The following is a 55,919-nucleotide window of genomic DNA, read 5'->3' on the forward strand; positions in this document are numbered from 1 at the left end:
CACCGGGCCAACCAGGGCTTCCTGCGCTGTCTCGCCGCGCTGGGCCGCGCCGCCGGGGAGATCGGCGAGAAGGACGAGCACGAGCGGTGCTGGCAGTTCCTGAAGGACAGCAGCGCCGAGGCGTACGCCGAGCTGCACGGATAGCACGCGGACGGTCGCGCGCCTCAGGTTCCGGGGCGCCCGGCCGCCGTCCAGGCGGCGTACTCCTGGCGGACGTACGGCCGCCATCCGGGCGCGGGCATGGTCGCCTCGGGGTGGCAGGGGCCGGCCACCAGGCCGGGGTGGCGGCGGTCGTGCCGGACGAGTTGCTCGGCGGTTTCCGCGGCAGCCGCGACCGGGCCGGAGCCGCCGCCCAGGGCCATCCGGTCCATGAGGGCCGCCCGGCGCAGCAGCCAGGCCCGTTCGGCGGCCGTCGGGTCGGCCGGGGGGCCGGTGCCGGGCCCGGCCTGGCGGCCGTCGCGTTCGGCGCCGAGCGCGAGCAGTTGGTGCATCTCGCGGCGCAGGTCGGGCGCGTTCGCGTAGACCTTGGGCGCCGGCGGGGCAGCGGGCTTCGTACGGCCGTTCGTGGTGGCGTCCATGGTCATCGCTCCGGCGGGAGGCAGGGGTCGGCGCCGCAGCGTCGGCACGGCACCGTGGCGGGTGCGCCGTGCGACGGGGCGGTGGGCGGCGTGGGGAACCGGGCCGGGCCCGGGCAGTCGTCGAGCGGGCACGGCTTGTGGGTCGCGAGGGCCCGTTCGCGGGGGCGACCGGCGGCCCGGTGGCGCGGCTCGCCCGGGACGTCCTGGCCGGTCATGCCGAGCACCTCAGGCAGGCGCGGACCTCGCGGCCGGTGCGGGTCTGGTGGATCTCGGTGGACTGGGCGAGGTACTGGACGATGCCGGTGCCGCGGCCGTGTTCGTCGGGAGCCAGGTCGCGGTGGCCGCGCCGCACGGTCGTACCGGAGTCGGTGACCACGATGTGCAGGGTGCCGTCGTCGAGGGCGAGCGAGAGGGTCATGTGCTCGCGGCCGTACCGGGCCGCGTTGGCGGCGAGTTCGTCGACGATGAGGACGGCGGAGTCCCGCTCGGTCGCGGGCACGCTCCAGGTCTCCAGCAGATCGGCCGCGAAGTGGCGGGCGGCGGAGACGTGCGCCTCCTGTGCGGGGAGGGTGAGCAGCGCCTGGTGGCGGCAGGGCGGGCCGGACTGGGGACCCGGGCGGGGCGAATCGGTCACGAACATGGTCTTCAGGCTCTTCCGTGGAGGTGGGGTGCGGAGACCGGGACGGGGGCTGCCGCCATCGGCGTCGAAGCGCGGCGGTCGGTGTGCCGGTCCTGCGGGGGCGCGCTCATTCAGTTCCACGGATGGGGTGCGGGCAATGGTTCGAGCTGTTCGCACCTTTTGTCATAATTCTCGCCAGAATTCCGTCGGGCTTCTCGTCGGCTCCGGCGTCGGGCGTTGCTTCACGCCCGGATGGTGACCAGCTTCTGGCCGTCGCCCGCGAGGATCTCGAAGTGCTGGATGTCCCCCGGGGACATGGCGACCGCCCCTGGGACCGTGGTGCCGGGCGGGTATGCGCCGGCCAGCCAGGTGGCACCGTCCGCCCTGGCGCCGCCGGGCCCAACGGCCTGAAGGCGGCAGGTGATTCCGGCCGGCGCCCCCTTGGCGTGGACCTGGAGGACACTGCCCCAGGCGGAGGGGTAGACCTGCACCGAGGCGGTGACGCCGGTGGCGGGGTCGCTGCCGGAGAACGTGCGCGTGGCCGTCGGCGCGGTCGCCCCGGGCGGCGTCGCCTGGCTGGTCACGGACCCGGCCGTCGCCAGCCAGGTGCCGCCGGCGGCTGCCGCGACGAACGCCAGGGAGGCGCCGGCACCGGCCAGTTGCAGACGCCAGGTCCTGCGCCGCCGGGCCGCGGCCCGCTGCAACAGGCCTTCCAGCGCACCCGTCTGCGGCGCGGGCGTCACCACGGGCCGCGCGGGCGAAGAGAGCTGAGCGCTCTCGGCCGCCTGGGCCACCAGCCGGTCGGCCAGGGCACCGTCGGCCGCCGCCGGCGTCGTCCGGTCCGCGGCCTCGGCCTCCGCCTCGGTCACCGTCGCCAGCAGCGCGGGCAGCCCCGCCAGCCGGACGTGTTCCGCCCGGCACTCGTCGCACCCGGCGAGGTGGACGCGCACCTGTTCCAGCTCCGTATCGGGCAGTGTGCCCAGGACGTATCCACCCAGGGCCAGCCGGAGAGCGTCGTGCTCCGCGCTCACGGTCACCACCTCCCGCACATCACGGTCACGGCTCGATCCCCCGTTCCTGGAGCGCCAGCCGCAGGGCGTGCAGGGCGTAGTACGTCCGCGACTTCACGGTGCCCAGCGGAATGCCCAGCACCTGTGCGGCCTCCGCCATGGTGCGCCCCCGGTAGTAGGTCTCCAGCAGCACCGCGCGGTGGTCCGGGGACAGCGCCCGCAGGGCGTCGGCGACCGCCCAGCTCTGCAACGCCTGCTCGATCCCGTCCTCGCCCGGCGTCTGCTCGGCGACCCGCTCCAGCGCCTCGCCGCCCGTCTCGGCCGGCCTGGCCCGCCGAGCCCGGTGGGCGTCGATGACCAGGTGCCGGGCGACCGTGCACAGCCAGGCCCGGGCCGGGCCGCGCGCGGGCTCGAACGCCGCGGGGTGCTGCCACGCCCGCAGCAGCGTCTCCTGGACCACGTCCTCCGCCCATTGCCGGTCTCCCGATGTCAGTCGCAGCACGTAGTGGAACAGGGGCCCTGCGTGCTCCGCGTACAGAGTGCGCAGCAGCTCCTCGTCCGCGGTCGAAAGCGTTCCTCTACCGGAGACACGGCGCGCAGAGCGATCCGGATCAACCCTTTGATCACGCTTTCGGAAACTCCGGGGCATAAGTCGATCATCGCGCACATGAGGTTCTTTGTCCTGTAACGCACAGATCGGCACAGGTGACGCTCCGCGCCGCCGCGAAGAAATCTCGCAAAAGTGTATATATGCCGAACCGTATGGCCCTCGCCGCCCGTGGAGCCGGACAGAGCCAAACAGAACCGACTCCCCACCCGGCAAAGGACGGACCGAGCGCCATGCACCCGAACTTCCGCACACCAGGCCGACGATCACGCACCGCGGCAGGGCTGACTCTCGCCGCCCTCGCCGGCGCCGGCACGCTGGGGCTCCTCAGCTCCTGCGCCCCGTCGCCGCACCCCGCGTCACCGCACTCCGCCTCGATGCCCGGCATGAACATGCCCGCGAGCCACCCGAGCACGAGCACCCGCACCGGCACGCCGGTGAGCGGCACCGCCGTCGCGATCAAGAACTTCGCGTTCTCCCCGGCCACGCTGAGGGTGACGGCGGGCACGACGGTGACCTGGACCAACCAGGACACCGACGCCCACACGGTCACCAGCACGAGTCCGGGCGGCCCGTTGCACTCCGCCGCCCTGGCCACCCACGCCACCTACAGCCACACGTTCACCAAACCCGGCACCTACGCCTACCTCTGCACCGTCCATCCGTTCATGACCGCCACCGTGGAGGTGACCCGATGACCGCCTACGACGCATCCGAGGAGCCGCGTGAGCCCGGTGGGCCCGCCGCGGAACACGGCATGACGCGCCGCCAACTCATGCGGCACGCCGGGTGGTTCGGCGGCGCGGTGGTGCTGACCGTGGCCGGCGGGGAAGTGACCAGCCAGATCGCCGGCGCCCGGGGCTCCACCGCCGAGGCCGCCACCGGTACCGCCCCGGGTGCCGCTGACGGCGCCGCCGCGGGCAGCGGTGCGCTCCGGTTCGTGCAGGTCTCCGACAGCCACATCGGGTTCCAGGGCCCGGCGAACACGGACGTGGCCGGCTCGTTCACCGAAGCGGTGAACCAGGTCAACTCGCTCGGGTTCAGGCCCGACTTCGTCATGCACAGCGGCGACCTGACCCACCTGTCCACAGCCGGGCAGTTCGACCAGGTCAAGCAGATGATGTCGAAACTGAGGACGGACCGTGTCTTCACCGTGCCGGGCGAGCACGACTCCATCGGCGACGCGGGCCGCGCCTACCGGCGGACCTTCGGCGCGGGCACCCTCGGCGACGGCTGGTACAGCTTCGACACCCACGGCGTGCACTTCATCGCCCTGGTCAACACCCTGAGCCTGGAGAAGCTCGGCCACCTCGGCAACGACCAGATCGACTTCGTCCGCAAGGACCTCGCCGGCCTGCCCTCGGACACCCCCGTCGTGGTCTTCAGCCACATCCCGCTGTTCGCGATGTACCCGAAGTGGGGCTGGAGCACCGACGACGCCCTCAAGGTCATCGCCCTGCTGCGCCGCTTCTCCTCGGTCACCTGTCTCAACGGCCATGTCCACCAGCTGTTCAGCAAGACCGAGGGCAACATCACCTTCCACTCCGCGACCACCACCGCCTACCCCCTGCCGAAACCGGGCCGGGCCCCCGCCCCCACCCCGCAGGTGGTCCCCGCCCGGCAGCTCAAGGCGGCGCTCGGCATCCGCAGCGTCGGCTACCGCCGGGGCGACCGCGAACTGGCCGTCAAGGATCAGAGGCTGGCATGAAGAGCCGAACACCCCTCGTCCGCGCCCTGCGGTGGGCGACCGCCGCGACCCTCGCCGCCGGCGGATACGTCCACGCGCAGCTCTACGCCGACGGGTACCGCTTCGTCCACGTCGTCGGCCCGCTGTTCCTCCTCCAGGCAGGCGCCTCCTTCGCCCTCGCCGTCCTGCTGGCGGCGGGGACCCCGCCCCCGCTGCTGAGGGCCGCCGCGGCCGGCGTCGCGCTCGGCGCCCTCGGCGGCTTCGCGGCCTCGCGCACGGTGGGCGTGTTCGGGTTCACCGAACGCGGTCTGCAGCCCGCGCCGCAGGCCGCCCTCGGCCTCCTCGCCGAGACCGGCACGCTGCTGTGCCTCGCGCTCTGGCAGACGGCCGTGTTCAGGGCCCGACGACGAGAGGCACCGCCCGTGCGCCTGGAACCACGCCCCGGAAGCGCCTGGCCGAGCCCGCGTCTGCGCGAACTGAGGGACACCGTGCGCGTCCTGCTCGGCCTGGACGACGACACCGCCGTCGTGATCCGCCAGCTCGGCGGCGACGCACGCGACTGCCCACCGCCGGAGACCGTCGTCGAGGTACTGCCCATGGACGGCGGCGAGCCGCACCACTGGACCCTCCACCGCCCCGCCGACCAGATCACCGAGCACGACCTGCGGACCACCCTGCTGCACCGCCGGCAGTAGCCACAGGCAGTAGCCACCGCCAGTGGCCTCCGGCGGCTAGGGCCGGCCCTCCGCCTCGATCGGCGGCGCCGTCACGTTCCCGTGGGTACGGCACTCCGGGCGTACGCAGCCCGGGGCCGGCCTGCGGACCAGGGCGAAGGCCAGGGCCGCGCCGACGACCAGGACGCCGGCGCAGATGGGCATGGCCCGGTGGAAGGCCGCGTCGAACGCCGAGGCCGACCGGTACGCCTCCGGGCCCATCCCCGCGAGCAGCGGCAGCGCCGCCACCGCGATCAGGCTGGCGGCGCGGGCCGCCGCGTTGTTGATGCCGCTGGCGATGCCCGCCCGGGTCGTGTCCACGGAGGCGAGGACGGAGGCGGTCAGCGGGGCCACCAGGGTGACCATGCCGACGCCCTGCACCAGGACCGCGGGGAGGACGTCCGTCAGGTAGTTCGCGTGTTCGCCGACCCGCAGCATCAGGAGCATCGCGGTGGCGCACAGCAACGGGCCGACCGTGAGCGGGATGCGGGGGCCGATGCGGTCGGCGAGGGCGCCCGAGCGGGCCGAGAAGAGGAGCATCAGGGCGGTCGTCGGCAGCAGCGCCGTACCGGCGGCCAGGGCCGAGTAGCCCGCCACCACCTGGAGTTGGAGCGCGGTGAGGAAGAAGTAGCCGCCGAACGCGCCGTACACGCACAGGGTGACGACGTTGAGCGCCGTGAACTGGCGGGAGCCGAAGATGTCCAGCGGGAGCATCGGGTCCTGGCGGCGTTTCTCGACGTACACGAAGGCCACGCCGGCCGCGACGCCCGCCACGGCGAGCAGGGACGCGGTCCCGGCCTCGATCAGCGCGAAGGTCACGAGGCCGAGGGTCAGGGCGCCGAGCACCGCGCCGAGGACGTCGAAGCGGCCGTGGGCGCGGCCGTCGGCGGACTCGGGGACGTGGCGCAGGGCGACGGGGACGCAGAGCAGCGCCAGCGGGACGTTGAGGAGGAAGACCCAGCGCCAGCCCGGCCCGTCCACCAGCCAGCCGCCCAGGAACGGTCCGATCGCCGCGCCGATGCCGCCGAAGCCGGACCACAGGCCGACCGCGCGGGCCCGGTCGTCGGGGTGGAAGGAGGCCTGGATGAGGGCCAGCGAGCCGGGGGTGAGGAGGGCGCCGCCGATGCCCTGGAGGGCGCGGGCGCCGATCAGTACGGCGTCGGTCGGGGCGAGGCCGCACATCAGGGACGCCGCCGCGAACCAGACGACGCCGATCACGAAGATCTTCCGGCGGCCGTACTGGTCGCCGAGCGAGCCGCCGAGCAGGATCAGGCCGGCCAGCGTCAGCATGTACGCGTTGATCGTCCACTGGAGCGCGGACAGGCTCGCGTCCAGGTCGTCGCCGATGCGCGGCAGCGCCACGTTGACGACGGTGGAGTCCAGCAGCGCCATGCTGGAGCCGAGGACCGTGGTGAGCAGGATCCACTTGCCCTGGGCTGAGGCGATCCGGACGTCGGGCATGGTTCCAGGTATACAGCGGACCCGGCGCCGTAGACAGACGAACGCCGGGTCCTGACCGTAATGCGGCTTACTTGATCTTGTTGCCCGCCGAGCGCAGGTTCTGCGTGGCCTCGACGACGCGCGCGGCCATGGACGCCTCGGCCAGCTTGCCCCAGGTGCGCGGGTCGTAGGTCTTCTTGGAGCCGACCTCGCCGTCGACCTTCAGGACGCCGTCGTAGTTCCTGAACATGTGGTCGGCGACCGGACGGGTGAAGGCGTACTGGGTGTCCGTGTCCAGGTTCATCTTCACGACGCCGTTCTCCAGCGCGGTCAGGATCTCCTGCTCGGTGGAGCCGGAGCCGCCGTGGAAGACGAAGTCGAACGGCGACTGCTTGCCGAACTTGGCGGCGACGCCGTCGCTCAGCTCCTTGAGCAGGTCGGGGCGGAGCACGACGTTGCCCGGCTTGTACACGCCGTGCACGTTGCCGAAGGAGGCGGCGAGCAGGTAGCGGCCCTTCTCACCGAGGCCGAGCGCCTCGGCGGTGCGGATCGCGTCGTCGACCGTGGTGTAGAGGGAGTCGTTGATCTCGTGCGAGACGCCGTCCTCCTCGCCGCCGGTCGGGGTGATCTCGACCTCGAGGATGATGTTGGCGCGGCGGGCCTGCTCAAGGAGCTCCTGCGCGACGGCCAGGTTGTCGGCGAGGGTCTCGGCCGAACCGTCCCACATGTGCGACTGGAAGAGCGGGTTGCGGCCGTTCTTCACGCGCTCCTCGGAGATCGCGAGCAGCGGGCGCACGTACCCGTCGAGCTTGTCCTTCGGGCAGTGGTCCGTGTGCAGCGCGACGTTGACCGGGTACTTCTCGGCGACGATGTGCGCGAACTCGGCCAGCGCGACCGAGCCGGTCACCATCTCCTTCTTGTACTGGCCGCCCAGGAACTCGGCACCACCCGTGGAGATCTGGACGATGCCGTCGCTCTCCGCCTCCGCGAAGCCGCGCAGCGCCGCGTGCAGGGTCTGGGTCGAGGTGACGTTGATGGCCGGGTAGGCGAACTTGCCTGCCTTCGCCCGGTCGAGCATCTCGTTGTAGACCTCGGGGGTTGCGATGGGCATCTGTCCGCTCCTTGGGTGTGCGGGTCGGGTACTGCTGGTTCTCTACGGCCCTGACCTAGACCTGTGTGGGGGCGACGTCATCGTCGTCCCCATCTTTCCAGACATGAACCGATGCGCCGGGCGCAGGTCAAATCCGGGTCAATCCCACTCGTCAACAGGGGTGTCAGTCCAGCCCCAGTTCATCCTTCGAGAAGGCGAACAGGTACGGCACCCCGGCGCCCTCCTGGATCTTCTCGGCGGCGCCCGTCGCCCGGTCCACGATGGTGGCGACGGCGACCACCTCGGCGCCGGCCTCGCGCACGGCCTCCACGGCGGCGAGCGGGGAACCGCCGGTGGTCGAGGTGTCCTCGACGACCAGCACGCGCCGGCCCCTGATCTCCGGACCCTCCACCCTGCGCTGCATGCCGTGCGCCTTCGCCGCCTTGCGCACGACGAAGGCGTCGAGACGCTTCCCGCGGGCGGCTGCCGCGTGCAGCATGGCGCCGGCGACCGGGTCGGCGCCCATGGTGAGCCCGCCGACGGCGTCGAACTCCAGGTCGGCGGTCAGGTCCAGCAGCACCTGGCCGACCAGCGGGGCGGCCTCGCCGTCGAGGGTGACGCGACGGAGGTCGACGTAGTAGTCGGCCTCCAGCCCCGACGACAGGGTCACCCTGCCGTGCACCACGGCCTTGTCCTTGATCTGTTGCAGCAGCTCAGCGCGTACGTCCGTCATGCCGACCAGCTTAGAGGCGCGTCCACGTCCAGGTGGTCGTGGCTTCCAGGGGCTCGATGGGCGTGACGAGCCGGGGCAGCGTGTTCAGCCCGTTCGGCGGACCGGTCTGCGGCTCCACGCAGACGGCCTCCGCCTGCTCGTCGTAGACCACGACCCACTGCTCGCGGCTGGCGACGTTCAGCCGCAGCCGGCCCGGCCAGGTGAGGGTGACGTCGACTCCGTCGGGCATGCCGAAGCAGTCGTCCCAGGGGCCGGGCGCGGGGTCGACGCGGTTGCCGGTGGGCAGGTGGTCGTCGCCGCGCTCCTCCTGCCAGGCGGGGGCGAAGTCGACCTGGGCGTCCTGGCCGCCGAGGTTCCGGTTGAACCAGGGGTGCCAGCCGATCTGGGCCGGGAAGGAGTCGTCGTACGTCTCCACGGACATCGTGAGCGTCAGCGAGTCCTCGGTGAGCTGTACGACGTGGGTGACGCGGGCGGGGTGCGGCCAGGGGGCGCCGAGCTCACGCGTGATCACGGCCTCGGTCGCGGAGACCCGGGCGGTGCGCCAGGCGCCGTCGCGGGCGGTGCCGTGGATGGCGTGCGGTGGGGAGTTGAGGGGCATCTGGACGAGGGTGGCGCCGTCGAGGAAGCGGCCGTCCCTGATCCGGCCGCACCAGGGCACCATCGGGAAGCAGCCGAACCGCTCGCCCTGCCGGAGCAGTTCGAGGCCCCCGACCTCAAGTCCGGCGATCCGGCCGCCGTTGCCGGGATGCAGGTGCAGGGTGACGTCGCCTGCGGTCAGCGTGATGTCTTCGTTACTCACGAGACGAGACTAGTGGGACACCCACCCCGGGTCTCAGGCGCGGGTGGACGGGGGCCGCCCAGCCGGTCCGCCGCGGGTGGGTGGGGGCTGGTCGCGCAGTTCCCCGCGCCCCTGACGGGGCGCTGCAGTTGCCGTCGCTCCTTAGCTGCGGGCAGGCGTGCCGCAGGGCGGCACGGGTGGGCGCGGGGGCACCCGGCAAGCGCCGGTCAGCGTCCCCGCCCCCTGCACCAGCCCACCCGCACGGCTCAGCGGCGGCGCCGTAGTGCTCTCGTCACGACGATCGCCGAGGCGAGTGCGAGTGCTGCGGCGGGGGCGGCCCAGCGGAGGGCTGAGCTTCCGGCTACTGTCTGGGGCGCCGGGACCGGCGCGTACCGTCCCCGCGGTGGCGCGTGGTCCACCTCCTCCGCGCTGCGGCCGATCATCGTGCGGCGTGCGTGTGCCGCCTCGGCGAAGATCTCGGGAAGCGGCTCCACCACCGGCTCCGGTCCGGGCTCCGGTTCCGGCGCGAGCGACGGCGGGGGGACCTCCGTCTCGAAGACCGTGGCGGGCGCCTCGCCCAGCCCCTCCGCGAAGCGGCCCAGCAGCCTCGTCGCCGCCGACTCCACCGCCTCCGCCGGCAGCTCCGCGACCCGCCCGTCGGCGGAGGCCGTCCCGGTCACCGTCACGGTGCACCCCTCGCCCGTCTCCGCGAGACGGAAGGTCAGCGCCAGCTTCACCGTGCCGGTGCCCCGGGCCTCGGTGGCGTCGCCGTCGACCGCGTAGGAACCGTCGTCGTGGGCGCTCACCCGCAGGGAGCCCCGGTAGGTGATCGAGTGGCTGCCGATACGGACCTTGAGGCGCCCGGTGCCGGGGTCCGCGCCCGCGTCCTGCTGGAGGCCGGGGACCGCCCGGGCGACCCGCGCGGGGTCGGTCAGCGCCTCCCGCAGGCGCGAGGCCGGGGCCGGGACGTACACCTGGTGCTCCATGGCGACTGAGCCTACCCACGAGTCGGTCCGGCACACCCTCCCCGACGCACGGGTCCGCTCAGTACCGCGGGTGCACCAGCGTCGACGGCGGTGGCAGCCCGGCCGGCGGCGTCCGCAGCGCGTCCCGCCGCAGTCCCCCGTCCGTGAGCGTCCGCAGCCGCGGGCCGTCCGCCGGGAGGCGGAGCCGCGGCCCGCGGGAAGCCGCCGTCGCGAGGATGAAGCCCCAGTCGTGCGGGGCCCTGGACTCGCCCGCCGAGCGGTCGGGGCCCGGGGTGAACCCGGCGTCCTCGCCGAGGACCCGGTAGGGCGTGGTGGCGAGGCCCGCCGCCCGCAGGGTCGCGGCGACCGTCCAGAACGCGTGCGGCCGGGCCTGGACCGGTCCGGCGTGCACGACCAGACGGCCGCCGGGGGCGAGGACGCGGCGGACGAGGCCGTAGAACTCCTGGGAGTACAGCTTCGTGCTGGCGGTGATGCCGGGGTCGGGCAGGTCGGCGACGACGACGTCGTAACCGGAGCGGCCGGAGTAGCCGGAGCGGGGGGCCTCGCGCAGCCAGTGGAAGGCGTCGGCGGTGAAGACGTGGACGTGCGGGTCGTCGTAGGCGTGGCCGTTGAGCGCGGAGAGGGCGGGGTCGTGGCGGGCGAGACGGACCAGGCCCGCGTCGAGTTCGACGATGTCGACGCGGTCGACGCCGGGCTGGCGCAGCACCTCGCGCGCGGCCATGCCGTCGCCGCCGCCGAGGATCAGCACGCGCGCGTGCGGGCCGGTCAGCGCCGGGTGGACGAGGGCTTCGTGGTACCGGCGTTCGTCCCGGCCGCCGACCCGGAGCCGGCCGTCCAGGAAGAGGTCGAGGGGCCGGCCCCGGGTGCCGCCGGTGAGGACGATCTCCTGGACGTCCGTCTGGACGGCGACCCGGACGTCGGCGCCGTAGACGGCGTGCCGTGCGGCCCGTTCGAAGTCGCCGACGAGGACGGCGGCGGAGGCGAGGAGACCGAGGACGGTCACGCCCACGACGAGCAGGATCCAGCGGGCGCGGCGGGACAGGTCGCGGCGGAACAGGCCGAGGACCAGGGCGCCCCCGGCGGCGACGTTGACGGTGCCGGTGAGCAGGGTGCCGGTCAGCTGGCCGAGGAAGGGCAGCAGGAGGAACGGGAAGGCGAGGCCGCCGACGAGCGCGCCCACGTAGTCGGCGGCGAACAGGTCGGCGACCGCGCCGCCCGCGTCCTGGCGGCGGATGCGCTGGATGAGCTCCATCAGCAGCGGCACCTCGGCGCCGATGAGCAGGCCGATGGCGAGGGAGAAGGCGACCAGGAGGCAGCGCGGGCCGGCCGCCCACAGGCCGCCCCAGCCGCCGGTCCAGGCGAAGACGGCGTAGAGCGCCATGGCGCTGCAACCGCCGACCAGCGCCAGCGCGGCCTCCACCGCGGCGAACCCGGCCGCCGCGTGCCAGCGCAGCCGTTTCGCGCCGAGCGAGCCGACGCCCATCGCGAAGACCATCACGGACAGCACGACGGAGGCCTGGGTGACCGAGTCGCCGATCAGGTACGAGGCGAGCGCGACCAGTTCGAGTTCGTACACCAGTCCGCAGGCCGCGCAGACGAACACGCACGCCAGGACCAGGAAGCGGCCCGTCCCCGGCCGCACGGGCAGCGGCGCGGGGGAGCCCCAGGGCGGCGGTGTGCCGGGAGGGGCCGGTGCGTGCGGATCGATCACTCTGCGACGTTACGTCACTCGCTCGGTACGCTTCGTCACCCACACGTGTGGAACTCGGGGCCCTTTGACGCCCCGTTGGTTTATGTCATCCGGCCACGGGTTGGGGCACCTGGACCCGTACGCCGACCCGGGTGCGGGTCGCGACCAGCTGGCCGTCCTGCGGGTACGCGTGCCAGGTGCGCCAGTGCACCTGGCCCTCGTGGCGCTGGGCCAGCATCGCCGTGAACGCGTGCGGGCTGCCCGGGAAGACCCCGGCGAGGCCGTGCGGATGCTCCGAGACGAGGGCCAGCAGTTCCTGGGCGCGGCCCGCGAAGGAGCCCGGTGACAGCACCTCGACGCGGGCCGCGAACTCGTACTCCCAGTCGCCGATGCGTTTGGCGACCCCGAGCGGCAGGGGGGTGCTGGACCCCGGGATGCACGCCACCGTCTCCGAACAGCCGCCGCACTCCTCCTCCAGGAGTACCTGGTGGGACGCGCCGAGCAGTCTCAGCTGCAGCTTCGCCCCGGTCAGCTCCAGGTCGAGGGTGGCCAGGGCGGGCAGCGGCTCGCGCCCCAGGGCCCAGGCGAGGTCGGCCGCGCGCGTATCGGTGTAGGAGGTGTTCAGGGTCGTGAGCATGGATCGGCTCGCTAACACGCAAAAGGGGAGGAGGGTGGTCCGGGGCACCTCGGTCGACACCGGGAGATCGGCCCGGCCGGCCCAGCCGGGGGAGGGTGTCGTCAGGACGTCCGAGGCGCCGCTTTGGTGATTTAGAGGGAATCATGAACTGTGGTGCCGCCACAGCGTTTTTACCCAACTTCGTGGGGTTTCCATCCCCTAGAGGGCTCCACAGCTCAACTGTTCAACCAAGTGGTGCGCCCCGCTCCTACCGGCGCGCGCCGGGGCGTCCGGCGAGAGCTCCCCCGCTCTCCGTCCGGACGCCCCGTTTTCCCGTCACCGCCGGACGGCTCAGCTGCCCCCGCCGCAGCCCCCGCCACCGCCGCACGACGAGCCGCCCCCGCAGGACGACCCGCCGCCGCACGAGGAGTGGCCGCCGCCGCAGGAGTGGCCACCGCCGTGGTGACCGCCGCCGTGCGAGGACGACGAACCCGAGTCCCCGGCCCACCAGCTGCCGGAGCTGTCGTAGGACGAGGAACCGCCGCTGCGGTACGCCCCCTTGGTCCCGCCGCCCCGGCGGACCGCCGACGCGACGATCGCGAGACAGATGACCGCTGCCGCCACCACGATGAAGACGGTGCCCATGGCGTCACCTTCTTTCCGTTCCCCCGAAGGCGACCCCCCGTGGGCGCCCCGGCCGCCGCGAGAGCGCGGCGTGCACTGGGGATGCCCGGCCGTCGCGGCGGCCAAAGCGGAGTTGAGGAACTTCTGAGGGTCCCTCAGGACATCCGGCTCCTGGTCAGCGCGAACAGGATCAGGAGGTCGAGGGTCATCACGGGGATGGCCCACAACGGGTAGTACGGAACGAACATGAACTGGGAGATCAGGCTGATCGCCGCCACGGCTATGCCAGCCCCGCGGCCCCAGCCCTGGTCCGTCAGCACGCCCAGGCCGGCGACGACGAGGGCCACCCCGACCACGAGGTGGATCCAGCCCCAGGCCGTCAGGTCGAACCGGTAGGAGTACCGGGACGCGGCGAACAGGGTGTCGTGGGCGATGCCGGACGCGCCCATCAGGATGCTGAGGGGGCCGCTGAGCATCATCATGCTCCCGGCGAACATGGACGCGCCGTCGACCCTCGCGCCGCCGCCGGGCTCCCCGTGTCCTCGCTGTGGCGTGCTCGGCACCGTTGTCATGGCGGCAGCCTTCCTGTGCAGCGCGGTCACCGGGGCCCGGCGCCCGCGCGAAGTCGGCCGTGCTCTCCTGCCAGCATGGCCGCAATCCCCCGGCACCGCGACCGCAGCCGGTACCGCCGTCGGGGCATCGCCGCAGGTGCCCGCCGGGCAGCCGGTCGGGCGGGCCGGCAGGCGGGCCGGGTTGAGGAACTCGGGGGCCCGGGCGCAGGATGACCGGCATGACCTCCAGCGAACGCCCGCTCCTGAACCGCCGGCTGGCCGAGTTCGGCACCACGATCTTCGCCGAGATGTCCGCCCTCGCCCTGCGCACCGGCTCCATCAACCTGGGCCAGGGCTTCCCGGACACCGACGGCCCGGAGGAGGTCCGCGAGGCGGCCGTACGCGCGCTCCGCGAGGGCCGCGGCAACCAGTACCCGCCGGGCCCGGGCGTCCCCGAACTGCGCACCGCGATCGCCGCGCACCAGGAGCGCCGGTACGGGCTGTCGTACGACCCGGACGCCGAAGTCCTGGTCACGGCGGGCGCCACGGAGGCCATCGCCGCCGCCCTGCTCGCCCTCGTGGAACCCGGGGACGAGGTCGTCGCCCTGGAGCCGTACTACGACTCCTACGCGGCGAGCATCGCGATGGCGGGCGGCACCCGGGTCCCGGTCACCCTGCGCCCCGACGCCGGCGCCTTCCGCCTCGACCTGGACGAACTCCGCGCGGCCGTCACCCCCCGCACCCGCCTCCTCCTCGTCAACACCCCGCACAACCCGACCGGCACGGTCCTCACCCGCGCCGAGCTGACCGCGATCGCCGAACTGGCGGTGGAACGCGACCTGCTGGTGGTGACCGACGAGGTGTACGAGCACCTGGTGTACGACGAGGCGGAGCACGTGCCCCTCGCCACCCTCCCCGGCATGCGCGGGCGCACGGTCACCATCGGCTCGGCCGGCAAGACGTTCTCCTTCACCGGCTGGAAGGTCGGCTGGGTGACGTCGACCCCGGAGCTGGTCACGGCGGTGCGCTCGGCGAAGCAGTTCCTGACCTACGTCGCCTCGGGCCCCTTCCAGTACGCGGTCGCCGAGGCCCTCGCCCTCCCGGACGCGTACTTCGAGGCGTTCCGCCGCGACATGCAGACCAAGCGGGACATCCTCGCGGCGGGCCTGACGGAGGCGGGCTTCCAGGTCTACGACACCGCCGGCACGTACTTCATCACCACCGACATCCGCCCGCTCGGCGAGACCGACGGCTTCGCCTTCTGCCGCTCCCTGCCGGACCGCGCGGGCGTCGTCGCCATCCCGAACGCCGTCTTCTACGACCACCGGGAGGCGGGGGCTCCGTTCGTCCGGTTCGCGTTCTGCAAGCGGGCGGAGGTCCTGAAGGAGGCGGCGGAACGGCTGCGCCGGCTGCACTGACGACCTTCCCCGCCTGCGGGCACGTGGGGCCGGCCGCGCAGTTCCCCGCGCCCCCTACGGGATGCTGCAACGCGCGCCCGTGCGCCGTCTGCGCGATGAACGCCACGCCACGGGGCGATCGCGTTGTCACGCACGGGTGCCTCGGCCACCGGTTCGCCGCTTCCGGGCGTCGACGACGGTCCGCGGCTGCCGAGATGGGCGTACGTCCTGAGGTCGGTCGAAGACCCACTCGGTGCGGTCGCCGCTCTGCCGGTCCACACGGGCCGGGGCGATGCCCTCTCGTCCCGGGGCGTCCTTGGGCCGGCAGCCGGGCTCGTCCGGCCGGCCCGGTCTCACGGCGCGGCCGGGTTCCGCTCGGCGTCGTGGTTCTGGCCGGCCGCCCAGGAGGCGAGGAGCGACAGGTTGTCGTGTGAGGCGGTGCCCGGTTCGGCGGTGTAGGTGATCATCGTCAGGCCGGGTTCGGCGGCCAGCTGGAGAAGGTCGTAGCGCAGTTCGAGCGCGCCCACGACCGGGTGCCGGAACCCTTTGGTGCCCCGCCCGTGGGCGCGCACGTCGTGCCGGGCCCACAGCTCGCGGAAGGCGTCGCTGCGGGTGGACAGCTCGCCGACGAGGTCGGTGAGGGAGCGGTCGAAGGGGTTGGCCCCGGCGGCGGCACGCAGCTGGGCGGTGAGATCGTCGGCCACTTCGTCCCAGTCGCGCCAGAAGTCCGCCGCGCGGGGGTCGAGGAACGTGAACCGGAGGAGGTTCGGCGCCGTTCCCCCGCCGGTGAGGACCACGCTGTACAGGGCGCGGCCGAGGGAGTTGGCGGCGATCAGGTCGAGGGTGGGGCCGCGCACCAGCGCGGGGACGCCGACGAGAGCGTCGAGGACCGTCTGCACCTGCGGAGTGATCGCCGCGGGCGCGGTCCGGCGCCGGTGGGACGGGGTGGACGGCCGGCCGCCACGGGCGAGATCGATCAGATGGGACTGCTCGGCGGCGTCGAGCCGCAGCGCCCGGGCGATGGCCCGCAGCACGCTGTCGGAGGCGTTGGTGAGGGCGCCGCGCTCCAGCCTGATGTAGTAGTCCACGCTGAGCCCCGCCAGAGCGGCGACCTCCTCGCGGCGCAGTCCGGGCACCCGGCGCTTGCGTCCGGCCACCGGCAGACCCGCCGACTGCGGGCTGATCCGTGCGCGGCGGGAGGCCAGGAACTCCTGGATCTGACGGCGCTGGTCCATGCGTCCACAGTAGGCGCGGGTGGTTCGGTCGAGGAGGACCTGCCAGTACCCCCCTCCGCACGTCCTGCCGCACCACCGGCGCCGCTGGTTGCCTTGAGGCCATGAACAGCAAGTCAGCAGCCGAAAGGACCACCATGCCCCTGGGAACCGCAGTGATCGTCGGTGTCGGACCCGGTCTCGGACTCGCGATCGCCCGCACCTTCGCCGAAGCCGGGCACCCGGTCGCCATGCTCGCCCGGGACCGGGCCCGGCTGGACGCCTACGCCGCCGAACTCGCCGCCACCGGCCAGGACGTCCGCGGGTTCGTCGCGGACGCCACCGATCCCGGCGGCCTGCGCGCCGCGCTCCACCGGGCGATCACCGAGCTGGGCGCGCCCGACGTGCTCGTGTACAACGCCGGGGTGCGGCGCGAGGACTCGCCCCTGGGCGGGGACGACCAGGACTGGGCCGATGTCACGGCCGTCAACGTGCTGGGCGCCCGGGTCGCGGCCGACGCCGTCCTGCCCGAGCTGCGTGACGGGCGCGGGAGCCTGCTGTTCACCGGCGGCGGCTACGGCCTGTCGCCCTCCAGGGGACACGCGTCCCTGTCCGTCGGCAAGGCCGCGCTGCGCGCGTACGTGCAGGTCCTTCACGACCACCTCGCGGGAACGGGGGTGCACGCGACCAGCGTCACCATCACGAGGGACATCGGCGGCGGCGAAGCGCGCTTCGACCCGGAGGTGCTCGCCACGGCCTACCTCGGACTGCACCACCAGCCCGAGGCGGAATGGCAGCACGAGCTGATGCGGTACTGAACGGTCCAACGCCGCCGTGCTGCCCCCATCGGGCGCACATTTCTCGCACGTGTCCCGATCGCCCGGCACTGTGCCAATGTGAGCCACGTCAGCACCACCGCCCTCGCCCCGCCCGTCGCGCAGCGGCCCGAGACCCGGTTGTCCCTCGTCACCGCGGGCGGGGTGGCCGTGGGGCTGTTCGCGGCGGCCCGGCTCACCGGCATGGCGTTGCTGGCGGTGGTCGCCTGGGCGGGCGGGCGGCATCCGCTGACGCTGCTCGGGAGGTCGTGGGACGCGGCCTGGTACCTGGGGATCGCGGCGCACGGCTACGGCCGCACCCTGTACTTCGGCCCCGGCATCGTCCACAGCGACCTGGCGTTCTTCCCGCTCTACCCGGCGCTGATCCGGACCCTGACGGCGGTGACCCCGCTCAGCGGGGCCGGCGCGGGGCTGCTGGTGTCGTGGACGGCCGCCGCCGTCGCCGCGGGCGGGATCTACGCGGTGGGCGCCCGGCTGCACGGCCGTGCGGTGGGCACCGCCCTGGTGCTGCTGTGGGGACTGCTCCCGCATTCCGTGGTGCTGTCGATGGCGTACACGGAACCGGTCCTGACCGCCTTCGCGGCGTGGTCGCTGTACGCCGTCCTGGCCGGGAACTGGCTGTGGGCCGGCGGCCTGGCCGCCCTGGCCGGGCTGTCCCGGCCGAACGGCTTCGCGGTCGCGGCGGCCGTCCTGCTCGCCGCCGGCCACGAGGTGTACCGCGCCCGCGGCCGGGTTACCCACAGGCTGTGGACGGGCGCGGCGCTCGCCCCGCTGGGCTGGACCGCGTACGTCCTGTGGGTCGGCCGCCGCACCGGCGACGCGCTCGGCGGCTACTTCGGCGTACAGCGGCTGTGGGGCTCGCGCTTCGACTTCGGCCGGGGCTCGCTGGCGTTCGTCCGCACGCTGCTGCTGCGCGGCGACCGGTTCGTCTTCCCGATGACGATGGTGATCGTGGCGGCGGCGGTGGTCCTGTTCGCCCTGCTGGCCCTGGACCGCGCCCCGCTCCCGCTGCTCGCCTACACCGCCGTGCTCCTGCTGATCGCGCTCGGCGGCTCGGGCTTCTTCGAGTCGAAGCCGCGCTTCCTGCTCCCGGCCTTCCCGCTGCTGCTCCCGCTGGCCCGGGCGCTGGTCCGCACGGCAAGAGCCCGGCCCTGGCACGCGACGGTGGTGGTCACGGCCCTGGCCGGGCTCTCGTTCGGCTACGGCACGTACCTCGTCGTGTACGCGCACACACCGCTGTAGGTCTGCTCGACGGTCCTACTCGACGGTCTTACTCGTCGCCGTCGCCGTCTTCGGGCTCGTCGGCCTCGTTGACGGCCTCCTCCAGGCCGAGCTGCTCGACCAGCCACTTGTCGAACTCGATCGCGGCCCGCACCCAGCTGACCGTGGACGAGACGAAGTGGTTGATGTCGACGCCCGTGCCGATGAGCATCTGGGCCTCACCGATGAGACGGACGGTGCCGTCGTCGTGGGTGTGGGTGTAGACCTTGGGCCACAGGGTCCGCCGGTTCCAGTCGTCGATCGACTCGAGGAGCTGCGGCTTCTCGTCGATCTTGTGGGGGCGGTCGTAGAACGTCCGCACCGAGAAGACGGCCTGCTCGTCCTCGCCGCGGAACATGAAGTACGTGCGGAACTGCTCCCACGGCGCCGCGAGGTCGCCCTCGTCGTCGACGACGTACTTCAGCTCCATCTGGTCGAGGAGCTGCTTCACAAGATCCTGATCCGGGACGACGGGGCCCGCCGGTCCTTGGGGCTGCGGCTCGGGCTGGCCCCCGAAGTTCGGAATCGAGGACGGGTCGATGGTCACCGTGTTTTTCCCTTCATACGGATTCCGCCATCCTCCCCCATCCGGGGAGGGGGGTGGCAACCCCCGCCCCGGCGGGTTCATCTCGCGTTGGCGGAATTCCGCTCAGAGCGTTTTTCCGGTCTCCTGACCGGCGTTTTCCACGGCCTCCGCGGCGGCCTCCCCGGCCGTCACCGGGCCCACGATCAGGCCCTCCCCGAACGCGTCGACGCGGATCGTGTCGCCGTCCTTGACCTCGCCGGCCAGGATCTCCTTGGCCAGCCGGTCGCCGATGGCGGTCTGGACCAGGCGGCGCAGCGGGCGGGCGCCGTAGGCCGGGTCGTTGCCCTCCTCGGCGAGCCAGGCCAGGGCCTCGGGGGTGATCTCCAGGGCGAGCCGGCGGTCGGCGAGGCGCTTGGCCAGCCGGTCGATCTGGAGCCGGGCGATCCGGGCCAGTTCGTCCTTGGCCAGGGCGGAGAAGACGACCAGGTCGTCGAGCCGGTTGAGGAACTCCGGCTTGAAGGACTGCCGGACCGTCTCCAGGACCTGCCGCTTCTTCTCCTCCTCGCCGAGGACCGGGTCGACCAGGTACTGGCTGCCCAGGTTCGACGTCAGCACCAGGATGGTGTTGCGGAAGTCGACCGTGCGGCCCTGCCCGTCGGTGAGACGGCCGTCGTCCAGCACCTGGAGCAGGATGTCGAAGACCTCGGGGTGGGCCTTCTCCACCTCGTCCAGGAGGACCACGGTGTACGGCCTGCGGCGGACCGCCTCCGTCAGCTGGCCGCCCTCCTCGTAGCCGACGTACCCGGGCGGGGCGCCGACCAGCCGGGCCACGCTGTGCTTCTCGCTGTACTCCGACATGTCGATGCGGACCATCGCCCGCTCGTCGTCGAAGAGGAAGTCGGCGAGGGCCTTGGCGAGTTCGGTCTTGCCGACGCCGGTCGGGCCGAGGAAGAGGAAGGAGCCGGTGGGGCGGTCCGGGTCGGCGATCCCGGCGCGGGACCGCCGTACGGCGTCCGACACCGCGCGTACGGCCTCGGTCTGGCCGATCAGGCGGCGGCCCAGCTCGTCCTCCATGCGGAGCAGCTTCTGGGTCTCGCCCTCCAGCATGCGGCCGGCCGGGATGCCGGTCCAGGCGGCCACCACGTCGGCGATGTCGTCGGAGCCGACCTCGTCCTTGACCATGGTGTCCCGGGAGGTCTCCTCCTCGGCCTCGGACGCGGCCTCCAGCTCCTTCTCCAGCTGCGGGATCTCGCCGTACAGCAGCTTGGAGGCGGTGTCGAAGTCGCCGTCGCGCTGGGCGCGTTCGGCGGTGCCGCGCAGGGCGTCGAGCTTCTCCTTCAGCTCGCCGACCCGGTTCAGGGACTGCTTCTCGCGCTCCCAGCGGGCGTTGAGGCCGCGCAGGTCCTCCTCCTTGTCGGCGAGGTCGCGGCGCAGCTTCTCCAGGCGGTCCCGGGAGGCCGGGTCGGTCTCCTTCTCCAGCGCCAGCTCCTCCATCTTCAACCGGTCGACGGAGCGCTGGAGTTCGTCGATCTCGACCGGGGAGGAGTCGATCTCCATGCGGAGGCGGGAGGCGGCCTCGTCGACGAGGTCGATCGCCTTGTCCGGGAGGAAGCGGGAGGTGATGTAGCGGTCGGAGAGGGTCGCGGAGGCGACCAGCGCCGAGTCCGCGATCTGCACCTTGTGGTGGGCCTCGTAACGGCCCTTCAGGCCACGGAGGATGGCGATCGTGTCCTCGACCGTCGGCTCGGCGACCAGGACCTGCTGGAAGCGGCGCTCCAACGCCGGGTCCTTCTCGATGCGTTCGCGGTACTCGTCGAGGGTGGTGGCGCCGACCATGCGCAGCTCGCCGCGGGCCAGCATCGGCTTCAGCATGTTGCCGGCGTCCATGGCGGAGTCGCCGCCCGCGCCCGCGCCGACGACCGTGTGCAGCTCGTCGATGAACGTGATGATCTGGCCGTCGGAGTCCTTGATCTCGGCGAGGACGGTCTTCAGCCGCTCCTCGAACTCGCCGCGGTACTTCGCGCCCGCGACCATCGCGCCGAGGTCCAGCGAGACCAGCCGCTTGTCCTTCAGCGACTCGGGGACGTCCCCCTTCACGATCCGCTGGGCGAGCCCCTCGACGACGGCGGTCTTGCCGACGCCCGGCTCGCCGATGAGCACGGGGTTGTTCTTGGTCCGCCGCGACAGCACCTGCACGACCCGGCGGATCTCCTGGTCACGGCCGATGACGGGGTCGAGCTTGCCGTCCCGGGCGGCGGCCGTGAAGTCGGTGCCGAACTTCTCCAGCGCCTTGTACTGGCCCTCGGGGTCGGCGGTGGTCACCCGGCGTCCGCCGCGCGCCTTCCGGAAGGCCTCCACCAGCTTTTTCGCGCTGGCGCCCTGCCGGTCGAGCACCTCGCCGGCCGCGCCGCCCTTCGCGGCGATGCCGATGAGCAGGTGCTCGGTGGAGAGGAAGTCGTCGCCGAGGTCCCTGGCGCGTTCGCCGGCGTCGGCGAGGACCGCGAGCAGTTCGCGGTTGGGCTGCGGGGGCGCAACCGTCGAACCGGTCACACTGGGCAGCGCGGCCAGTACGCGGTCGGCGCCCTGGCGTACGGCGGCCTGGTCGGCGTCGACGGCCGCGAGCAGGTCGGTGATGTTCTCGTTGTCCTGCCCGGCCAGCAGAGCCAGCAGCAGGTGGGCAGGGGTGAGGTCCGCGTGTCCCTCGGTCACGGCCCGGCTGCTGGCCGCGTTGATCGCGTCCCGGCTCCTGTTGGTCAGCTCGGCGTCCACGTTCGCGTTCTCCTCCTCGGCGTCGTTCGGCTGACTCAGCCAACGTACACAAAGTTGAGTCTATTCCACTCAAGGTGCGGGCGGGAGCCCTTCCGGGAAGCGAGCGCGGAGGAATGCCGGGCGGCGGCGGGGGCGGGCCGGGGCGGCGGGCGACGCCGGAGCGGCCGGCCTGCGGCCGGGGCGAGGCAGGGCCGGCGGCCGGGACCGACGCGGAGGCGGAGCGGCGGCGTGCCGAGCGGTGCGGTGAGCGGTGCGGCTGGGCGGTGCGGCGGGGCGCCCCGGGCGGAGGAGGCGCCGGGGCGGGGCCGGACGGCGGAAACCGGGCGGGCGGTCGACCCGTTCCGGCGGCTGGTTTCAGCCACCGTGGGACGCGGCCGAAACCGGCCGATACCTCGAAATGTCCGCCAAAACTGCAGCGGCGTCACCGTGTTCAGGTCACGGTGACGCCGCTGCGGGGGGAAGCACCTGAGCGATCTTTTTACGACGGGGGAATCGCGTCAGGCACTGCGGGGGGTGGCCGAGATGGTCCTCACGTCCGGGACATCCGGCTCAGCCAGCCGGTGGTCCCTTTGGTCCAGGTTCACAAAGATCATTCCGTACCGGATCGCGCACCGCACGGGCTGCGGGGCACCCCGCGGCTTGCGCAGGCACCGGTACGCCCGTACGTCCTCGTCCTCGTCCCGCGTGACGACGACCGGCTCACCGAAGACGGTCACCATCAACGAGTCACCGGAGTGGGGGATCGCGGTGACAAGATCGATGAAGTGCCAGCCCGAGCGGTAGGCCGTGGCCATTTCGCGGCGGAAGGAGCGGTCGTCGGGTGGGGTGGTCATGACGATACGGCCCAGCTGCTGTCTGCCGGAGCGACCCATGAGCTGTCCCCGGGGACGTCGGACGCCACGATCACCCAACTGCTGTCACCGGGATCGGCAGCAACGCTCCAGCTGCTGTCCCCCGCGATGTCACTCTTCGTCGCCGAGAGGCCGCCCAGCGCTCCGAAGGCCACAACGGCGGAGAAGGCGGCGACAAGCGCCGAGCGAAGCATTCTCTTATGCATAGTCGGCTTCGTCCTCATTTGAAGGTCACCTCTCCCCCGTCCGAATACGACGATGGCCCATTCCGGCACGTTGTGGCCACACAATCGATGCATCATGTTCCTGCACGTTCAGGACCCTGGGGGGTGGAGATTTGACAATAAATGAGACTAAGCGGACACATCCCCACGGGCTGACCGACCTGTGCGAGGAGGGGCGCCGTCTCTACGGGAACGCTCTCCGGACGGGACGCGTCGCCCGTGCGGACGTGGAACCGGCGCCCTGTTTGATGGAGTTCGCCCTTCTTCATGCCGATCCCGACGACCCGAACTGGCTGCGCCCGGTCCCCCCTTCGATCGCCCTCGCCCAGCGACTAAACCCGATCGAGAGCGAGATCACCCAACGCAGGCGGATGTCGATCGAACTCGCCGACGCTTTCGAGCCGTTCATGACGCTCAGCGCCCAGTCGACGGCGACCACGCACTCCCTCACGGTGCTGGAGGGGCTGGACCGGATCAACGCGGCCCTCGACCTGGCCACCACCCAGTGCCAGACCGAGATGCTCACCGTCCAGCCCAGCCGCCGGCGCCTGGAGCACACCCTCACCAAGGCCCTGGAACGCGACCGGCCGCTGATCGAACGCGGCTGCCGCATCCGCACGCTCTACCAGCATCCGGCCCGCTACAGCCCCGAGACGCTCGCCTACGTCGCCCAGTTCACCGACGGCAAGGTGGAGTACCGCACGATCGACGAACTCGTCGAGCGGCTGATCATCTGCGACGAGACCGTGGCCTTCATCCCGACCCGCGACGACGGGGAGATCGCCCTCGAACTCCGCCACCCGGGACTCGTCCGCTACCTGATCAAGGTCTTCGAGTTCATGTGGAACCGCGCGGTGCCGCTGAGCGCCGGCGCGCCCTACGAGACCGCCCCCGACGGCATCACCGAGATCCAGCACTCCATCGCCAAGCTCCTCATCGAGGGCCATGTCGACGAGGCCATCGCCCGGCGCCTGGGCATGAACGTCCGCACCTGCCGGGCCCACATCGCCAAGCTGGCCCAGCTCCTGGGCAGCGGCAGCCGCGCACAGCTGGGCTTCCTGATCGCCCAGTCCGGGATCCTGGACCAGACGCCCCCCGAGGAGGCCGGCAGGCCGTGACCACCGACTCTCATGCCGAGCACGGCGTCGAGGACCTGTGCGACGCGGGGACGAAACTGTACGAACTCGCCCTGCGCGCGGGGCAGTTGTCCGCGAAGGACGCCACCGGGGCCCCCTGCCTCGTGGACCTCGGCCTGCTCCACCCCGCGCTCGACGATCTCGACCGGCTGGAGCCCGTCGCCCCGGACGTCGCCCTGAACCGGCTGCTGCGCGGGGCCCGCGCCCGCATCACCGAGGAATGGCGGCTGGAGCAGCGCCTGGTGAAGCTCTTCGAACCGCTGATGAACGTCCAGGGACCGCCCGGCGCGGCGGCGGACTCCCCCGCACTGCGGCTGCTGAGCGGCACACGGCGGATCAACCAGGCCATCGGGGAGGCCATGGCGGAGGCCCGGCAGGAAGTCCTGTGCGTCCAGCCGCACGCCGGTCTGATCGGCGATCGCGGCTCCCAGGCCCAGCCCGCCGCCTTCGGACGCGACCAGGCGTTCCTCGACCGCGGCGGCCGGTTCCGCACGCTCTACCAGAACACCCTGCGCCATGTGCCCAACGTGTACGCCTACGCCGAGGACCTGCGGGGCGACAGCACCGCCCGTGGCCTCGACGAGGTACCCGACCGGCTCGTCGTCATGGACCGGTCGGTCGCCTTCCTCCCCGCGAACGACGACGGCACCCTCGCCCTGGAAGTCCGCCACCCGGCACTGGTCGACTACCTGATCACCGCCTTCGACCGGCTCTGGCGCCTGGCCACCCCGATGTTCCCCAAGGCCGAGCTCCGCCCCACCGTCAACGGCATCACCCCCCGCCAGCAGGCCATCGCCGCGCTGCTCGTCGAGGGCCACACCGACGCCGTCGTCGCCGACCGCCTCGGCATGAACATCCGCACCGCCCGCGTCCACATCGCCAAACTCGCCGACACCCTCGGCAGCGAGAGCCGCGCCCAGCTCGGCTACCTCATCGCACGCTCGGGGATCCTTGATCAGGAAGTGTGACCGCGTCCGGAGCCGGGCCGGGAGCCGTGTCCGGGGCCGTGCCCGCCCCGCCCGGCGGCCGGTCCAGTCCCACCTGGGCTATGCGCACGCCCAGTTGGGTGCGGCTGGCCGCGCCGAGGGTCTCGGAGAGGCGGGCGATGTGGGCGCGGCAGGTGCGGACGCTGATGCCGAGGCGTTCGGCGATGACCGCGTCCTGGTGGCCCTCCGCCAGCAGCGCCGCGATGGACTGCTCGCGGTGCGAGATGCCCTCGATGCCGGTGTCGGGCAGCGGGGCGGTGAGCGGAATGGCAAGGCGCCAGAGGCGTTCGAAGACCGTGACGAAGTACTCGACGAGGGCGGGGTGGCGCAGCTCCAGGGCCATCGTGCGGTCCGCGTTCGCGGGGATGAACGCCACCGTGCGGTCGAAGAGGATGAGCCGGTCGATGACCTCGTCGAGCGTGCGGGCCTCGACCGCGTCGCCCATCAGCTCCAGGTAGTTGAGCAGACCCTGGCCGTGCCGGGCGACGTGCGTGTACAGGTCGCGCATCCGCACGCCCCGCCCGCGCAGGGCGACGGCCCGGTGCAGCCCCTCGGTCAGCTCCGACTCCCGCCGGATGCCGCCCGGCTGCACGGTCAGCACCTCCTGCGTGCAGGCCTCCGTCGCCTCGTCCATGGCCGCCTGGATCCGGGCCAGCCCGTCGAGCACCCGGATGGCCGCCGTGCCCTCCGCGGAGGCCGACACGGCCTGCAACTGCCGTCCCAGACCGGCGTACCACTCGAACGCCTCGACCGCCGAGCCCACCCGCCGCTGACTCTCCGTCACCTCGTCGTGCACCCCGCGCAGCAGCCGGGTCATGACCTCCTGCGGCGCCGTCGGCACCAGCCAGTCCATGTCATCGGGGTCGGGGTGCAGCAGCGCCAGTTCGAGCAGGCAGGGCACCGCGTCGGCGTCCGTGCGCGGCACCCGGCCCCGGCGCACGGCCCGGGAGTACACCCGGTCCCCGACGGCGCACAGCCGGTCGGCGCCGTGTGGATGTTCCTCCGTCCCGTGCCCGGCCATCGCCCATTCCACCCCCGATTTGCTGCCTCTTCCGCAGCGCAACTATGAGCGGTCCGGACCGGGTCCGCAACACAGCTCCCCTCGCACGGGGCGCCGTAATACCCGGATGTGACCGGATTTCGCACCGCCTCCGCCGGTCGCGTTGCAACAAGATGACGGTGGTGGCAGGGGGGTGTGCGCGGCATCGTGGGTGCCGCTTCCCACGGGTGTCCCCGGACACCCGGCGGGGCCCCGGTCCATCCTCCCCCGATCGGACCGGGGCCCCGTGCAACGCGCCCACGGGGGAGGTGCGTTGCAGGGAGGGTCGCTCGCGGGCACGTGACGCGGCGGTCCCGGCGAATCCCCGAAATCCGCCAGTGATCGCCGCGTTACGTGCCCGCTCTAACGTCCCTGCATGGCGGACATATTCGACGCGTACGCGTTGGCCGACGCGTGGGACGAGATGTTTGTGCGGCCGGGTGAGGTCAGGACCGCCTATGAGCCGGTACTGGCTGCGCTCCAGCCGATCGAACCGAGTGAACTGCGGTTCCGGGCCGACCAGATGGCCCGGGCCTTCACCGACCGGGGGGTGACCTACGCCTTCGCGGGCGAGGAACGGCCCTGGCCACTGGACCTGGTGCCGAGGATCCTCGACGCCCTGGAATGGGATCTCATACGAAGAGGCGTGGCCCAGCGCGTGCGGGCCCTGGAGGCCTATCTGGCCGACGCCTACGGACACGCGCGGGCCTTCGAGGACGGGGTGGTGCCCTGGCGGCTGCTCCTTGGCTCACCGCACTTCCACCGGGCGGCACACGCGGTGGAGCCGCCCGGCGGGGTGCGCATCCATGTGGCCGGAATCGACCTGGTCCGCGACGAGGCCGGCGCGTTCCGGGTGCTCGAGGACAACGTGCGGGTGCCCAGCGGGGTGTCGTACGTCATCGAGAACCGCAGGGCGATGACCCGGGTCTTCCCCTCGCTCTTCGCCGAGCAGCACGTGCTGCCGGTGGACGGGTACCCGGGGCGGCTGCTCGCCGCCCTCCGGGCCGCCGCGCCGGGCGGGGCGGCGAGCGATCCCCGGGTGGTCGTCCTCACCCCCGGGCCGAGCAACGCGGCCTACTTCGAACACGCCCTGCTGGCCCGGCTGATGGGCGTGCAGCTGGTGGAAGGGCACGACCTCGTGTGCCGGAGCAACCGGGTCTGGATGCGCACGACCCGCGGCGAGGTGCCCGTGCACGTCGTGTACCGGCGCCTCGACGACGACTTCCTCGACCCGCTGCACTTCCGCCCCGACTCGGTGATCGGCTGCCCCGGCATCCTGAGCGCCGCCATCGCAGGGAACGTCACACTCGCGAACGCCGTGGGCAACGGCATCGCGGACGACAAACTCCTCTACACCTACGTCCCGGACCTGATCCGCTACTACCTCGGGGAGGAGCCGGTCCTCCCCAACGTCGAGTCCTACCGACCCGACGAACCAGGCCAGTTGGCGGCCGTCCTCGACCAGCTCGACCAGCTGGTCGTGAAGCCCGTCGACGGGGCCGGCGGGCAGGGCATCGTGATCGGCCCGAAGGCCGACCGGGCAACCCTGGAACGCACTCGCAAAGCCGTCGCGGCCGACCCGCGCGGCTTCATCGCCCAGCGCCCGGTCGCCCTCTCCACCTCCCCCACCCTCTCGGGTGAACGGATGGCCCCGCGCCACATTGACCTGCGGCCGTTCGCCGTGAACGACGGCGACGGCATCTGGGTACTGCCCGGCGGCCTCACCCGGGTCGCGCTCCAGGAGGGCAACCTGATCGTCAACTCCAGCCAGGGCGGCGGCTCCAAGGACACCTGGGTGCTCGCCGAGGGCCCCGCCGAACGCCCCGAGCCGGTCGACGCGGGCCCGATCCCCGCCGTCGCCCCGCGCCGCCTGGGCCCCGACGGCACCCGTGCGGTCGTACCGGAAGGAGCGCAGCAGCAGTGAACGACGTGATCCTCTCCCGTATCGCCGAGTCGCTGACCTGGACCGGGCGGTACGTCGAACGGGCCGACGCCACCGGGCGGATCCTCGACGCCTACCTGCACCGGATGCTGGAGGACCCCTGGCGCGACGAGGACGCGGCCTGCCGGTCGCTGTACGCGATCCTCGGCGTGGACGCCGGCGCGGCCCGGGTGGACATGCAGCAGGTCCTGGACCAGCTCGCCTTCGACGCCCGCTCCACCTGCTCCATCGAGGGCGCGCTGGGCGCCGCCCGGCTCAACGCGCGCAGCGCCCGGGAGGCCGTCTCCTCGGAGATGTGGGAGTGCCTCAACTCCACCTGGCACGCGCTCGGCGACCGGCGCCGCGCGGCCCGCCGCACCGGCCCCTACGCCTACCTGGAGCTGGTCCGCAGCCGGGCCGCGCTCTTCTTCGGCCTCGCCGACTCGACGATGAGCCGGGACGACAGCTGGCGGTTCGTGGTCCTCGGGCGGAGCCTGGAGCGGGTGGACATGACCGTACGGCTGCTCTCGGTGCGGGTGCTGGACGCGGCGCACGCGCCGGACTGGCCGACGCTGCTCAGCGCGAGCGGCGCCGACGAGGCGTACGCACGGGTGCACAGCGGGTTCGGCGACACCCCGCGGGTGGCCGAATTCCTGCTCCTGGACCGGGACTTCCCGCGTTCGGCGCTGCACGCGCTGACCACGGCCGAGGAGTGCCTGGCCGCGCTCGGGCGGCCCCGCCAGGACCCCGCCCGCTCCCCGGTCGGGCGGGCTCGCACCCGCCTCGAATACCTCGACACCGCCTCCCTTGAGGCACAGCTGCCGGTCCTGCTGCGCGATCTCCAGCAGGCCTGCATGGCGTGCGCCGACGCGGTGGCGGAGCGGTTCTTCCCGTACCAGGGGCCCGTCGAGTGGGCCCAGGAAGGAGCCTGAGATGGCTCGTCGCCTCCGGATCCGGCACACCACCCGGGTCTCCTACGCGCAGCCCGCGGCCTCCTCGCACAACGAGGTGCGGATGACCCCGCTGACCCTGCCGGGGCAGACCACGCTGGACGCGCGGGTCACGGTGCAGCCGGCGACCGCCGTCTGGTCGTACTGGGACTACTGGGGCACCCAGGTCACCGGCTTCGACCTCCTTGAACCGCACGAGGATCTGACGATCACCGCGTCGAGTCTGGTGGAGACGGTGGCGCCGGGGCCGCTGCCGGCCGCGCCGGGGTGGGCGGAGCTGGCCGAACGGGCGGCGGGGTCACGGCTGTCGGAGTTCGTGAACCCGACCGGGCGCACCTCGGTGCCGAAGAAGCTGGTACGGAAGGCGCTGGCCGCCGGGGAGGGGCTGGGCCCGCACGAGGCCGCGGTGGCCGTCTCGGAGCTGGTCGCCGACCGCGTGGCCTACCTGCCGGGGGCGACCGGCGTGAACACCTCCCCCGCGGAGGCGTGGGCCCAGCGGGCCGGCGTCTGCCAGGACATCACCCACCTCACCATCGCCCTGCTGCGGGGGCTGGGGCTGCCGTCCCGGTACGTCTCCGGGTACCTGCACCCGGAGCGCGAGGCGGAACCGAACCGGCCCGTCGCCGGGCAGAGCCACGCGTGGATCGAGTACTGGGCCGGCGACTGGTGCGGGTACGACCCGACGAACCGGGTGCGGGCCGGGGAGGACCACGTGGTGGTGGGCCGTGGCCGCGACTACGACGACGTCACCCCGCACAAGGGGATCTACCGCGGGGTGCCGGGAGGGGCCCCGGAAGTGACCGTCGAATTCACAAGGGTCGCATAACCGCCCGCGGCCACGCGGGGGACTGCTCGCGCAGTTCCTCCCCCAGGTGGCTGCGGGCAGGCATGCCTCCCCCAATGCCTCAAAGGCCCGGGCAGTTCCCCCAGGCGGCCCGGGTGGGCGATGGGGGTGCCCCCCCCCCCCCGCGAGTGAAGGTGGAATTTCCTCTGCGCCTCTGTAGCCGCGCCGAAAGGACGGGACCGAGGCCGGGGCCGCCGTGCTGTGCGCGCCGGGGAGCGATGCGGTCGGCCGGTGCCGCCGGAGCCTCGAAGCTCTTGAGCGGCGCGGGCTCGTCGTCCAGGACGGCGACCGCTGGCGGATGGCGGGCTGACCGGCGAACTGCTCCCGTCCCGCGGCGTCCTGGCCACCAGGAAACGCCTTCGACCTCGCGGGCGAACTCCGCGCACCCGGGGCCCTGCGCCCCGCAGACGGCCGCAGGGCGGATCGGGATCACTCGGGCACGTGGCGAATGGTTTGGATCAGAAGGCCACACCGTCGACGCGTGTGATCGGAAACGTGGTCGGGTTCGTCTCTGTCGGGGGCAGGCCCGCCCCCTCGGCAGCCTGCCAGGTGCCTACCCGTCCGTCCGGGAGCCGCAGCCCGAACTCGGGATGATTGGCGATCGCCTGCCAGATCTCGACGGCACGGATGGTCATGGTCCCCGCCCAATACGGGTCGCGGATCCCGTCGGGCACCTCTCGGACGTTGATCCGTACGGGTGCTTCGCCTGCTTCAGTGACGGCCGTTGCGGTGCCGTTGTATTGCGTCATGTCTGAACAGCGTAGCCACTCGTGGCGTGTGAGCCTGGTGTGCTCGCCGGGGCACTGGTCATGACCAGCCGAGGGTGAGGCGCTCCAGTTGGACCAGGCGCTCCAACGCTGCAGCAATGGCAGTCAGGCCCTGATCTGCCGCCTCACGTTGGCTTGCGGAACTCCTCCTGCTCCGTTGCCTCCTGTGCCTGGTCTTCCGGGGTCATCCTCCCCAGCCACACGAACGGGTTCTGCGCCTCAGGCGCGTGAATCCTCGCACCAGTCCAGGACAGTGCCGCCTTGGTCACGTGTGAGAACAACTTGCGGTCCGTCCGACGCCACGAAAGATCACGCAGCGCTTCACCCAGATCGCGGCGCCCTTCAGCCTTGAACCAGTCCTCCCGCTTCGGCTCTTCCTGGATCTCCTTGAACAGTCCGCGAAGGGTGGCGAGATGGGCTCTCAAGGCGTCATCGTCCGGCCCCAGCGCCCTCTTGTGGCGTCGTGTCAGCCAGGCGACGAAAGCTCAACCCTCCGATGCCATTGCAGGGTTCGGCCGGCGAGGGGGTGATCAGACGAGATTCAGGGACCGACGCGTGTGGCTGATCAGGTTCTGCGCGTCGGCGCCGAACACGGCCGACTCCCGCAGGGTCCGCCAGGTGCGGAGGTACAGGGCGATCGAGTCGGCGTCGTCGATCCACAGTTCGGCGTGCCAGACCTCGACCATGACGAGGCGCTCGTCATGGACCCAGAAGCCGCCGGTCGGCGGGATCTTCAGCGACGCGGTGAACGGGATGATCCCGAGGTGGACCGTGTCCAGGCCGACCAGTCCGAAGAGGCGGTCGAGCTGCGCGGCGAGGATCGAGGGCGGACAGATCAGCGATCTCAGCGCGGTCTCGCCGATCAGGATCTCGAAGCGCCTGTGATCGTCGTAGAGAAGCTCTTGCCGCTTCAGGCGGGCGCGCACGGCAGCCTCGGTGTCCGGGGGGGAGCGCTGGAGTTCCGCGTACCGGTTGAAGACGTGCCGGGCGTAGTCGGCGGTCTGAAGAATCCCCGGCACGGTCACCGACTCGAAGCCGTGCACGACGGCTGAGCGCTCGTACTCGGCGGCGATCGTCTGCTGTACCGGCTGGTGCCCGGCGGCGAGCCGGCGCCGCCATGAGCGGATATGCGACTCGAACCCCCTGAGCCGGGCCAGGAGTTCGCCGTAGGCGTCGGGCTGGCCGGTGGCCTCCGCCCATGCCCGCAGGTCCTCGGGCGTCGCGGTTTGCTTCCCGTTCTCCAGCTTCGAGATCTTGGGCTGTGGCCACCCGAGAAGTGCAGCGAGGCGGGTACCGGTGAGAGGTCCGTCCGGCGCGGACATGCGCAGCTCTCGCAGGCGCACCCCGAGCGCCTCGCGTGCCTGCTGGTAGTCCGTCGTCACCCGTATCCGTCCCGCTCTTCTAGCTGGTGGCCGATGCGAGCAGCTGGAACGGGACGGCGTGGTGCCAGGCCGCGTCACGGAGCATCGCGTACCTGATCACCTCGGCCGGTTCGGTGATCAGCTCCACGTCGTGGAACTCGTCGGTGTCGTCGAAGTTGATCCGGGCGACCAAGCGCGAGTCGAAGATCCAGAAGTCTTCGTTGCCGAGCTTCAGCCGGTCGGCGTCCTCGCGGCGCAGGGTGCGGGTGTCTTCCCCGAGATCGGTGTTCCGCCCGGCGTTGACCATGAGGTAGCGCTGACCGGTGGTCGGCGGGTCGTCGACCACCCGGACTCGGGCGACAGTCTTCCCAGCCGCCGTCTGACGCCTGATCGTCTCGCAGTACCAGGTGGTCATGTCCCAGTCGACGCGACCCTCGGCGAGGTACTGCGCGTAGGTCTCGGTCGACTCGTCGGACGCGTACCGGCGCCGGGTCTCCAGCCGCCAGGCGGTGTGCTCGAAGATCTCGAACAGCCGGTTGAAGGCGTCGACGTCGATCATGCGAGCCTGCCGGGTGCGGTCCTTGGGCGCCCAGTCGGTGATCAGCTCCCGCGGGACGACGATCGCGACCTCACCGGGACCGAGGTGCTGGAGCTGGGCAACGTCCTCGGGGTCGGTCAGCGGCGGGCCGTGCACGATCACCTCGCCGGTGCCGGTGTCCTCGTGGATCGACGGGCAGCCGGTGTCCCCGCTGCCGGTTCCGTTGAAGCGGATGTTGCGCGTCATGGGCCCCTCCCTCATTGGGTCGTGCTCGATGATCCGATCATGTCGCCGGAGCGAACCGCCCGGCTATGCCCGCCCTGCCCCTCCGTGAGAATCTTCCGGCATACCAGCCCCCCACCCGAGAATAACTGCGCATATCCGCTCGCCGGCTCAACCACTCAGCCGTGACGGTGAGTTCATGACCACTGCACAGAAGCCGGGCCCGACCGAAGCCGTCGAGGCGGTCGAGGTTCTGCGCGGAGCACTGACGGCTGCGAGTATCGTCCTGCCGTCCCTGGGGGCCGATACTGCCTCCCCTGCCCTGAATCTGATCAGCCTCGGGCGGGTGCACGCAGACGTCGCGCTCCGGCTTGCGGACGTCCTCCGGCGGGGGTGCGGCGTATGAGCGCGTCGACCACCGACGAGGGGACCCCGTCGGAAGAGTGCGCGCTGGCCGGTCGGCCAGGGTACGAAGATCTGCATGATCAGTGCAGGCAGATCACAGACGTCAAGCTGCCGCACTCGAACGGCCTGCTCCTGATCCGGCGGTGCGGCTGCGGGTGCCACCGTCCCGGCGGCGATCGGTCGTGACGATCACGAGTCCGCCGGTCTGCCGACACGGCGACGAGACGATCACCGGCCCCGCAGACGCGGTGGTCATCGGGCACGACCTCGGCAACTCCGGCCCGGGATGGACGATCCACGCGCACCGTGATCACGTCGACCTGGTCGACCTGATCGACCCGGTGGTCCTCGGCATCGTGGTCCGACTCTGGGCTGCGCGACACCTGCTGTGGCCCCCAACAGCACGAAGCCGCCCGGTTGCCGATGCAGGGCGGCTTCGTCACGCCCGGATGATCAGTCGGTGGTGATCCACTGGATCCGGTCGGCCGCCGCCTCGGACGCGGAATCCGCGACCGGCTTGATCGGTGCCTCACCGAGGAGCTGGGGGATCAGCAGCAGGGCCGCGGTCTGCCGCCGGACGTCGGTCGGCGTGATCGGTGCGCCGTACACCCAGCACTTGACCGTGCCGATGAACTCGTGCTGACCGGCGCCGGGCTTGGTCGTCTTCCGACGGGGTCGGCGAGGATCACACCGACCTGCTTGAAGAGCGTCACGCCCGAACTCGGCCTTCCCTCTCCTCGGATGGTGCACCCCAGAGGAATTCGGGAAGCCGAGCATGGGGGGGGAGGCACCCGGCAGGGGCCGGTAGGCGTTCCCACCCCTGCCCGGTTGCCCCGCAGGGCTACTTGAGGCCTGCCTCCGTGCATGCGGTCTTGTAGGCGGCCGTGCAGATCTGCGAGATCTTGTAGATGCCGTCCGCGACGACGGTGTCCTTGATCTTGCTCTTGGTCACGGCGCTGACCTGCACCAGCTGGGACGGGATGTCCTTGTTGGTCGGGCTGTCCACGGTGTCCTGGGTGAGCGCGTCGAACTGGATGTCCTTGCCCTGCACCTTGTAGACGGCCATCTGGGCGGCGGCCTCGGCCTCGTCCGGGTACGGCTTGTAGACGGTCATGTACTGCTCGCCGATGAGGATCCGCTGGATGGCGTCGAGGTCCGCGTCCTGGCCGGTGATCGGCGGCATGTTGGTGACGCCGGCCGCCTTGAGGGCCTTGACGATGCCGCCGGCCATCGCGTCGTTGGCGGAGTAGACGGCGGCGATGTTGTCCTTGCCGAGCGAGCTGATCGCCCTGGTGACCTCCTGCTCGGCGATGTCCGGGTTCCAGTCCTTGGTGTCGTACGAGTCCGCGATCGTCACCTTGCCGTTCAGCTCGGACACGGCGCCCGTCTTGAACTGCTTGGCGTTCGGGTCGGTCGGCGAGCCGTTGACCATGACGACCTTGTCGGAGGTGTCGACGTTCGACCCGATGCCCTCCAGGAGCGTGCGGGCCTGGACCTCACCGACCAGCTCGTTGTCGAAGGAGACGTACGCGTCGATCGGGCCCTCGGCGAGGCGGTCGTAGGCGATGACCGGGATGCCCGCGGCCTTGGCCTTCTTCACCGTGCCCGCGATGGCGTGCGCGTCGACGGAGTCCAGGATGATCACGTCGACCTTCTCGTCGATCATCTTCTGCATCTGCGTCGCCTGCGTGGCGGCGGACGACGCGGCGTTCTGGTAGTCGACCTTGCCCTGCTTGTTGGTGAGCTCGGCGATCTTCGAGGCCATGATCGGGTAGTCGAAGTTGGTGTACCGGGTGTTGATCTTGTCCGGCATCAGCACGCCCACCGTGATGTCGTTGCCCTTCGTCGGGCTCGCGGACGTCGACGATCCTGTCGCGTTGAGCGCGCCGCAGCCGGCAAGCGAAAGGGTCATCGTGGACGCGGCCACAAACATGGCTATACGACGCATACGGGGGCTCACTTCAGGTGCGTTCCGGACGTGGGCTGCTTTGCGACCCAGATGTCTGAAAAGCCAACGCGTACGTCACACCCGGCGTCAAGCGGAACTACTTAACGAGTGCGCAACACCACGCTCCGCTGCACCTGCGAAGGAGGAGCGGAACCCCCTCCAAACACTCTTTACGGACCCTCCATCCAAAGGGAGTTCATGGGTAGGCAAAGATCCGTACAACCAACGCGCTTCCTCACGAGTCGACATCCGGAACGACCGTCTCCGTCGTTCGGATACGACCAGAGGATCGAATGAACCAAGCCAGACGCAGCGCGGCCGTCGCCGTCGTGCTCGCCACCGCCGGCACGCTGCTCGGCGGCGCCGTCGTGACCGCGTCGGCGGCCACGACCTGCAACTCGCCGGTCTTCACGCGGCAGATGTTCGCGAACACCACGTTCAAGGGCGCCCCGAAGAAGACCGCCTGCGACTCCGCGGTCGACGAGACCTGGAGCGGCGCCCCCGCCTCCGGCCTCCCCAAGGACGGCTTCGGCGTCCGCTGGACCGTCACCCGCGACTTCGGCTCCGGCGGCCCCTTCGCCCTCACCGCCTCCGGCCTCGACGGCATCCGGGTCTACGTCGACGGCACCCGCCGCATCGACCTGTGGAAGAACACCACCAGGACGGTGGCCAAGACCGTCAACGTGACCGTCCCCAAGGGCAGGCACACTCTTCGCGTCGACTACGCCAACTTCACCGGCGGCGCCAAGGTCAACTTCACGTACGCACCCCGCACTTCGGCGAGCGTCGACACCGTCGGGCCCCTCGCGCCGACCGGAGCTGCGGTGTCGTACGACGCCGCGACCGGCAAGGCCCGGCTGACCTGGTCGAAGAACAACGAGATGGACCTCGCGGGCTACCGGGTCTACCGGCGACCGCAGGGCCAGACGTTCGGCACCACCCCGTTCGCCACGACCACCGGCACGGTGGCCACGGACACCACTCTGCCGGTGACCGGCGCGACCTACTGCTACGAGGTCCGCGCCTACGACAGAGCGGGCAACGAGTCGACGGGCACCGCGGACCGGCCCATCACCACCGCGGACCGGACCGCGCCGGACGTGCCGACCGGAGTGAGCGCGAACGGCTCGGTGACCGCGACGGGCGGTACCGGCGGGTTGAAGGTCGTGTGGAACAAGGTCGCCGACGCGACCGCGTACCGCGTCTTCCGGGCTCCGAGCAGCAACGGCACCTACACCGAGCTGGCCCGCACGAACGAACCGTCGTACCTGGACACCTCGGCCGCCGAGAGCGTCGTGTACTACTACCGTGTCTCGGCCGTCGACGCCGCGGGCAACGAGTCCGCCCGGTCCGCGACCGGGTACGGCAAGATCTGGGACGACGACCCGCCACCGCTGGTGACCGGGCTCGACGTCACCCCGACCGAGTACGGCTTCCGGCTGGTCTGGGACAAGAATCCGGCCGAGGACCTCAAGTACTACACCGTGTACTGGGGCGAGCTCTGGGGCGACGAGGACGAACAGGTCTGCGCCGGCAGCCTGGTCGACTACGTCTCGCCCGGCGACACCTCCTACGACTACGGCACGCTTCCCGACGGCGACGAGGTCTGCTTCTTCGTCGACGCCGTGGACGACGAGGGCAATTCCGCCATGAAGTGGAACGGCCCGGCGTCGGCCGTGCCCGTGACCGAGCTCGACATGACACCGGAGGTCGCGACGCCCGAGGGCTCGCCGGTCCGGCCGGCGGCGACCCCCTCGGACTCGGGCGGTGCCGATCTGTCCTGGAACGCGGTGGCCGACGCGACCGGCTACCAGGTCTACCACTGGAACCGGGACACGAAGGCGTACGAGAAGCTGGCGTCCACGACCGGCACCTCCTACCACGACACCGCTGCCGCCAGGGGGACGACCCACTTCTACCGGGTCACCGCCCTGTACGCCGACGGCACGGAGTCGGAGCCCGGCGGGGACTGGGCGGTCCTGAAGCCGTAGCCACGAGAAGGGCCCCGGCCTGCGGCCGGGGCCCTTCCTCGCACGGGTTGCTAGTCCTTGGCCTTCTTCGGCCGCCACACCACCAGTGCGCTGGTCTGCTGGACCTCCTGGTACGGGACCAGGTCGCGGCGGTAGGAGGCGTGGACGGCGGCCTCGCGCTGCTGCATCGCGGTCGCCGCGCCGTCGACCGCCGCCTGGAGTTCCGCCACGCGCTGCTGGAGCGCTATGACCTGGTTCTCCAGTTCGATGATGCGCTTGATGCCGGCCAGGTTGATGCCCTCGTCCTGGGACAGCGCCTGCACCTGGCGGAGCAGTTCGATGTCGCGGGCCGAGTAGCGGCGGCCCCGCCCGGCCGTGCGGTCAGGGGAGACCAGGCCGAGGCGGTCGTACTGGCGCAGCGTCTGCGGGTGCAGTCCGGAGAGCTGGGCCGCCACCGAAATGACGTAGACCGGGGTCTCCTCGGTCAGTTCATAAGGGTTACGTCGACGGCCGTCCATCTCTGTCATGCTCCCTTCGCGGCCTCGAACAGCTCGGCCCGCGGGTCCTCGTCCGCGGTCGCCTCGCGATACGCCTCCAGCGCGTCACGAGCATTCCCCGACAGGTCCTTCGGGACACTCACCTCGACGGTGACCAACAGGTCGCCGCGGGTGCCGTCCTTGCGGACCGCGCCCTTGCCACGGGCGCGCATGGTGCGGCCGTTGGGCGTGCCCGGGGGCAGCTTGAGGGTGACCGGCGGTCCGCCCAGGGTCGGGACCCTCACCTCGCCGCCGAGCGCCGCCTCGGTGAAGGTCACCGGGACGGTCACCGTGAGGTTGTCCTCCTTGCGCCCGAACACCGGGTGGGTGTCCACGTGCACCATGACGTACAGGTCGCCCGCGGGGCCGCCGCGTTCGCCCGGTGCGCCCTTGCCGCGGAGCCGGATGCGCTGGCCGTCGGTCACCCCGGCGGGGATGCGGACCTGCATGGTCCGGGACGACTTGGCGCGACCGCTGCCCTTGCAGTCCAGGCAGGGGTGCTCCGCGATCAGGCCGCGGCCCTTGCAGTCGGGGCAGGGGTCGGTCAGCGAGAAGCCGCCGCCGGAGCCCCGCGCCACCTGCCCGGTGCCGACGCAGGTCGGGCACACCCGCGGGGTGCCGTTCTTGTCGCCGGTGCCCGAACAGGCCTTGCACGGGGACTGCGAGGACATCCGCAGCGGGACCGTGGCGCCCTCGATGGCCTCCGTGAAACTGAGCGTGACCTCGGACTCGATGTCCTGGCCGCGCCTGGGCTGGGTACGGCCGGCCGTGCCGCCGCCCCGGTTGAACAGGCCTCCCAGGACGTCACTGAAGCCGCCGCCGCCCCCGCCGAAGCCTCCCCCGCCCTGGGCGTTGCCGCCGAAGAGGTCGCCCAGGTCGAAGTTGAAGTTGCCGCCGCCCGCGCCCGGCCCCGGGCGGAACCCGCCGTTGCCGAAGAGGGCGCGGGCCTCGTCGTACTCCTTGCGCTTCTTGGGGTCGCCGAGTATGTCGTTCGCCTCGGAGATCTCCTTGAAGCGCTCCTCGGCCTTGGCGTTGCCCTTGTTGGCGTCCGGGTGGAACTCGCGGGCGAGCTTCCGGTACGCCTTCTTGATCTCGGCCTCGGTGGCGTCCTTGGGGACGCCGAGGACCTTGTAGTAGTCCTTCTCGATGAAGTCCTTGGTGCTCATCCCCGACGCCCCTCCTTCCGCTCGGTGCTTATGACGTCAGCCCTCCTCAGGGCCGTTGTCCTTCTCGTCCGCCGCCGCGGGGGCCTCTTCGGTCCCCTCGGCCTTCACCGCGGTCGCGCCCGGCTGCGGTTCGGCGACGGCCACCCGCGCGGGGCGGATGGTGCGCTCGCCGATGCGATACCCGGGCTGCAGGATGGCCACGCACGTTGTCTCGGTGACGTCCGGCGCGTAGCTGTGCATCAGCGCCTCGTGGATCGTCGGGTCGAAGGGCTCGCCCTCCTTGCCGAACTGCTGCAGGCCCATCTTCGCCGCGACCGTCTCCAGCGACTCGGCCACGGACTTGAAACCGCCGACCAGTTCGCCGTGTTCCCGGGCGCGGCCGATGTCGTCGAGCACGGGCAGGAGTTCGGTCAGGAGGTTCGCGATGGCGATCTCCCGGACCGTGATCCGGTCGCGCTCCACCCGGCGGCGGTAGTTCTGGTACTCGGCCTGGAGGCGCTGGAGGTCCGCGGTGCGCTCGCCGAGCGCGGTGCGTACCTGGTCCAGCTGCGCGGTCAGACCGGCCAGCTGTGCGCTTGAGTCCCCGGCCGGGGCCGCCCCCTGGGAGGGAGCGGCCTTCGGCCCGGCGTCGTCGGGGGTGGCGCCGGAGGGGACGTCGGGCTTCTCCTCGAAGCCCGGGGTCTCCTCCGTCACGCGGCACCGTCCTTGCGCTGCTCGTCGTCGACGATCTCGGCGTCCACCACGTCGTCCGCGGCGTCACCGGCGGGGGCACCGCCGGCCGCGGCACCGGCGGCCTGGGCGTCGGCGTACATGGCCTGGCCCAGCTTCTGGGAGACGGCCGCGACCTTCTCGGTGGCGGTGCGGATCTCGGCGGTGTCCTCGCCCTTGAGGGTCTCCTTGAGCTCCTCCAGGGAGGCCTCGACCTCGGTCTTGATCTCGCCGGGGACCTTGTCCTCGTTGTCCTTGAGGAACTTCTCCGTCTGGTAGACGAGCTGCTCGCCCTGGTTGCGGGTCTCGGCGGCCTCGCGGCGGCGGTGGTCCTCCTCCGCGTACTGCTCGGCCTCCTGGCGCATCCGGTCGACCTCGTCCTTCGGCAGCGAGGAGCCGCCGGTGACGGTCATCTTCTGCTCCTTGCCCGTGCCAAGGTCCTTGGCCGTGACGTGCATGATGCCGTTGGCGTCGATGTCGAAGGCGACCTCGATCTGCGGGACACCGCGCGGGGCCGGCGGCAGACCGGTCAGCTCGAACATGCCGAGCTTCTTGTTGTACGCCGCGATCTCGCGCTCGCCCTGGTAGACCTGGATCTGGACGGAGGGCTGGTTGTCCTCGGCGGTGGTGAAGATCTCGGACCGCTTGGTCGGGATCGTCGTGTTCCGCTCGATCAGCTTGGTCATGATGCCGCCCTTGGTCTCGATACCGAGGGACAGCGGGGTGACGTCGAGGAGCAGGACGTCCTTGACCTCGCCCTTGAGGACACCGGCCTGGAGCGCGGCGCCGATGGCGACGACCTCGTCCGGGTTGACGCCCTTGTTGGCGTCCTTGCCGCCGGTCAGCTCCTTGACGAGCTCGGCGACGGCGGGCATGCGGGTGGAACCGCCGACGAGGACGACGTGGTCGATCTCGCCGAGGTTGATGCCGGCGTCCTTGATGACGTTGTGGAACGGCGTCTTGCAGCGCTCCAGGAGGTCCGCGGTCAGCTGCTGGAACTGGGCGCGGGTGAGCTTCTCGTCGAGGTGCAGGGGGCCCTCGGCGGAGGCGGTGATGTAGGGCAGGTTGATCGAGGTCTCCGTGGAGGAGGACAGCTCGATCTTGGCCTTCTCGGCGGCCTCGCGGAGGCGCTGGAGGGCCATCTTGTCCTTGCCGAGGTCCACGCCGTGGCCGGCCGCGAACTGCTTGACCAGGTAGTCGACGACGCGCTGGTCCCAGTCGTCACCACCGAGGTGGTTGTCGCCGTTGGTGGCCTTCACCTCGACGACGCCGTCGCCGATCTCCAGGAGGGACACGTCGAAGGTGCCGCCACCGAGGTCGAAGACGAGGATCGTCTGGTCGTCCTTGTCGAGGCCGTACGCCAGCGCGGCGGCGGTCGGCTCGTTGACGATGCGCAGGACGTTCAGACCGGCGATCTCGCCGGCCTCCTTCGTCGCCTGGCGCTCGGAGTCGTTGAAGTAGGCCGGGACGGTGATGACCGCGTCGGTCACCTTCTCGCCCAGGTAGGCCTCGGCGTCCCGCTTGAGCTTCTGCAGGATGAACGCGGAGATCTGCTGGGGGTTGAAGTCCTTCCCGTCCAGCTGGATCTTCCAGTCGGTGCCCATGTGCCGCTTCACGGACCGGATGGTCCGGTCGACGTTGGTGACCGCCTGACGCTTGGCGACCTCGCCGACGAGGACTTCGCCGTTCTTCGCGAAGGCGACGACGGACGGCGTGGTCCGGGCACCCTCGGCGTTGGTGATGACGGTGGGCTCGCCGCCTTCAAGAACGCTGACGACGGAGTTAGTCGTGCCCAGGTCGATGCCGACCGCACGTGCCATGGTGATTTCCTCCAGCTGACTTGAGTGGAACGGACTCAAGTGTGCATCAAGCTTCGCCGTGGGTCAACAGACCTGAGTGGAGCAGACTCAAGTCTTATCCGTTCCTTACACGCAAGTGCCCGCTGACCTGCGTCGATACGGCGTCCCTGGGCCCGTACACCGGAACCCGAAGGAGTAGCAGCACGATGCTGAAGGTGACGCAGGCGACGCAGGTGGCGCCGGTCCGGGCGACCCAGCCGCCGTGCACGAGCACCCCGACGAGCACCCCGGCGAAGGACGCGGCGCCGAGGAGGACGGTCGCCCGCTGCGAGGTGAGCCCGAGGCGCCGCAGCCGGTGCCCGAGATGGTCGGGCCCGCGCCGCAGCACCGGCCGCCCGGCGAGGAGCCGCGAGAGCACGACGAGCAGGACGTCGGCGCTCGCCACGGCGGTGAGCGCGAACAGCACGCCCGCGCTGGCGGCGGGGTCGTACCCGGACCGGGTGACCAGCGCGGCGGCGGCCAGCACGAACCCGGTGAACAGGGAGCCGGTGGCGCCGAGGGCGATCCGCGCGGGCGCCCAGTTGTGCAGCAGGAACCCGGTCAGCGCCGCCGCGAGCACGCTCAGCAGCACCGCGAGCCCGTCCATCACCTCGGCGGCGGCACAGGCCCCGACCCCGAAGGCGGTCACCACCCCGACGGTCCCGGCGAGCCCGTCCGCGTGGTCGAGCCCCTTGAAGGCGACGGCGACGAAGGCGATCCAGCCCGCGCCGAGCACCCCGCCGACGATCCCGAACTCGCCGTACGGCACCACGCAGGCGGCTGCCACCGCCGTACCGAACAGCAGGAACCGCGTCTTCAGCCGCCAGACGTCGGCGACCACCCCGAGCAGCGCCACGGCCCCTCCGGCCGCCACCAGCTCCCCGACGCCGGTGCCGAGCGGGGCGACGCCGGTCCAGTCGCCGGCGAACGCGACCAGGCAGGTGGCGCCGACCACGGCGAAGCCGCCCAGCGCGGGCACCCGCCGGGCCCGCCGCCGGTCGACGAGTCCGAACCGCAGGGCACACGGGCGGATCAGCGCGGCGAGGAAGGCGGCGAGCAGGAAGGCGGTGGTGGCGGCGGCGATCCCGTAGAGCACAGGTCCAAATTAGACCTAAATGTAACAATTCTGTACGAATAACACGATCGGGTTGGGGCGTACCACCCAGGCAAGCCTCAGCGATCCAGATCACCCCGCACCTGGCTACAGTGCGGGTAAAGATGCGGGTAGTCTCGAACGGACTGCATAAGTTACCGCTTAGTAATTTCGGGAACCCTCTGGAAAGAGACCCGAAGAGACCACCCCTCGCAGGCCCGAGGAGCCCCCATGCAACTCGCCGCGATCATCGTGTCGCTGGTTCTGATCGTGGTCGGCGTGGCGTTGTTCGCCCGCGCCGTGCTGCAGATCTACAACTTCCTGCGGCTCGGCCAGAACGTGCCCGCCGGCACCCGCACCGACGAGCCCGTCCAGCGGACCGTCACGGTGGTCAGGGAGTTCCTCGGCCACACCCGGATGAACCGCTGGGGCATCGTGGGCGTGGCGCACTGGTTCGTCGCGGTCGGCTTCTTCTCCCTGCTCCTGACGATCGTCAACGCCGTCGGCCAGCTGTTCCAGGCCGACTGGATCCTGCCGGTCATCGGCGACTGGGCGCCGTACAACATGTTCGTCGAGTTCATCGGCACCATGACGGTCCTCGGCATCCTGGTCCTGATCGTCATCCGCCAGCTGAGCAAGCCGAACCGGCCGGGCCGCAAGTCCCGCTTCGCCGGCTCCAACTTCGGCCAGGCGTACTTCGTCGAGACGGTCATCCTGATCGTCGGCGTCTGCATCTTCACGCTGCACGCCCTGGAGGGCGCCCAGCACCACGTGGACTCCTACGAGGCGTCGTTCTTCATCTCGTACCCGGTGGTGTCCTGGTTCCGGGGCATGGACGTCTCCACGCTCCAGAACCTCACCTACTTCTTCGCCGGCCTGAAGATCGCGACCTCGTTCATCTGGATGATCGTGGTCGCCCTGAAGACCGACATGGGCGTCGCCTGGCACCGCTTCCTGGCCTTCCCGAACATCTGGTTCAAGCGGAACGCGACCGGTGGGACCTCGCTGGGCGGGCTGCTCCCGATGACCTCGGGCGGCAAGCCGATCGACTTCACCGACCCCGGTGACGACGACGTCTTCGGTGTCTCCCAGGTGGAGCAGTTCTCCTGGAAGGGCCTCCTCGACTTCTCGACCTGCACCGAGTGCGGTCGCTGCCAGTCGCAGTGCCCGGCCTGGAACACCGGCAAGCCGCTCTCCCCCAAGCTGCTGATCATGTCCCTGCGCGACAACGCGCACGCCAAGGCGCCCTACCTGCTGGCCGGCGGCGGCAAGACCGCCGAGGGCGAGGAGAAGGCGTCCGAGGAGCAGCTGGCCGGGGTTCCCGCCGCCGCTCTCGCCGAGGCCGAGCGCCCGCTGATCGGCACCGCCGAGGAGAACGGCGTCATCGACCCGGACGTCCTGTGGTCCTGCACCACCTGCGGCGCCTGCGTCGAGCAGTGCCCCGTCGACATCGAGCACGTCGACCACATCGTCGACATGCGCCGCTACCAGGTGATGATCGAGTCCGCGTTCCCGTCCGAGGCGGGCACGATGCTCAAGAACCTGGAGAAGAAGGGCAACCCCTGGGGCCTGGCCAAGAAGCAGCGCCTGGAGTGGCTCAAGGAGGTCGACTTCGAGGTCCCGGTCGTCGGCCAGGACATCGAGGACCTCACCGAGGTCGAGTACCTGTACTGGGTCGGCTGCGCCGGCTCCCTCGAAGACCGCGCCAAGAAAACCACCAAGGCCTTCGCCGAGCTGCTGCACATCGCGGGCGTCAAGTTCGCGATCATGGGCGGCGACGAGAAGTGCACCGGCGACTCCGCCCGCCGCCTCGGCAACGAGCCCCTGTTCCAGGAGCTCGGCATGGAGAACGTCATGGCGCTGAACATGGCGTTCGGCGAGGAGCTCGACGACGACGGCAAGGTGGTCCCCGAGTCCGCCAAGCCCAGGTCGGCCAAGAAGATCGTCGCGACCTGCCCGCACTGCCTCAACACCATCGGCAACGAGTACCCGCAGCTCGGCGGCGACTACGAGGTCATCCACCACACCCAGCTGCTCCAGCACCTCGTCGACGAGGGCAAGCTGGTCCCGGTCACCCCGGTCGAGGGCATCATCACCTACCACGACCCGTGCTACCTGGGCCGCCACAACAAGATCTACACGCCCCCGCGCGAGATCATCGCCAGCGTCCCGGGCCTGCGCAACGAGGAGATGCACCGCCACAAGGAGCGCGGCTTCTGCTGCGGCGCCGGCGGCGCCCGCATGTGGATGGAGGAGCGGATCGGCAAGCGCATCAACAACGAGCGCGTCGACGAAGCCCTGTCGGTGAACCCCGACATCGTCTCCACCGCCTGCCCGTTCTGCCTGGTCATGCTCACCGACTCGGTCAACGGCAAAAAGAACGACGGCAAGGCCAAGGAGTCCATCACGGTCGTGGACGTGGCCCAGCTGCTCCTCGACTCCGTCAGGACCCCGGTCGACCCGGCGGGCACCGCGGAGCAGGAGAGCGAGCCGGAGCCGGAGCCGGTGAAGTAGTTCTCCCCACGGTCCTCACGGCGCCTCGTGCCCTCGCCGGGCACGGGGCGCCGTCGTGTGCGGGGGTGTCTCCCGCCCGCGTGACGGACGGCCGACCGCGTCCGACCGCGTCCGTAGCCCGGACGGCCCTCTCCTGCTCGCGCGTGTGCTCCCCGGCGGTTCGGCTGGCAGGAGGGCCGGATCGAGCGGGAGGTACGGGTGGCGGAGGACAGCGCACACGACGAGGGTGACGGGGACCGGCCCGACGACGTACGGGAGCTGCGGGCCCGGGTCGCGGCCCTGGAGAGCGAACGGGCCCGGCCGCCCCGGCACCGCGGCAGGTCCCTGCTCGCCGTCGTCCTGGTCGTCGTCGGCTGCCTGCTCGCCCCGCTCGCCGTGGTCGCCTCGTGGGCGGCCGACCAGGTGGGCGACACCGACCGCTACGTCAGCACGGTCGCCCCGCTCGCCTCCGACGCCGACGTGCAGAACGCCGTGGCCAACCGGGCCACCGACGCCCTCATGTCCCACCTCGACCTGCCCGCCCTGCTCGCCGACGTGGCTCCCGCGGACCGGCCCCGCCTGCAGCAGGCGCTGGGCGGCAGACTCGGTGACGCGCTCGAAGGGGCCGTCCGCAGCTTCGTCCACGACAAGGCCCGCGAGGTCGCCGCGTCCGAGGCGTTCCGGACCGTCTGGACCGACGCCAACCGCCGGATCCACAGCAGCCTCGACAAGGCCCTCACCGGCAGCGGCGGCGGCGCGGTACAGCTGACGAACGACAGCGTCACCCTCGACATCGGCCCCCTCGTGGACCAGGTCAAACAGCGCCTCGTCGACGCCGGGCTGACCCCCGCCGAGCACATTCCCTCCGTGCACACCGACTTCACCCTCGCCAGGTCCGACCAGGTCGGCAAGGTCAAGACCTACGTACGGCTGCTGCAACTCGCCGGGAACTGGCTGCCGGTGCTGGCCGTGTTGCTGGTCGCCGCCGGGGTGCTGCTGGCGGTCCGGCGCCGCCGGGCCCTGGTGGCGGGCTGCCTCGGGGTCGCGGTCACCACCGGGCTGCTCGGCATCGGGCTGCGCGTGTTCCGCGTGTTCTACCTGGACCGGCTGCCCGCGAGCGTCTCCCCGGGCGCGGCAGCCGCCGTCTACGACGCGCTGACCCACTTCCTGCGCACCGGAGCCCGCATGGTGGTGGCCCTCGCCGTCGTCGTCGCCCTGGCCGCCTGGCTCTCCGGCCCCGGCCGGTACGCCGGGCTGGTCCGGGGCCTGTGGACCTCCGGGATCGGCGCGGTACGCGGCACCGCCGACCACGCCGGACTGCACACGGGCCCCACCGGCCCCTTCGTCCGCCGCCACCGCACCTGGATCACCTGGCTCCTGGTGGCCGCGGCGCTCCTCGCCTACCTGCTCTGGCCCTACCCCACCGGCTGGGTCGTCGTCGGCATCGCCCTGTGCCTGCTCTGCGCACTGGCGGTGACGGAGTTCCTCGCCGCCGATCACACCCCGGCCCGCACTGGCGCCCCGTAAGGGGCGCGAGGAACTGCGCGACCAGCCACGACGGCGCTGCGGACTTCTCTCGACGTACCGAACCCTCTACTTCAGTCCGATCGCGTCGCAAGCCGACCGGTACTTCGGGGTGCAGATCTGACCCACGGTGTAGACGCCGTCGGCGATCACCGTGTCCTCGATGTTGTCCTTCGTGAGGGCGACCACCGGGACGAGCGTCGCGGGGATGTCCTTGTCGGTCGGGCTGTCGACCTTGTCCTGGGCCAGCGCGTCGTACTGGATGTCGCGGCCCTGCACCTTGTACACCGCCATCTGCGCGGCGTCGGTGGCCTCGTCCAGGAAGGACTTGTACACGGTCATGTACTGCTCACCGGAGACGACCCGCTGCACCGCGTCCAGGTTCGCGTCCTGCCCGGTCACCGGGGGGATCGTGGTGGCGCCCGCCGCCTTCAGCGCGTCAATGACGGCGCCGGCCATGCCGTCGTTGGCCGAGTAGACGGCGGCTATCCTGCTGAGGCCCACGGTCCGGATCGCCTTCTTCATGTTGGCCTCGGCGACCTCGGGCGACCACTTGCCGGTGTCGTACTCCGCGGCGATGCGGACCTTGTTCTTCAGCTCGCTGAGGGCGCCCTTCTTGAAGCTGGCCGTGTTCGGGTCCGCGGGGTCGCCGTTCATCATGACGACCTCGCTGGTCGCCGCCTTGCCGCCGAGCGCCCCGATGATGGCGCGGCCCTGGACCTCGCCGACGAGTTCGTTGTCGTGCGAGACGTAGGCGTCGATCGGGCCCTGCGCGAGCCGGTCGTAGGCGATGACGGGGATGCCGGCGGCCTTGGCCCTGCGGACGTCCGGTGCGATGGCCGCGGCGTCCACCGCGTCGACCAGGACGACGTCCACCTTCCGGTCCACCATCTGCCGGAACTGCCTGCTCTGGGTGGCCGCGCTCGCCTCTGCGTTGGCGTAGTCGACCTTGCCCTTGCCGTGGGTGAGGGAGGCGACCTCCTTCTCGATGATGGGGTGGTCGAAGTTCGCGAACCGTGCGGTGTCCTTGTCGGGCAGGAGCAGCCCGACCGTGACGTCGTCGCCCTTCTTCACGGACGCGGAGTCGCCGCCCCCGCCGATGCCGTCGACGACGCCGCACGCGGAGAGCGTGAGAGCGGACGCGGAGGCGGCCAGAGTCATCGCGAGGCGGGGCAGGGGGGTCCCGCGGCGGGTGGAAACGCTCACATCAGGCGCCTTCCGAGTGGGGGGAGCGTCATGCGCAACCGATGGTGTGAAGGAAGCAAACGCGTAGCGGCCGGATACGTCAAGACGTATGGACAAGACGGGAGTTGAGGCCGGTCCCCCGCATCGCCCCAGAGTGCGCGACACGTGACCGTTCCCCCAGGTCAGGCCGGTGCTGCGGGAGTTGGGACGGGCCGGCCGGCCGGGGATCACGGAGGGAGCGCACCGGGAGGGGAACAACCGGCCGCCCACGTCAGGGACTTCACCGACTCTTCGCAGTCGCTACCGGGCCTTCACGGTGACCGCAGGGCGCCCGTCGTCGGCGTGGGGCGCCGGATCACCGGTGCCGCAACAGGGCCGACCGCCTCCCGGCTGGGGTACCCGAGCAGCCGCTCGGCACCCGCACTCCACCCCGTCACGACTCCCCGGTCGTCGACAACCGCCGTGACCGGGTCGGGTGGATCGGGTGGGTCGGATGGGTCGGGTTGGTCCGCCGGATCGGGCAGGTAGGGCGGATCCGGCAGGTAGGGCGGATCCGGCGGGTCGGGCCGATCCGGTGGTGGGGTGTCGTGGCCGTCGCCCGGGATGGCGTCGCGCATGCCCGTCACCGCCGTTCTGCCGGCCCGTGCGCCATGGCCCCGGTCGACGTCGACGAGGTCATGGGGCCTGGGGCCTGGGGCCGACCGGTCTCACCGTGTCGCCCTCGCGCCTCTCCCCCATCCTCCTTCGCCCGCCCCGGCACGTCACCTGCGGCACGGGACGGCCCGGGTACGGGACCCGGGCCGTCCGTGCGGTGCGGGGATCGTCAGGGCTTCTCCTTGACGAGGGCCGGGACGAAGCGCAGGGCGTCCACGGTGCCGACGCCGGTGGCGAGGTCGTAGCCGTTGACGGCCCTGTAGCCGGTCACGCCCTCGTAGCTGTTGTCCGTGCCGTCGTTGACGTCGACGACGCCGGTCAGCTTGGAGCGGTAGGAGGAGAGGTCGTACAGCCGCTTCTGGATGTTGCCCAGCCGGTGGCCGGCGGCCTGGTCGGCGAGGGCGACGATGCCCGCGAAGAGCGGGGTGGCCTCGCTGGTGCCGCCGCTGACGTCCCAGCCGGTGGCGGTCGGGTCGAAGCTGGAGTAGATCCAGGCGCCGCCGTTCACCGCGGCGGACATCGAGATGTCCGGGGTGCCGCGGCGGGTGCCGACCACCTTCTTCACGCCGTTCTGGAAGGACGGGCGGGTGAACACGTGGGACTGGCCGCCACCGCCGGAGCCGTAGTCGTTGTAGACACTGTCCGGCTTGACGCGGTTGCCCTTGTCGTCCAGGTGGAGCTGGGTGCCGCCGACGGAGGTGACCAGCGGGTCGGAGGACGGCCAGGAGTTGACGCGCTTCTTGTAGTACGTCTTGCCGTCCGCCTGGAGGTCGGTGGCGCCGCCGTCGCCGGAGGCGGCCAGGACGGTGACGTGCTTGCGGTCGGCGTCCTGGAAGGCGTACCGCAGCTTCTTGATGCTGGAGAAGTCGCCCTTGGCGAAGCCGGGGAAGGTGTTCTCGGTGGCGCCGAAGCTCTGGCTGATGACGTCGCCGACCCCGTGGTCGATCATGTACTTCTCGGCGTCCATCATCTCCGGCAGACCGGTGGTGCCCTCGGTCTCGGAGACGGCCGTCTCGACGACGACGATCTTCGCGGCGGGCGCCACCGCGTGCGCCATCTCGACGTCCAGCGTGGTCTCGCCGGCCCAGCCGGTCATGTCGGAGTTCTTGGGGTCGAAGGCGGGGACGTGCCCCCACTTGACGACCTTCACCTTGGTGCTGGGCAGCCCGAACTGCTTGCTGTAGACGTCGAGGTCGTGCTGGACGGTCGGCGAACCGTACGAGTCGACGATGACGATGGTGCGGCCCTTGCCCGTGACGCCCTTGCGGTAGAGGGCGTTCAGGTCGTACGCGGTGCGGTACTGGAGCGGGGTGTAGCAGTTGATCTGCCACTTGGCCTGGCACTGCGCGTCGGAGAGCGGGCTGCTCACGCGGTGCGCCAGGGTGTGCCCGACGACGGCCGGCACCGCGAGGGTGTGCGGTGCGGCGACGGGCGCGGCGGCCGTGAGCGCGGTCGCCGCGAGGGCGGCGACCGACGTGGCAGCGGCGACGCCCCGCCCGGTACGGGCTATCTGCATGGATCCCCCTGTGGTTCGGAGTCTCACGAAGTGATCTCGAAGTGGTCTTCGCGCATCACACCGGAGAGGTCATGCACAGATCAAGCACGTTGAACCGACGATGCCGAACCCTTTACCGTGCGTTGTCCCGCCATTAGCCTTCCGGCCGTCGAGAGCAGCACTGGAACCCCGACCGCGATCTTTCCGTCTTCCCTCGTCGAACAGGACCGCAATCCTCCCTCAACGTCTAGCAACCGGCCGGAACTTGAGACACACACCACTGAGACCCTGGGCCGTGGCCGCTGCCACGGCCTTCGCGTTCCTCGTCGCACTGGAGGTCGCCGCACGTCACTACGGTCTGCCGGGGCCGCTCACCAACCAGGCCCGCGAGGTGATATGCCCGCCCAAGTCCGGCTTCCTGCTGTATGCGGGGCTGGCGTTGACGATGGTGGCGCTCACCTGGCGGGAGCGCTGTGTCGCACTCGGCGCCGCGATCGGCATCGACCTCGCCTTCGCGGCGGTCCGGTGGGCGACCGGGACGGGGGTGGCCCACGGCCAGCCGTTCGGCAACGGCGCGCTGTGGGTGCTGCTCGGCGTCGCGGTCCTCGCGGTGACCCGCCGCACCGGCCCGGACCGCGTCCTGCTGCTGAAGGGCGCCGGGCTCGGCCTGCTGCTGGTGACCGGCCGCAAGACCGGCGACGCCTGGCTGCTCATCACCTCGAAGACCCGCCCGGCGGTGCTCGACCAGTACGTGGCCACCGCCGACCATGCCCTCGGCAACCCCTCGTGGCTGGCGGGCCGGATCGTGACGGCCTCCGGCCCGGTCGGCTTCAACCTCCTCGACGTCGTCTACGGCCAGCTCGCCGTGGCCGCGGTAGCCGTCGCCCTGTACCAGCTGCGCGGCGTCGCGGCCGACCGCCGTTTCCCGCGCCACCACCTGGTCCGCACCTTCCTGGTGATAGGCCTGCTCGGCCCGGCCGTCTACATGATCTTCCCGGTGGTCGGCCCGGTCTTCGCCTACGGCACCGGCGCCGACCACTGGACCTCGCTCAGCCTCTGGCCGGAACGGCCGCCGCACGGCGGGCACTGGCCGGTGCCCGACCTGTGGCCGCGCACGGTGCCGCGGCTCGCCGCCCCGCACCCGGTGCCGTACGACGGGTTCACCCCGCGCAACTGCATGCCCAGCCTGCACACGGCATGGGCCACCGCGATCTTCGTGCACTCCCGCAGGGGTCCCCGGGCGCTGCGCTGGGCGGGCGCGTTCTGGCTGGCCGCCACGGTCACCGCGACGCTGGGCTTCGGCTACCACTACGGCGCGGACCTCCTCGCCGGCGCGGTGTTCGCGCTCACGGTCGAGGCGGGGCTGCGCACGTTCGACCGCGGCTGGGACCGCTCGGGCGTCCGGCTGGTCGCCCACGGTACGGCGGTCTTCGCGGCGCTCCTTGTTTCCTATCGCTGGCTGCCGCTGGAGATGGCCGTGCACCGGTGGGTGGCCGGGCCGCTGCTCTTGCTGGCGACGGCCTCGGTGGTCCACCACTACATGCGCACCGTCAATCGCTGGGACCCACGGGCCGCGCCCACGGCGCGACCGCCGCGAGTCCAGCCCGAACTGGTCTGAGCGCTCGCCCGAACCTGCCGCGGACGCGTGGTCATTTGTCTGCGCCACCGTCGTGGCTGGTCGCGCAGTTCCCCGCGCCCCTCAGGGGCGCGGATCTGGATAGGTGATCACCAGCATCGTGACGCCGTCCGGGGTGGTCCAGGGGCCGTGGGGCATGCCGGGTGGGCGGCAGGCGTACATGCCGGTGGTGAAGGTGCGGTCCAGGGTGAGGTCGTGCACGGTGCCCTCGACGAGGTAGACCTCCTCCCAGAAGTCGTGCCGGGTCACCCCGTCCGCCGAGGTGTCCGTGCCCGGGGCCCAGCGGACCAGCGCGGTACGGGAGCCGTCCGCGGGGTCGTCGGCCAGGACGCGTTCCCCGACGCCCGGGCCGGCGCCGGCCGGGGTCCGCCACGGTCCGTCGGGGAGGTGGAACTCCAGTTCGGGCTTGCTCACGCGCCGCCTCCGGTCTCGCTCACGGGACATCGACGCCGGGCATCCTGCTTGCCCCGGGGGCGCCTGCGCAACCTCCGTGCCGCGCCGGTTCAGGGCTCCGCGCCCAGCCACTGCTCGGTCCAGATGACCTTTCCGTCGGGCGTGTAGCGCGTCCCCCAGCGGTCGGCGAACTGGGCCACCAGGAAGAGTCCGCGGCCCCCCTCGTCCATGGTGGCGGCCCGGTGCAGGTGCGGGGAGACGCTGCTGCCGTCGGAGACCTCGCAGATGAGGCAGCGGTCGTGGATCAGGCGTACCCCGACGGGGCCCGTCGCGTGCCGGATGGCGTTGGTGACCAGCTCGCTGAGGATCAGCTCCAGGGTGAACGCCTCCTCCTTCAGGCCCCAGTCCCGCAGCAGCTCGGTGGCGGCGGCCCGGACCCCGGCGACCGCCGCGGGATCGGACGGCACGGTCCAGTACGCGGTGTGCCGGTCGTCCAGCGCCCGGGTGCGGGCGACGAGCAGGGCCACGTCGTCGCGGGCCGCCCCGGGCAGCAGGGCGTCCATCGCCGCCCCGCACATCTGGTCCGGGGTGCGTCCCGGCACGGCGAGGGCGCGGCGCAGCCGCTCGATGCCCTCGTCGATGTCCTCGCGCCGGTCCTCGATCAGGCCGTCGGTGTAGAGCACGATGCCGCTGCCCTCGGGCAGCAGCACCTCGCTCGTCTCGTACGGCATCCCGCCCAGCCCCAGCGGCGGCCCCGCCGGGACGCCGGGCAGGTGGGCGTCGCCGTCGGGGAGCACGATGACCGGCTCCAGGTGACCGGCCCTGGCCATGGTGCAGACGCGGGAGACCGGGTCGTAGATCGCGTACAGGCAGGTGGCGCCCGTGAGGGTGCGGCTGCCGCAGCCGCGGTCCCGGTCCTGGTCGATGCGGGTGACCAACTCGTCCAGGTGCCAGAGGAGTTCGTCGGGCGGCAGGTCGAGCGTCGAGAAGTTGAGTACGGCGGTGCGCAGCTGGCCCATGGTGGCGGCGGCGTGCAGTCCGTGCCCCACGACGTCGCCGACCACGATGGCGACGCGCGCCCCGGGCAGCGGTATCACGTCGAACCAGTCGCCTCCGACGCCGCCGAGCCCCGCCCCCGCCGGCAGGTAGCGGTACGCCGCGTCGACCGCGTTCTGCTCCGGCAGGGCGTGCGGCAGGAGGCTGCGCTGCAGCGTGACCGCCATGGTGCGCTCCCGGGTGAACCGGCGCGCGTTGTCGATGCTGGTGGCCGCGCGGGCGACCAGTTCCTCCGCGAGCGAGAGGTCCTCCTCGGTGAAGGCGGTCGGCTCCTTGGAGCGCCAGAAGGTCGCCACGCCGAGGATCACGCCGCGGGCCCGCAACGGGGCGGAGATCATGGAGTGGATGCCGTAGGCCACCAGCCGGCGGGCCCGGTCGGGGTCCTGGGCCTGCCAGCCGGAGAAGGCCGCCATGTCGGACTCCAGGACCATCCGCCCGGAACCGAAGCCCTCGCCCTGCGGGGTGAAGGGGTCGAAGTGGATGAGCGCGCCGGGCGGATAGAGCGGCACGTCCCGCCGGATGCCGTGCAGGGCGACCCGGCGCAGCTCCGCCACGCCCGCCTCGCCCGGTTCCTCGCCGCTCAGCACGGTGTCGGCGAGGTCGACGGTGACGTAGTCGGCGAATCCCGGTACGGCGAACTCCGCGAGTTCCTCGGCGGTGCGGGTGACGTCCAGGGTGGTGCCGATGCGCAGTCCGGCGTCGTACAGCAGCGTCAGGCGTTCCTGGACCACCTCGATCCGGCCGGTCAGCGCGGTGAGTTCGGTGGTGTCCCGCAGGGTGGCGACCCAGCCGCCCGGTCCGGGCGGCCCGTCCGTGGGGCGCTGGCTGACGGCCAGCAGCCGGTCGCCGACCTCGATCACCTCGTCCGTGACCGTCCGGCCGGACCCGAGGAGCTCCGCGGCCCTGGGAGCGATCCCCAGGCCGGTGACGGGCCGGCCGTCCACGTCCGCCGTGAGTCCGAGCAGGCGCCGCGCCTCGTCGTTGACCAGGAGCAGCCGGCCCTGCCGGTCGACGATCAGGACGCCTTCGCGCACCGAGTGCAGAACGGCGTCGTGATGCTCGTACATGCGCGTGATCTGCACCGGCCCCAGCCCGCGCGTCTGGCGGCGCAGGCGCCTGCCGACGAGTGCCGTGCCACCGGTGGCGGCCGCGAGCGCCAGCCCGGTGCCGCCCAGGACGAGCGGCACCTGCCGGGCCGCCGCGAGGCTCACCCGGTCGACGGTGATGCCCGCGGAGACCAGCCCGACGACCTTGCCGTCGGGGGCGGTCACGGGGACGACGGTCCGGACCGAGGGGCCCAGTGTCCCGGTCGTCGTCTCGGTGACGATGCCGCCGTGCTGCGCCGCCGCGATGTTGCCGATGTAGCGGCGGCCGATCTCGCCGGGGGTCGGATGGGTGTAGCGGATGCCGTCGGGGCTCATCACGACGACGAAGTCCACGTCCGCGCGCCGGCGGGTCTCCTCGGCCAACTGCTGGAGCACCGCGGTCGGATGGGTGCCGGTCAGCGCCTGGCGCACGACGGGGTCCGCGGCGACGGAGGCCGCCACGGCCTCCGTGTGGTTCCGGGCCTCCCGGTCGGCGTCGGTGCGTGCCTGCAGCAGGAGGGCGGCGACCGCCGTCGCCACCAGAACCAGGACGACCCCGACCTGCAGAAGGAACATCTGACCGGCAACGCTGCGTATCCCGTACCCGGGCCGCATCCGCCGGAGCATCTGGCGCATACGGCTCATATAACACCAAACGGGTAAGGCTCCATCACCCCCGAGCCGGATCCGTTCACACCTGCGCCCACCCCGCCGACGCGCTCCGCGCCCGGGCGCCTACGGCACGTGAGCAGGCGGCTCCGCGCGCCGTCAGCCGCCCTCCCGCGCGATCCACTCGCTGCCGCCGAGCGGGTAGTCGTAGCCCGGGCGGCCCGCGTCGCCGCTGGTACGGAAGGCGGTTCCGGCGTTGTCGACGCGGACGGTGCCGTGGCGGCTGCCGCTCGACCAGTCCAAGGTGAGGTCCCAGCGGACGTCGTGGGCCTCGGTGCGGGCGACGACGTAGAAGACCTCCGGGTCGGACTCGCTGACCTTGTACGGGAAGTCGCGCTGGCCGTTCTTGACGGTGACCGTGGGGCTGCCGTCGTCGAGGTCGATGCCGAAGGACTTGGTGCCGACGCCGCCGCCGCAGCCGACGCCCATCGAGTAGTCGTTCCAGGCGAGCGGCGCGCCCCTGCTGAGCACGCGCACGTGCAGCGCCTCCAGGACGACGGTCTCCGAGCCGGTGCCCTGCACGGTGAGGGCGATCTCCTGTTCGCCCGAGGACACCGCCCCGTACGCCGCGGCCCAGCGCGGGGCGTCCTGCTCGCTCGCCGGGGGGCCGACCTGCGCGGGTTCGCTGTCGACGAGGAAGTGCTGGCTGCACGGGTCGTCGTAAACGTAGGGCCGCGTGTTGACGGTGAGCGGCACGGCGGTGCCGGTGGTGGTGCCGTCGGCGCCCTGGGCCGCGCCGCCCTGCTTGCCGTCGTCCGCCGCACCGCCCGCCGCTGTCTCCGGGGACGCGGTGGAGCTGGCGGAGGACGACGCCGAGGGCTTGCGTCCGGTCGCGCTCGGGGACGCGGAGGGGGACTTCTGCGGGGTCTCCGGGGCGCCGGTGAGGGCGGCGCTGTCCCCGGCCGCCCGCTGGTCGCCCGCGCCGTCGTGGCCGCCGCCGAGCGACGGACGCACGGCGAACACCACGGCCCCCAGCACGGCCGCCGCCGCGACGGCGGCGATCAGCACGGTACGGCGCCGGCGCGGCGCCGCCGCGGGCCCTCGCGGCAGGTCGACGACGACCGGCTCGTCGCGGTCGCGGTCGCCGACGCGGTCACCGTCGCCGACTCCCGGTGATGCGACGGCTTCGGCACCGGTGCCTCTGTCTGCGTCTGTGTCCGCGCCGGTGTCCGTGCCCGCGACGGCCGGCTCACCGGCGGCGCGGGTTCCGGACGACGTGCCGGAGCCCGCGTCCACCGGCGCGCCCGCGGTGCCGCGCCCGGGTGACGCGTCGGCCTTCCGCGGCGCACCCGGCGCCGCGGCCTGGTCCGTCCTGCTCCCCCGTGCCGCGTCCGCCAGGATCCAGCGCCGGTGCAGCTCCACCAGCTCCTCGGGCGTCGCCCGGCAGACCCGGGCGAGGCGCTCCACCGGCGCGTACTCGACGGGCACCGCCGTGCCGTTGCAGTAGCGGTGCAGCGTCGACGTGCTCATGTGCATCCGCTTGGCGAGCACCCCGTAGCTGAGCC

At 71.7% G+C, this 55,919-nt stretch carries 53 protein-coding genes (2 of these 53 only partly in view); 17 read left to right on the forward strand and 36 right to left on the reverse strand.

The annotated features are described in order from the left end of the window. Nucleotides 1-144, forward strand: partial view of a DUF3151 domain-containing protein gene (locus AB0D74_RS30355; RefSeq protein ID WP_362594049.1) — the final stretch only. Its footprint begins 276 nt before the window's first position; 144 of the gene's 420 nt are visible here — the last part of the coding sequence; its start codon lies beyond the left edge, outside the window; the stop codon is at nt 142-144. 20 nt (nt 145-164) lie between these two features. Here AB0D74_RS30355 and AB0D74_RS30360 read toward each other — a convergent pair whose 3' ends face one another. The 5 genes from AB0D74_RS30360 to AB0D74_RS30380 all read right to left on the reverse strand — a co-directional run bounded on the left by AB0D74_RS30360 (nt 165) and on the right by AB0D74_RS30380 (nt 2,856). Further along, nucleotides 165-578 carry a hypothetical protein gene (locus AB0D74_RS30360; protein WP_362594052.1) on the reverse strand — a complete coding sequence of 138 codons (414 nt, stop codon included), beginning with the start codon at nt 576-578 and terminating at the stop codon, nt 165-167. Nucleotides 579-580: 2 nt separating this feature from the next. Beyond that, nucleotides 581-793: a hypothetical protein gene (locus AB0D74_RS30365; protein WP_362594055.1), complete on the reverse strand. Its 213-nt coding sequence runs from the start codon at nt 791-793 to the stop codon at nt 581-583. After that, nucleotides 790-1,218 (reverse strand): ATP-binding protein, encoded by a 429-nt coding sequence (locus AB0D74_RS30370; RefSeq protein ID WP_362594058.1) that lies wholly within the window; start codon nt 1,216-1,218, stop codon nt 790-792. The genes AB0D74_RS30365 and AB0D74_RS30370 overlap by 4 nt, the downstream gene beginning before the upstream one ends. 221 nt (nt 1,219-1,439) lie before the next feature. Next, entirely contained in the window at nt 1,440-2,228 is a 789-nt protein-coding gene (locus AB0D74_RS30375) for a zf-HC2 domain-containing protein (protein WP_362594061.1), read from the reverse strand. A gap of 25 nt (nt 2,229-2,253) precedes the next feature. Continuing rightward, the gene (locus tag AB0D74_RS30380) at nt 2,254-2,856 is read right to left on the reverse strand and encodes a sigma-70 family RNA polymerase sigma factor (RefSeq protein ID WP_362594064.1); all 603 of its coding nucleotides are present in this window, start codon (nt 2,854-2,856) and stop codon (nt 2,254-2,256) included. Between the two features lie 191 nt (nt 2,857-3,047). On the opposite strand from AB0D74_RS30380, the gene AB0D74_RS30385 reads away from it, so the two are divergent. The 3 genes from AB0D74_RS30385 to AB0D74_RS30395 are packed head-to-tail and all read left to right on the forward strand — an operon-like array spanning nt 3,048 to nt 5,196. Beyond that, nucleotides 3,048-3,512: a plastocyanin/azurin family copper-binding protein gene (locus AB0D74_RS30385; protein WP_362594067.1), complete on the forward strand. Its 465-nt coding sequence runs from the start codon at nt 3,048-3,050 to the stop codon at nt 3,510-3,512. Next, nucleotides 3,509-4,522 (forward strand): metallophosphoesterase, encoded by a 1,014-nt coding sequence (locus tag AB0D74_RS30390; protein WP_362594070.1) that lies wholly within the window; start codon nt 3,509-3,511, stop codon nt 4,520-4,522. The genes AB0D74_RS30385 and AB0D74_RS30390 overlap by 4 nt, the downstream gene beginning before the upstream one ends. Continuing rightward, nucleotides 4,519-5,196 (forward strand): hypothetical protein, encoded by a 678-nt coding sequence (locus AB0D74_RS30395; RefSeq protein ID WP_362594073.1) that lies wholly within the window; start codon nt 4,519-4,521, stop codon nt 5,194-5,196. Before AB0D74_RS30390 ends, AB0D74_RS30395 begins: the two co-directional genes overlap by 4 nt. Before the next feature lie 36 nt (nt 5,197-5,232). Here the strand turns inward: AB0D74_RS30395 and AB0D74_RS30400 are convergent, their stop codons facing one another. The 9 genes from AB0D74_RS30400 to AB0D74_RS30440 all read right to left on the reverse strand — a co-directional run bounded on the left by AB0D74_RS30400 (nt 5,233) and on the right by AB0D74_RS30440 (nt 13,743). Next, on the reverse strand, nt 5,233-6,675 hold the full coding sequence (locus tag AB0D74_RS30400) for an MFS transporter (protein ID WP_362594076.1): 1,443 nt from the start codon (nt 6,673-6,675) through the stop codon (nt 5,233-5,235). Nucleotides 6,676-6,742: 67 nt separating this feature from the next. Beyond that, nucleotides 6,743-7,765, reverse strand: a complete 1,023-nt coding sequence (fbaA, locus tag AB0D74_RS30405) for a class II fructose-bisphosphate aldolase (protein ID WP_362594079.1) — start codon at nt 7,763-7,765, stop codon at nt 6,743-6,745. Nucleotides 7,766-7,928: 163 nt separating this feature from the next. Beyond that, nucleotides 7,929-8,477, reverse strand: a complete 549-nt coding sequence (gene pyrE, locus AB0D74_RS30410) for an orotate phosphoribosyltransferase (RefSeq protein ID WP_362594082.1) — start codon at nt 8,475-8,477, stop codon at nt 7,929-7,931. Between the two features lie 10 nt (nt 8,478-8,487). After that, nucleotides 8,488-9,276 (reverse strand): aldose 1-epimerase, encoded by a 789-nt coding sequence (locus tag AB0D74_RS30415; protein WP_362594085.1) that lies wholly within the window; start codon nt 9,274-9,276, stop codon nt 8,488-8,490. Nucleotides 9,277-9,521: 245 nt separating this feature from the next. Then, entirely contained in the window at nt 9,522-10,241 is a 720-nt protein-coding gene (locus AB0D74_RS30420; RefSeq protein WP_362594088.1) for an SRPBCC family protein, read from the reverse strand. A gap of 58 nt (nt 10,242-10,299) precedes the next feature. After that, nucleotides 10,300-11,952, reverse strand: coding sequence for a polyamine aminopropyltransferase (locus AB0D74_RS30425; RefSeq protein WP_362594091.1), 1,653 nt, complete (start codon nt 11,950-11,952; stop codon nt 10,300-10,302). 85 nt (nt 11,953-12,037) lie between these two features. Then, entirely contained in the window at nt 12,038-12,568 is a 531-nt protein-coding gene (locus AB0D74_RS30430) for a DUF2617 family protein (protein ID WP_362594094.1), read from the reverse strand. Between the two features lie 330 nt (nt 12,569-12,898). Beyond that, nucleotides 12,899-13,192, reverse strand: coding sequence for a hypothetical protein (locus AB0D74_RS30435; RefSeq protein ID WP_362594097.1), 294 nt, complete (start codon nt 13,190-13,192; stop codon nt 12,899-12,901). A gap of 134 nt (nt 13,193-13,326) precedes the next feature. Beyond that, complete coding sequence (locus AB0D74_RS30440) at nt 13,327-13,743, reverse strand: hypothetical protein (protein ID WP_362594100.1); 417 nt, start codon at nt 13,741-13,743, stop codon at nt 13,327-13,329. A gap of 209 nt (nt 13,744-13,952) precedes the next feature. Between AB0D74_RS30440 and AB0D74_RS30445 the strand changes: the two genes are divergently transcribed. Further along, nucleotides 13,953-15,140, forward strand: a complete 1,188-nt coding sequence (locus AB0D74_RS30445) for a pyridoxal phosphate-dependent aminotransferase (protein WP_362594103.1) — start codon at nt 13,953-13,955, stop codon at nt 15,138-15,140. A gap of 332 nt (nt 15,141-15,472) precedes the next feature. Here the strand turns inward: AB0D74_RS30445 and AB0D74_RS30450 are convergent, their stop codons facing one another. Next, complete coding sequence (locus tag AB0D74_RS30450) at nt 15,473-16,354, reverse strand: helix-turn-helix domain-containing protein (protein ID WP_362594106.1); 882 nt, start codon at nt 16,352-16,354, stop codon at nt 15,473-15,475. A gap of 134 nt (nt 16,355-16,488) precedes the next feature. Between AB0D74_RS30450 and AB0D74_RS30455 the strand changes: the two genes are divergently transcribed. Then, nucleotides 16,489-17,148 carry an SDR family NAD(P)-dependent oxidoreductase gene (locus AB0D74_RS30455; RefSeq protein WP_362594109.1) on the forward strand — a complete coding sequence of 220 codons (660 nt, stop codon included), beginning with the start codon at nt 16,489-16,491 and terminating at the stop codon, nt 17,146-17,148. Between the two features lie 201 nt (nt 17,149-17,349). Further along, nucleotides 17,350-18,408, forward strand: a complete 1,059-nt coding sequence (locus tag AB0D74_RS30460; protein ID WP_362594249.1) for a hypothetical protein — start codon at nt 17,350-17,352, stop codon at nt 18,406-18,408. Nucleotides 18,409-18,436: 28 nt separating this feature from the next. Here the strand turns inward: AB0D74_RS30460 and AB0D74_RS30465 are convergent, their stop codons facing one another. From AB0D74_RS30465 to AB0D74_RS30475, 3 genes are all read right to left on the reverse strand, one after another. Further along, nucleotides 18,437-18,973, reverse strand: a complete 537-nt coding sequence (locus tag AB0D74_RS30465) for a YbjN domain-containing protein (protein ID WP_362594112.1) — start codon at nt 18,971-18,973, stop codon at nt 18,437-18,439. Nucleotides 18,974-19,075: 102 nt separating this feature from the next. After that, nucleotides 19,076-21,721, reverse strand: coding sequence for an ATP-dependent chaperone ClpB (clpB, locus tag AB0D74_RS30470; protein WP_362594115.1), 2,646 nt, complete (start codon nt 21,719-21,721; stop codon nt 19,076-19,078). 497 nt (nt 21,722-22,218) lie between these two features. Further along, entirely contained in the window at nt 22,219-22,554 is a 336-nt protein-coding gene (locus tag AB0D74_RS30475) for a hypothetical protein (protein WP_089100103.1), read from the reverse strand. 394 nt (nt 22,555-22,948) lie between these two features. Between AB0D74_RS30475 and AB0D74_RS30480 the strand changes: the two genes are divergently transcribed. After that, the gene (locus AB0D74_RS30480; protein ID WP_362594251.1) at nt 22,949-23,914 is read left to right on the forward strand and encodes a helix-turn-helix transcriptional regulator; all 966 of its coding nucleotides are present in this window, start codon (nt 22,949-22,951) and stop codon (nt 23,912-23,914) included. Continuing rightward, a complete protein-coding gene (locus AB0D74_RS30485) occupies nt 23,911-24,900 on the forward strand; it encodes a helix-turn-helix transcriptional regulator (protein ID WP_362594119.1) in 990 nt (329 codons plus the stop codon). Before AB0D74_RS30480 ends, AB0D74_RS30485 begins: the two co-directional genes overlap by 4 nt. Here the strand turns inward: AB0D74_RS30485 and AB0D74_RS30490 are convergent. Then, nucleotides 24,863-25,939 carry a helix-turn-helix transcriptional regulator gene (locus AB0D74_RS30490; RefSeq protein ID WP_362594122.1) on the reverse strand — a complete coding sequence of 359 codons (1,077 nt, stop codon included), beginning with the start codon at nt 25,937-25,939 and terminating at the stop codon, nt 24,863-24,865. The genes AB0D74_RS30485 and AB0D74_RS30490 overlap by 38 nt on opposite strands. A gap of 394 nt (nt 25,940-26,333) precedes the next feature. Here AB0D74_RS30490 and AB0D74_RS30495 point away from each other — a divergent pair, with 394 nt between their 5' ends. The 3 genes from AB0D74_RS30495 to AB0D74_RS30505 are packed head-to-tail and all read left to right on the forward strand — an operon-like array spanning nt 26,334 to nt 29,654. Then, complete coding sequence (locus tag AB0D74_RS30495) at nt 26,334-27,881, forward strand: circularly permuted type 2 ATP-grasp protein (protein WP_362594125.1); 1,548 nt, start codon at nt 26,334-26,336, stop codon at nt 27,879-27,881. Next, a complete protein-coding gene (locus AB0D74_RS30500; protein ID WP_362594128.1) occupies nt 27,878-28,810 on the forward strand; it encodes an alpha-E domain-containing protein in 933 nt (310 codons plus the stop codon). Before AB0D74_RS30495 ends, AB0D74_RS30500 begins: the two co-directional genes overlap by 4 nt. 1 nt (nt 28,811) lies before the next feature. After that, complete coding sequence (locus AB0D74_RS30505; protein WP_362594131.1) at nt 28,812-29,654, forward strand: transglutaminase family protein; 843 nt, start codon at nt 28,812-28,814, stop codon at nt 29,652-29,654. Between the two features lie 476 nt (nt 29,655-30,130). Here the strand turns inward: AB0D74_RS30505 and AB0D74_RS30510 are convergent, their stop codons facing one another. From AB0D74_RS30510 to AB0D74_RS30525, 4 genes are all read right to left on the reverse strand, one after another. Next, nucleotides 30,131-30,421 (reverse strand): hypothetical protein, encoded by a 291-nt coding sequence (locus AB0D74_RS30510; RefSeq protein WP_362594134.1) that lies wholly within the window; start codon nt 30,419-30,421, stop codon nt 30,131-30,133. Between the two features lie 143 nt (nt 30,422-30,564). Continuing rightward, the gene (locus AB0D74_RS30515; protein ID WP_362594137.1) at nt 30,565-30,864 is read right to left on the reverse strand and encodes a hypothetical protein; all 300 of its coding nucleotides are present in this window, start codon (nt 30,862-30,864) and stop codon (nt 30,565-30,567) included. A 105-nt stretch (nt 30,865-30,969) separates the two neighbouring features. After that, the gene (locus tag AB0D74_RS30520) at nt 30,970-31,821 is read right to left on the reverse strand and encodes a helix-turn-helix transcriptional regulator (RefSeq protein WP_362594140.1); all 852 of its coding nucleotides are present in this window, start codon (nt 31,819-31,821) and stop codon (nt 30,970-30,972) included. Nucleotides 31,822-31,840: 19 nt separating this feature from the next. Continuing rightward, nucleotides 31,841-32,584, reverse strand: coding sequence for a DUF6879 family protein (locus tag AB0D74_RS30525; RefSeq protein WP_362594143.1), 744 nt, complete (start codon nt 32,582-32,584; stop codon nt 31,841-31,843). 175 nt (nt 32,585-32,759) lie between these two features. Between AB0D74_RS30525 and AB0D74_RS30530 the strand changes: the two genes are divergently transcribed. Beyond that, a complete protein-coding gene (locus tag AB0D74_RS30530) occupies nt 32,760-32,966 on the forward strand; it encodes a hypothetical protein (protein WP_362594146.1) in 207 nt (68 codons plus the stop codon). 452 nt (nt 32,967-33,418) lie between these two features. Here the strand turns inward: AB0D74_RS30530 and AB0D74_RS30535 are convergent, their stop codons facing one another. Further along, nucleotides 33,419-33,574 (reverse strand): hypothetical protein, encoded by a 156-nt coding sequence (locus tag AB0D74_RS30535; protein ID WP_362594149.1) that lies wholly within the window; start codon nt 33,572-33,574, stop codon nt 33,419-33,421. A 232-nt stretch (nt 33,575-33,806) separates the two neighbouring features. After that, a complete protein-coding gene (locus tag AB0D74_RS30540) occupies nt 33,807-34,913 on the reverse strand; it encodes a substrate-binding domain-containing protein (protein ID WP_362594152.1) in 1,107 nt (368 codons plus the stop codon). 293 nt (nt 34,914-35,206) lie between these two features. Between AB0D74_RS30540 and AB0D74_RS30545 the strand changes: the two genes are divergently transcribed. Further along, the gene (locus AB0D74_RS30545) at nt 35,207-36,904 is read left to right on the forward strand and encodes a PA14 domain-containing protein (protein WP_362594155.1); all 1,698 of its coding nucleotides are present in this window, start codon (nt 35,207-35,209) and stop codon (nt 36,902-36,904) included. 50 nt (nt 36,905-36,954) lie between these two features. On the opposite strand, the gene AB0D74_RS30550 is transcribed toward AB0D74_RS30545, so the two are convergent. The 5 genes from AB0D74_RS30550 to AB0D74_RS30570 all read right to left on the reverse strand — a co-directional run bounded on the left by AB0D74_RS30550 (nt 36,955) and on the right by AB0D74_RS30570 (nt 42,227). Then, a complete protein-coding gene (locus AB0D74_RS30550) occupies nt 36,955-37,401 on the reverse strand; it encodes a helix-turn-helix domain-containing protein (RefSeq protein ID WP_351713617.1) in 447 nt (148 codons plus the stop codon). 5 nt (nt 37,402-37,406) lie between these two features. Then, nucleotides 37,407-38,585, reverse strand: a complete 1,179-nt coding sequence (gene dnaJ / locus AB0D74_RS30555; RefSeq protein WP_362594158.1) for a molecular chaperone DnaJ — start codon at nt 38,583-38,585, stop codon at nt 37,407-37,409. A gap of 36 nt (nt 38,586-38,621) precedes the next feature. Beyond that, nucleotides 38,622-39,278: a nucleotide exchange factor GrpE gene (gene grpE / locus AB0D74_RS30560; protein WP_362594161.1), complete on the reverse strand. Its 657-nt coding sequence runs from the start codon at nt 39,276-39,278 to the stop codon at nt 38,622-38,624. Continuing rightward, on the reverse strand, nt 39,275-41,113 hold the full coding sequence (gene dnaK / locus AB0D74_RS30565) for a molecular chaperone DnaK (RefSeq protein WP_362594164.1): 1,839 nt from the start codon (nt 41,111-41,113) through the stop codon (nt 39,275-39,277). The genes grpE and dnaK overlap by 4 nt, the downstream gene beginning before the upstream one ends. 94 nt (nt 41,114-41,207) lie before the next feature. After that, entirely contained in the window at nt 41,208-42,227 is a 1,020-nt protein-coding gene (locus AB0D74_RS30570; RefSeq protein WP_362594167.1) for an MraY family glycosyltransferase, read from the reverse strand. Between the two features lie 228 nt (nt 42,228-42,455). Here AB0D74_RS30570 and AB0D74_RS30575 point away from each other — a divergent pair, with 228 nt between their 5' ends. Further along, nucleotides 42,456-44,738 carry a (Fe-S)-binding protein gene (locus tag AB0D74_RS30575; RefSeq protein WP_362594170.1) on the forward strand — a complete coding sequence of 761 codons (2,283 nt, stop codon included), beginning with the start codon at nt 42,456-42,458 and terminating at the stop codon, nt 44,736-44,738. A 198-nt stretch (nt 44,739-44,936) separates the two neighbouring features. Further along, a complete protein-coding gene (locus AB0D74_RS30580; protein WP_362594173.1) occupies nt 44,937-46,244 on the forward strand; it encodes a hypothetical protein in 1,308 nt (435 codons plus the stop codon). A gap of 66 nt (nt 46,245-46,310) precedes the next feature. Here the strand turns inward: AB0D74_RS30580 and AB0D74_RS30585 are convergent, their stop codons facing one another. From AB0D74_RS30585 to AB0D74_RS30595, 3 genes are all read right to left on the reverse strand, one after another. After that, nucleotides 46,311-47,402 carry a substrate-binding domain-containing protein gene (locus tag AB0D74_RS30585; protein ID WP_362594254.1) on the reverse strand — a complete coding sequence of 364 codons (1,092 nt, stop codon included), beginning with the start codon at nt 47,400-47,402 and terminating at the stop codon, nt 46,311-46,313. Between the two features lie 335 nt (nt 47,403-47,737). Continuing rightward, nucleotides 47,738-48,043: a hypothetical protein gene (locus AB0D74_RS30590; RefSeq protein WP_362594176.1), complete on the reverse strand. Its 306-nt coding sequence runs from the start codon at nt 48,041-48,043 to the stop codon at nt 47,738-47,740. A 206-nt stretch (nt 48,044-48,249) separates the two neighbouring features. Further along, entirely contained in the window at nt 48,250-49,596 is a 1,347-nt protein-coding gene (locus tag AB0D74_RS30595) for a S53 family peptidase (RefSeq protein ID WP_362594179.1), read from the reverse strand. Between the two features lie 274 nt (nt 49,597-49,870). On the opposite strand from AB0D74_RS30595, the gene AB0D74_RS30600 reads away from it, so the two are divergent. Further along, nucleotides 49,871-51,193, forward strand: a complete 1,323-nt coding sequence (locus AB0D74_RS30600; RefSeq protein ID WP_362594182.1) for a phosphatase PAP2 family protein — start codon at nt 49,871-49,873, stop codon at nt 51,191-51,193. 81 nt (nt 51,194-51,274) lie between these two features. On the opposite strand, the gene AB0D74_RS30605 is transcribed toward AB0D74_RS30600, so the two are convergent. From AB0D74_RS30605 to AB0D74_RS30615, 3 genes are all read right to left on the reverse strand, one after another. Further along, nucleotides 51,275-51,625 carry a cupin domain-containing protein gene (locus AB0D74_RS30605; protein ID WP_362594185.1) on the reverse strand — a complete coding sequence of 117 codons (351 nt, stop codon included), beginning with the start codon at nt 51,623-51,625 and terminating at the stop codon, nt 51,275-51,277. An 89-nt stretch (nt 51,626-51,714) separates the two neighbouring features. Continuing rightward, entirely contained in the window at nt 51,715-54,381 is a 2,667-nt protein-coding gene (locus tag AB0D74_RS30610) for a SpoIIE family protein phosphatase (RefSeq protein ID WP_362594188.1), read from the reverse strand. 132 nt (nt 54,382-54,513) lie between these two features. Continuing rightward, on the reverse strand, nt 54,514-55,919 hold the 3' portion of the coding sequence (locus AB0D74_RS30615) for a helix-turn-helix domain-containing protein (RefSeq protein WP_362594191.1). 85 nt of this gene lie beyond the right edge of the window; only the last 1,406 of its 1,491 coding nucleotides appear in the window; the start codon falls outside the window, past its right edge; it ends in the stop codon at nt 54,514-54,516.

It is taken from the genome of Streptomyces sp. NPDC048278, assembly GCF_040652195.1.
Classification (GTDB): domain Bacteria; phylum Actinomycetota; class Actinomycetes; order Streptomycetales; family Streptomycetaceae; genus Streptomyces.

Excerpts from the sequence above, each read along its gene's own strand:
- AB0D74_RS30360 (WP_362594052.1), bottom strand. The coding sequence starts at position 578 with ATGGACGCCACCACGAACGGCCGTACGAAGCCCGCTGCCCCGCCGGCG.
- AB0D74_RS30365 (WP_362594055.1), bottom strand. The coding sequence starts at position 793 with ATGACCGGCCAGGACGTCCCGGGCGAGCCGCGCCACCGGGCCGCCGGT.
- AB0D74_RS30370 (WP_362594058.1), bottom strand. The coding sequence starts at position 1,218 with ATGTTCGTGACCGATTCGCCCCGCCCGGGTCCCCAGTCCGGCCCGCCC.
- AB0D74_RS30380 (WP_362594064.1), bottom strand. The coding sequence starts at position 2,856 with ATGCCCCGGAGTTTCCGAAAGCGTGATCAAAGGGTTGATCCGGATCGC.
- AB0D74_RS30385 (WP_362594067.1), top strand. The coding sequence starts at position 3,048 with ATGCACCCGAACTTCCGCACACCAGGCCGACGATCACGCACCGCGGCA.
- AB0D74_RS30390 (WP_362594070.1), top strand. The coding sequence starts at position 3,509 with ATGACCGCCTACGACGCATCCGAGGAGCCGCGTGAGCCCGGTGGGCCC.
- AB0D74_RS30395 (WP_362594073.1), top strand. The coding sequence starts at position 4,519 with ATGAAGAGCCGAACACCCCTCGTCCGCGCCCTGCGGTGGGCGACCGCC.
- AB0D74_RS30400 (WP_362594076.1), bottom strand. The coding sequence starts at position 6,675 with ATGCCCGACGTCCGGATCGCCTCAGCCCAGGGCAAGTGGATCCTGCTC.
- fbaA (WP_362594079.1), bottom strand. The coding sequence starts at position 7,765 with ATGCCCATCGCAACCCCCGAGGTCTACAACGAGATGCTCGACCGGGCG.
- pyrE (WP_362594082.1), bottom strand. The coding sequence starts at position 8,477 with ATGACGGACGTACGCGCTGAGCTGCTGCAACAGATCAAGGACAAGGCC.
- AB0D74_RS30420 (WP_362594088.1), bottom strand. The coding sequence starts at position 10,241 with ATGGAGCACCAGGTGTACGTCCCGGCCCCGGCCTCGCGCCTGCGGGAG.
- AB0D74_RS30430 (WP_362594094.1), bottom strand. The coding sequence starts at position 12,568 with ATGCTCACGACCCTGAACACCTCCTACACCGATACGCGCGCGGCCGAC.
- AB0D74_RS30435 (WP_362594097.1), bottom strand. The coding sequence starts at position 13,192 with ATGGGCACCGTCTTCATCGTGGTGGCGGCAGCGGTCATCTGTCTCGCG.
- AB0D74_RS30440 (WP_362594100.1), bottom strand. The coding sequence starts at position 13,743 with ATGACAACGGTGCCGAGCACGCCACAGCGAGGACACGGGGAGCCCGGC.
- AB0D74_RS30445 (WP_362594103.1), top strand. The coding sequence starts at position 13,953 with ATGACCGGCATGACCTCCAGCGAACGCCCGCTCCTGAACCGCCGGCTG.
- AB0D74_RS30450 (WP_362594106.1), bottom strand. The coding sequence starts at position 16,354 with ATGGACCAGCGCCGTCAGATCCAGGAGTTCCTGGCCTCCCGCCGCGCA.
- AB0D74_RS30455 (WP_362594109.1), top strand. The coding sequence starts at position 16,489 with ATGCCCCTGGGAACCGCAGTGATCGTCGGTGTCGGACCCGGTCTCGGA.
- AB0D74_RS30460 (WP_362594249.1), top strand. The coding sequence starts at position 17,350 with ATGGCGTTGCTGGCGGTGGTCGCCTGGGCGGGCGGGCGGCATCCGCTG.
- AB0D74_RS30475 (WP_089100103.1), bottom strand. The coding sequence starts at position 22,554 with ATGACCACCCCACCCGACGACCGCTCCTTCCGCCGCGAAATGGCCACG.
- AB0D74_RS30490 (WP_362594122.1), bottom strand. The coding sequence starts at position 25,939 with ATGGCCGGGCACGGGACGGAGGAACATCCACACGGCGCCGACCGGCTG.
- AB0D74_RS30495 (WP_362594125.1), top strand. The coding sequence starts at position 26,334 with ATGGCGGACATATTCGACGCGTACGCGTTGGCCGACGCGTGGGACGAG.
- AB0D74_RS30505 (WP_362594131.1), top strand. The coding sequence starts at position 28,812 with ATGGCTCGTCGCCTCCGGATCCGGCACACCACCCGGGTCTCCTACGCG.
- AB0D74_RS30510 (WP_362594134.1), bottom strand. The coding sequence starts at position 30,421 with ATGACGCAATACAACGGCACCGCAACGGCCGTCACTGAAGCAGGCGAA.
- AB0D74_RS30525 (WP_362594143.1), bottom strand. The coding sequence starts at position 32,584 with ATGACGCGCAACATCCGCTTCAACGGAACCGGCAGCGGGGACACCGGC.
- AB0D74_RS30530 (WP_362594146.1), top strand. The coding sequence starts at position 32,760 with ATGACCACTGCACAGAAGCCGGGCCCGACCGAAGCCGTCGAGGCGGTC.
- AB0D74_RS30540 (WP_362594152.1), bottom strand. The coding sequence starts at position 34,913 with ATGCGTCGTATAGCCATGTTTGTGGCCGCGTCCACGATGACCCTTTCG.
- AB0D74_RS30545 (WP_362594155.1), top strand. The coding sequence starts at position 35,207 with ATGAACCAAGCCAGACGCAGCGCGGCCGTCGCCGTCGTGCTCGCCACC.
- AB0D74_RS30550 (WP_351713617.1), bottom strand. The coding sequence starts at position 37,401 with ATGGACGGCCGTCGACGTAACCCTTATGAACTGACCGAGGAGACCCCG.
- dnaJ (WP_362594158.1), bottom strand. The coding sequence starts at position 38,585 with ATGAGCACCAAGGACTTCATCGAGAAGGACTACTACAAGGTCCTCGGC.
- dnaK (WP_362594164.1), bottom strand. The coding sequence starts at position 41,113 with ATGGCACGTGCGGTCGGCATCGACCTGGGCACGACTAACTCCGTCGTC.
- AB0D74_RS30575 (WP_362594170.1), top strand. The coding sequence starts at position 42,456 with ATGCAACTCGCCGCGATCATCGTGTCGCTGGTTCTGATCGTGGTCGGC.
- AB0D74_RS30585 (WP_362594254.1), bottom strand. The coding sequence starts at position 47,402 with ATGACTCTGGCCGCCTCCGCGTCCGCTCTCACGCTCTCCGCGTGCGGC.
- AB0D74_RS30590 (WP_362594176.1), bottom strand. The coding sequence starts at position 48,043 with ATGCGCGACGCCATCCCGGGCGACGGCCACGACACCCCACCACCGGAT.
- AB0D74_RS30595 (WP_362594179.1), bottom strand. The coding sequence starts at position 49,596 with ATGCAGATAGCCCGTACCGGGCGGGGCGTCGCCGCTGCCACGTCGGTC.
- AB0D74_RS30610 (WP_362594188.1), bottom strand. The coding sequence starts at position 54,381 with ATGCGCCAGATGCTCCGGCGGATGCGGCCCGGGTACGGGATACGCAGC.